A 57,671-nucleotide genomic window follows, 5' to 3' on the forward strand; every position below is an offset into this window, starting at 1 on the left:
CGCTTTCGTGGGCTGATGAAAAACACAGCTCAGCTGACCACGCTGTTCGCCCTGTCAAACCTGTGGATGGCTCGAAAACAGCTGATGGGTATGGGTGAGTTGCGCGTTTAACACGGAAAACCGGACGGAAACGCCCTCAACGCGCTGCATCAGGCCATTTTCAGCATATAGCGCTGGGTGCCGGGCAAATTGCGACTCGCCGTCGCTGCGCAACAAGTTGATCGGAGCATCCTTAGCTAGGCGATGCCGGCGAACAGCTCCACGGCAGCAGGGCTTCGTAATCTTCAACCGAAGCCGCATGGGTTAACGTTCAAGTGCGTGGCGCAGCCATGCATAGGGCTCCTAACCGTTGGCTTTGGCGGTCTCGACCAGGCTATCCAGTTGAGAATGAGCCTTGGCGCCTTTTTGCGTGCCGCTGAACAACCTGTCCTTCCCTCACCGTGTTTCTTTGGTCTTTATTAATTCTTCCTCCTCGCAATCACTTTGAATCATAACGTTCTATTACCCGGCTAGGTATTTTTTGTTGCTTACCCTGCTTGGTCATAATAGAAACGTACATATTGTAGTTTTTTGTGCAGCTTGCTTTTCGCTTTCTGACCAATAGGCATCTGCAAGATTAAGATATGCAACCACTCTTTCAGGATTGTTATCAATTATTTTCTCAAGCAACCAGATTGCATCACTGTTGAAACTTGCCTCTTGCCAAAAATAGGCTATATCATTAAGCACCTGTTGATCACTCTTTGAATAACCGTATTTATTCAAGTAAGACTCCACGAAAGCTTTTTTTGGAAAGTCGGCAAATCTAGCTTTTTCTTTGTGTAGCCGAGAAGTAGCATTTTTAAACTCAGTTAAAAATTGTTCTTTATATTTCCTACCAAAATCTGTGACAATTTTTTCTTTATCCACGCATATTTCAGATAGACACGACTCTGCCGAATCTTGCTTCATCAATGAGTAGCAGTAAGGGGCGTCAGCAGATGCATTACTTGGTGTCTTTTCAAGAAAAACAAGCCCGCTAGAGCGTGACTGCACTGCACTGCACTGCAAAAATGAACGACCCCGAAAGTATCAGGCACACCTTGCTTATTTTTAATTAAATCCACTGCACTTGTTACCTTGCCCGCATCAAGAGACTTAATATTTCCACTCGGCTTATAATCCAAAAGCGGTTCTCTTGTGCAGTGCAGTCACACTCACAGCTTAGCACATACTCCCCACTCAACATGTTCCATCTCGAAGTAGCAATCTCACCTTCGTCACAATAATTTTTATCAATATGGATAGAACAGAAATTACTATCTGGGTCACATACGATTTTGTCTGCATCAGCGTATGCAGAAGAGACGAACGTAAAAAAAAACCGCAAATAGCATTTTTTTAAAAGTCACAGACGTGCCCTTCACTTATCATGTGCCTAGTTAATCAATTACACTATGCTGAGTGTCGCCGACGGTACAGCTTTTTTCTTTTAACATTGATAATACTATATTCGCTCAGCGGTAAAGACGCCTCCCAGGCGATTAGGAGGCAGAGATTAATCTATCCGGTTAACTCAACACCCGCTCACGCTCTCGCACAAAATCCATCCTCGTATCTCTTTTCCTTTTGTGCTCTTGTAGACGATAGATATCCAACCCGCCGATACGGCCTCTTGGTTTACCTTATCCCCTTTTACTAGATACATTTTTGTTTTATTGGCAATCGCTGCGGAAGAATATATCGATGTTTTTTTGGTCACCTCTAATTCTAAATTTTTACCCTTTAACCACCGGCTATAATTCTCTGACGCAAGCTGAGCCATTACAGCATTACGATTCTTGTACGGATATGTATAAACAGGTTCATCCGTATCCCCATCGCGCAGCACAACGTCCGCACCGCTTCCAAAATAATCTGTATTTTTCTTATCTAATTCGTATCCACTCAAAGCTTTCCGAAACACCATTACACTAAAATAATCGCTTCCATAGCTGACACCGGTGAAAGCACGGATGGGGGAACTATGGATAATAAAAACATCCTTACTTCCATTACCCGTTTTTGCCAAAAACGCATCCACCACCTCACCAGGGTCAGCAATATAAGGTAATCTAGCTATGAATCTTTCCTCCCCGGCATTGCAGTCTAAAAAAGTAATACCAAGCCCCATCTCGGGATTTGCTTTTCCCTCATCTTCAATAACAGGAGTTGATTTAACAACTATGTAACCTCCACCTACCCTCAATGGCTGATACAAAGTGTCTTTGGGCGCTTCGCAAGCAAAAGTAGAGGATGCTACAAAAACCGCCAACAAACCGAAATACTTGAATATCGCCATCCGACGAAAACAACTCATCCCGCACACCCCCCAAAATCGTTATTAATTAACTGGATAATCTCTTTACTAACTGCTTTGCGCTTCGCAAGTTGATCTAGACCAGTGTTAATCTTCGCCGTAACCCTTCTTACCTTTAGATCCACCTCCAGAGATGCGTCATCTGCAATGGCTCCAATATTATTATTTTTCCAGTACCAACTACCAGATGCGACTATGGCATTTACATCGGTTTCGATCAACGAAGGTGTTGCATCTATTCTAACTCCTATGGCATCTGCACATCTCTTATAGGTCTCATAAAATGTGAGATGCAGCAGACCACGACCACGATAATCATTATTTGGATAGTCGTTACTTCCAAAACAATGCTGAGCATAACCTGCATCATTACCTAACAGGTGATCATCGACATACTTTAATTTTTGCTCATGACTAAGATGCAAGCCTTTACGTATCAAGCCATTATTTATCGCGGTAGGCGCCAAATTGAGAAGAGACTCTGCTGTATAAGTAGCACGTGAGTAGTTAAGACTTTCTCGAAACTTAGCAAACTTTAACGTCTCTACGCTTCCCTGAGCAAGGATTAAAGCCACCTGAGAGCAGGTTGTTATACCATACTTCTCAAAAAAATTACTGGCTGACTCTACAAATCCTTTTAAAAACTCTTCAGTTACTGTGGGGCCTGAAATTTTCTTCATAAACGGTACTGTTAAAGCGATACTCTTTCCGCACTTCTTACAGAGAGAAGAACCGGTAACCTCTAGCATGTTACCCACAAAACTGACTGGATTAACGTGTTTAACCATTCCGCTACCATCACCAATTGCGCTCCCGCCTATCAAATCGTCCCAGAAAACAAAATTGTCAATCCTTTCTTTTTCATGTTTAAGCACTGCTGGGTAGGGCTTTAGAAGCTCATTTAGACGAACCCACTTTGACGTATTCGACTTAAATTTCCATTCTGTAGGATGATCTGCTATTAGCTTTGACCAGCGCTGTCTAAACTCAACGTTCTTTAATGCAGCCGTCAAGTCTTCAGAGGTCACCTCTCCATCCTTATTACCAAGCGTGTCCACGTCTTTATATATATTCTTAAAAAAATCAGGCATATCGTCAGGATCAAGAAAACCATCCGATGTCTGATTGCTTTCTCTAAAAATTTTAAAACCTAGTAGCTCCCAATCGTGCTGACTTATGATTTTTGCTGACTCTTTCTTAATCAAACCAGACTTATTTTCGCCGCTATCCAATATTGAAACTTCATACCAATCGACCGTATCTTTAAATGGAACCGCCTTTGTTAACTCGACAAAATTTTCGGCTAACACTTCAACAATACCGTTCTCAGGCGGTTTTTTCTTTAACACCGTGGCGGCAGGAATATGTATATATTTCCTGCCTTCCTTCACACCGGCTTTATTCTTCAAAAAATCTTCAATTCTAGGATCAGCCGAAAAGACCTCCACATGCACCTGATGCTTGCTGGAAACCCCACCTGTTGGTCCTGCAATGTTTTCGTTAAGCCCCAGATACCCAATTGGATCTCCAGCTTTTATTGCCGTGTCCATTGGAACGACGACATCGAAAACGGTAGGCGTCAGCTCTTGCCACTGAACAAAACGATTGGGGGAGACATCCTCCACGCAAGCCCAGAAAGACGCTGGCACTGGCAAGGAATGTCCCTTCAAGCCCGTCGTTGGACCTGAGGTGCTCGGAATGAACGTACACTCAGCCATTCGAACGGTCTTGGTTCCGATCTTGAGATTGAGCACTTTTGCACTGTCAAACTCAATCGTGCTGTTCGTGCATAAAACAAGGCCTTGATTGGCCCCCTGCGTCGTTGCTGCGCTTATGGGTTGCCCTGCCGCAGCACCATGAGTGAGTGACGCAGGTGGCTGGCGGAGCGTGAGTCCGCTGGCGGTAACCACCGCTCTGACCTTGCCTTTCCAATAGCCTGGCTTGGTTCTTTCAGGCGGGACGACCTCTTGCCAGCTGGGAGTGCCATCAGATTTGGGGTAGGAAGCACCGTTTTGTTTGTAGGCAAACCAGAACTCTTGACCTTCAGTACGCCCGCCAACTGCACCTTTTATAAGTTTGCCTTTGGCATGAACACGATCAGCGTGTTCTTCCAGAATTTCAATTTCGGCACCTGCAGAAATGGCTCCATATTCCTGGCAGTCAGACGCGCCCTTGATGTCGCTTCTTGCCCTGAAGCCGCTCGCAATCATCTTGATTCGTGGAGTGGGGATCTCGTCTTGCAGAATGGGATAGCGCTCAAACGGTAACAGATGCATGTACAGGCTGTAGAACGTCAATTCGTTGCTGGTGCCAGGCTGCACCTCAGTGTTAGCCGGTGATTTGTAGTCATGACGCACGAGACAGAACGAATTTGAATATTTCAGGGTCTGTGTTGCTTCAGCACCTGCAAATTCGCTTGTCAGATAATCCTTGTTCAGGCGATAGGCGACGACTACACCGTTTCCGATACAGCGTATGGGTTCTTCTCGCACACATTGCGGGGCACTCTGATCGCTGATGTGGATGCCGCCGTGCCAAAAATTATGGCTTCCTAAAAGATAATGGCCTGAGTTTTCTTTCTCCAGAGCGGCAAACAGTTCTTCCGCGTCCTTGAATGACGATCCTCCCGCTTTACGAATAGGAAATTGCCAAGTGCCGCCCGCCGCTACGGTTTCAGCTGGCGCTGGAGCAGTTGGACTGACGCCATCCGGATTGGTCAAGTTCGAAATGTCGAACCCGCGGGGATCAACGGTCACATGACCACGTGCCAGATTTGGCTGGCCTTTAGTTCCGTTTCTCAGTACTTCAAAATGTAAATGCGCGCCTGTCCCTATACCAGTATTTCCGCAAGGGCCTACGGTTGCTCCTTTGGCAACGGATGCACCCAATGCTAGCGGAGACGGCGCACTCATATGCGCATATAGGGTGTGAACAATTTCTGTGCCGTTGGCGTGCTCTAGCACTACCAGATTCCCATACCCATTCATAGTGCCTTTATAGACCACCTTTCCTGCACCAGCGGCAGGGATGGATGTGCCGGCAGGGGCCCCCCAGTCTTCGCCCCTGTGCGGACGAACTTGCCCGGTAACAGGGTGAGTGCGGGTAGGGTTCCACTCGCTTGTATAATGAAAAGCCGCACCTGGATTATAAAGTTCCATATAATTACTCACTGTACTCATCACAGTAGAAAACTGAACTTCCCTGTTGTTTTGGGTTCGTTATCAAAATGGGCGACTTACCATCTTTTTGATTCAGCTTGAGGTTGGAAAACTTGGTTCTCAATGTAGCCTCAACGGTCGCAGGGCTGTCTTTTAAATAAATAGCATGGACGCTAAATGGCCCTTTGTAAGGTATAGCTATTTGATTTACTGCCAAGCCATAGAACGTATCGTTTACGCAGTAAAAAGCAGCTTCGTCAACCCTGCAAGGCTCAAGCTTTCGTTCAGTAAAATAAGCACCGCTGGCTTTTTTCGTCACAGGATCAAGGTAAATATTCTTGATCTGACAAGCTTCAATTCCGCGAAATTGCTCCTCCAACGTGGTATTCGAGCATGCGCTTATAGCGATCAGGGCTAAAACAGAAAAAGTCAGCCTTAAGCTTCTGAACATCGACAGCGAGTTAGTGTTAATCATGAGTTTATCCTTATTCAGAAAACACAAAAAAAGCCTTCGGTTCGACCTTCTCAGGCGGTGCATTCACCAACGCCTGATCCATCAAACTCCCCGCCTTGTCCTTGTCCACTACCCCAGGCAGTACCGGCGGTTTGATGCCGATCCCGGTGCCGTTCCCTGCGGAGCCTCCAGCGTTGACCTTCACGATCGGTCCGACCATGGTAATTCCGCCGGCGTCGAGCTTGATGAAGCTTCCGCCCGCTTTCACGGTGAGTTCCACGCCCGCTTCGATGACGATCTTTTCACCGGCTTTCAAGTGGATCTCGGTGCCTGCGCTGGTCAGTTGCGCGGTGCCCAGTTTCACGTGCTGGTTTTGCGCGACGGTGAGGTGGTCGTCCATGCGGACTTCGGTTTTGCGGTCGGCGTAGGTGGTGCGGTGTTCTTCGGCCTTGAGTTCGGTGTAGGTATTCTTTTCGACGGTGTCGTGGCGCTCGTTACCGACGCGGATTTTCTGGTCGTGCTCGATGTTCTCGTCCCAGTCGCGCTGGGCATGGATGAAGATCTGTTCGGCACCTTTTTTATCTTCGATGCGCAGTTCGTTGTAACCGCCGCCGCCCGGCGAGCTGAGGGTCTTGAATACCGTGCGGGTTTTGTTGGTCGGCAGCGGGTACGGAACCTGATTTTCCTTGTGGTACAGGCAGCCGGTCACAAGTGGCTGGTCCGGGTCGCCCTCAAGGAATGACACCAGGACTTCCATGCCGACGCGCGGGATGCTGATGCCGCCGTAGCGGTCGCCCGCCCAACTGCTGGAGACACGCAGCCAGCAGCTGGTCTTGTCATCGGCAAGGCCTTCGCGGTCCCAGAAGAACTGGACTTTCACCCGTCCATACGGGTCGCAGTGGATTTCTTCGCCCTTGGGGCCGGTGACCACGGCGGTCTGGCTACCGAGCACGCGAGGTTTGGGGTGTTCCAGCGCTGGGCGATAAAAGACAGCCCAAGGCGTTGCCAGGAATCGGTTGCGATAACCCTGATGGAAATCGTCCTTATTGTTGGTGGTGTCGCTGGTGACCGACTCTTCGAGCACTTGCGGCTGCTTGCCTTCATGGAAGATTTCGGTCAGCAGCCACAGGTCGTTCCACTCGGCGCGAGGGTGCTCGGATAGCTGGAGAAAATGCCCGCTCTTGAGCGCAGTCTGATCGCCCCAGCCGTCGGCTTGCTGATAGTCGGCACGATGGCGTTCCAGCGCTCGCTGGCTCAGGAACTTGCCCCGTGCGCGATCAATGAAGCGGCCCGGATAGTCATAGTCCTCCAGGTCCGGCTCATTGCTTTCATTGGCGGGTTTGTAAGCGGCTTCAAGTTGCAGTTTCGGCTTCTCGAAGTCGTAGTCGCGTCGGGTCACGCGGCCTGTGCGGGTTTCCAGGCGCAGCTTGAAGCCCTTGATGACTGGCACGTCAGCGACCAGACCGCTGCCTTGCACATACGCCGTGGGCTCACCCAGCTTGGGGAAGACGGTCTGGTCATCGCCGAACACCAGTACATGCCCCTCCTGGCTGTGCTGGAAGTGGTAATGAACACCCTCTTCCTCGCACAGTCGCTGCACGAAATGCAGGTCGGTTTCATCGTACTGCACGCAGTAATCACGCTCAGGGCACGGCTGGCCGAGCTGGAACTTGTAGCCGTTACCCTTGATGCCGTGCTCTTCCAGGATCAACGCGATGATTTGCTGCGCCGACATCTGCTGATAGATACGCTGGTTGGTACGGTGATGCAGATACTGCAAGTGCGGCACCAGAGACAAGGTGTAACGCGTCAGGCGCTTGCCCGCATCACCTTGGGCGGCGCGGTAGATCTGGCCGTGAATGCCATTACCCTGAGGGTCGAACGCCAGAAACGCCTGCTTGTGCAGAAGCGCTTCCAGATCAATGTCCGGGTTTTCGCTGACCAGTTCCAGGTCGAAACGAAACGGCTGGCTGATACCTTCAGTGCCTGTAAACGACAGCACCTGCAGGTCGCCCGAGAAGTCTTTGACGGTCAGGCTGAAGTGCGTTTCGTTAGATGGATTGAACATCATTTGCTCCCTGTTCGGTCGTCATCCGTTACACCATGGCATCAAGCGTTGCAGCCTGGACGAAGTGACGGCGAAAGCGTCACGCAGTTGTTTGGCGGTGATCTTGCGATCCCGTGCATCGAATGTCAGTGCCGACCGCAACGCGGGCCAGCAGTGTTTCGGTAAATTCCCCGGGGCCTTCAGCTCACGCTCAAGACGCTCGTCGCGGGCCTGGGTCGATGGCAGGCGGCGAAACGGATGCTTGCCTCCCGCCAGTTCGAAGATCACGCAGGCCACACCGTATACATCGGCACTGGCCGACAGTGTCTGGCCTTCCAACAGTTCCGGCGCGGCGTAGCCCGGTGTCCAGGCATTGAAGCGGTCGCGACTCAGATGAGGCAATCCCGGCATCACGCCCTCCTCGGCCTGGCCAAGGCCAAAGTCGAACAGGCGCAAGCCTTCTTCGCTGAGCATGACGTTGCTGGGTTTCATGTCGCCATGCAACACACCGCGAGCATGGGCGTAAGCCAGTGCATCGAGCAGCGGCAGCGCTATATCACGCAATTCTTTCCACGGCAGGCCAAGAGGCCGCTCGCAGAGCAGTTTATCCAGAGTCAGCCCACGCATGAGTTCCATGGTGATGAAAGCCCGCTGGCAATCAGTGTCTACTTCAAACGTGTGCAAACGCAGCACGTTGTTGTGGCGAAGGCGTCGGGTCAGGGCGAACTCGCTGTATAGCAAGGCACTGGCGTCCGGCGACTCGGCAAATTCTTCGCTGAGGATTTTCAGCGCCACATACGGATCAGGCTCGCCGAACTGTTCGCTCAGCAAGTCCCGTGCACGGTAGACCGCGCCCATGCCACCGGCACCCAGCAGACGCTCGATACGGTAACGCCCCGCCAGCACCTCGGGCATCTCACCGATACTGGCCTTGGTCGGCGCCAGTGCAGGTTCGGCCTTGTGCGACTTGGCGAACGCAAAGTAGGTCAGGTTGTTGTCCTGCTCTTCGCTCACCAGCAGGTCGTCGGTCGGTCGTATGAGTTCGGTCATTTGCGGATCACCACGGCCGTCAGATTATCCCGCGCCGAGCCACGCAAGGCGCCATCGAACAGGCGCTCCAGCGCGACCTGGGGTGCGGTCAGACTCAGGGCGCTACCCAGTGCATCACTGCTGAGTCCCTGATACAGGCCATCACTGCACAGCAGAAACGCATCGCCGGGATACACCTCCAGTTCCAGTACATCCAGAGTCAGTTGTTCTGCTGCACCGACTGCACGCGTCAAGGCATGCGCAGCAGGATGGGCACGGGCCTGTTCGACGCTCATTTTCTGTTCGTCGATCAGTTGCTGTTGCAGTGAATGATCCTTGGACAGTTGGTACAGACGCTGTCCACGCCACAGGTAACAACGGCTGTCGCCCGCCCAGATGCAGGCAGCACGATTGCCTTCGACCATCAACGCAACCACGGTGCTACCCATGATGCTGTCGTGGTGCCCCGCAGTGACCGTCAGTTCCTGACCCAAACGGCGGTTAAGCCAGTGCAGGCATTGACGAATGCTCTTGAGGCGCTCGTCAAATCCTTCCTGGACCGGCAATTCCGCCAGGCTGGCGACGATCAACTGGCTGGCGACATCACCACCCTGATGACCGCCCATGCCATCCGCGACCACCCACAGCCCATGCTGTGGGGAGTTCAGAAAAGCGTCTTCGTTGCGCGCCCGAACCTTGCCGGCATCGGTGCGCGCAGCGCTACGCCAGGGGCTGGCTACCAGCATCAAAGCTGCCCCGGCATGCGGAAGCTGCGCAGCGTGCCCATGTCGAACGGGTTAGGCGTGCGCTGGCTGGTCAACAGGTAGTTGGCGCGTAGCCCCCCCACGTCGGCCTTGAGCACCAGGACGTCACGCCCCTTCAGGTATTCGGTCTGCATCAGATCGAACAGGCGGAACAGCGACCATGGGCCGGTATTCTTCTCGAGACCCAGCGGACGGCCAGCCATTCTGTCGAGTACCAGACTGGTGCGACCGTCTTCGGCATCAGTAGGCCATTTGAACGACACCGGTACGATCGGACCGTGGCGATATTCAATGGTCTTGTCGCCAAACTTGAACTCGGAGCGGCTGACAGCCGGGTCGAGGGTGTAAGGCTCCAGCTTGAACTGCACTTGCGGCTCGGCGGGGTTGTCAGCGAAGAAGCTTTGACGGATCACCAGTGCCGAAGCCATCTGGTCGAGGTAGACCTTGGAAACCGGCAAGGTGTAGCCATCGACGCTGCGCATGCGGTAGTTGCCCGGATCGCCACTGACGAACGGACGCATGTAGCTGTCGAAGAAGCGATCAGCAATACCCTGAGCCTTGAAGAACTCACGGAAATCGCTGATTGCCACGTCGCTGGCGCTGTGGGCATCGAATGGATAACGCTTGCTGATCGCCTTGCCGTAGAAACTGTACAACTCGCTCTGGTAGCGCTGGTTCAAATACTGATAGGCATCGCCCAACACCAGACGCCAGGTGTCTTCTGCCAGTACGTTGAACCACACACCCACCGGACGTGGCAAACGACCGGAAGTGGTGCGCAGGTTGCTCAGCGCATCCCGCTGGCCGCCCATGCGGTTTTTCGCCATTTCGAAAGCAGCCTGATCCGGCGAGCTGGAACGGGCCAGACTTGCCATCTGCAGTTGCAGCTCGTTGAGCGCGGCCAGAGCCGGAGTCAGGTCGGCAGTCGGGCCGTTGTTGTCATCCAGCAAGCGATGCAATGGCTCGAAGCGGCTTTGCAGAGATTTTCTGGCAGTATCCGGCAAATTCTTTGCCAACGCATCGGATGCCTTGCCTGCTGCAGCGGCCGCCAGCTTACCGAGCTTGCCGCCATTCTCCGCCAGTTGGCCTGCTGCATCAGCGGCCTCATCAGCCGTGTCGGCGACCACCGGGAAACGGGTGTTTTCGCGCACTTCAACCAGCATCTGGATGATCGGCGAGTTTGCCGACGTCAGACCTGCCAACTGCTCGGCACCTTCACCGAAGTCATTGATCGCAGGCAGTTGAACCTGGCCTACCGCTTCACCCCAATAGTTGGCGTAGTCACGGAAGTACAGTTGCTCCAGTTCAACCATCAGACGACGCAGGTCCATGGTGCTCAGGCCAGTACCTTCTCCCAGAACCCAGTTGTCGCTCAGAATATCGGTGACCAGCTTCGTTCCCTGAACAGAGAAGTACTGCTGATATCCCTGTTGAGTGTAGAAGCCGGGGATCTTGTAATCCGTGCCGACAAACAGCGCGCCCTGAGGACCAAGGTGCTGGCTCAAGGTGTATTCCGGCAGATTACGGGCCTGCTCGCGCAGCATGCGGTAAACCACAGTCGCCAGAGACTCGCTGCGCAGAATCTGACGCGCCTGAGCCACAAGCGGATCATTCAGCGGGTAGCTGAATGGCTGCTTCAGCAAACGATCAAAATGGGTGTTCAAGCCGTTCTGTACCGCTGTATTGCCGGTATAGCGCTGAGACCATTCGGTGGCGACCCAGTCCTTGAGCCATTGCGCATCGCGGCGATCCGTCATGTTCAACATCAGGTACGCACGCAGGCTGTTGAGCAGGCGGTCGCGATCCTTGGTGTTGGCGCGGATCTGGCTTTCCAGCAGGTTCGCTACGCGGGGCAGCAACTGATCATGAAGCTCGCGCTCGTAAGCAACCCTGACCACAGGGTTGGCCTCTTCGCCCTGATACAGGCCAACACGCTCGTGGTAACTCACGTCGCCTTTTTCGGGAAATACTTGAGTGGCCGCGTAGCTGGTGTCGAGCGTCTTGAGGACCGCCATGGAGTCATCGCGAGCAGTCAGTGCCGAACGCTGCTGGGTCCAGGTCTGGGCTAGATTGCGCAGGTTCTCCAGGCGTGAATAGTTTGCAGAGAAACCGCCCGCCCAGAGCACGCCAAACAGTACCAGTGCGGCCAGTGCACCCACGTACAAGGCACGCTGGCCCCAATGAATGCGACTGCGCTCGCGCTTGTCCAGGCCAGCAAGATCGGCCTCTGGAAAGATGACACGGCTGAGCAGGTGGTGGATAAACCGTGACCGGCCGCTGCGCAGGGTCGGCAGCACGCCAGCACTCATGCCCAGATTGGCACCGATACCGGCGGTGGTGGCGTCCATTTCCTCAGTGAGATGCGGTGCGCTGGTCAGGTAGAAACCGCGCAGTTGGCTGACACGCTGGTAGCGGTTACCAGTGAATGCAAGGTCAACAAACAGACACAGGCGTTCGCCGATCTGCCCCAGTCGATGCGGGAAATCGAGAATTCGCCCACGGCGCTGAGTATCACGCTCCTGGTGCATGCGCATGATCACCTGACTGTTCAGGCGACGCAGCAACTCTTCGAACTCAGTGCGCAGCACTGCGACATCGGTGCCCTTCTGCTCTTTGCGGAAGCTCGTGCCGAGGACCTGATCGCTTTCTTCACGCGTGAGTTGGTCGAAGAATTCATCGAAGCCCAACAGACGGTCGGCTTTGCTCAGAACCAGATAGACAGGCACATCAACGTGCAGCTTCTGATGCACATCCTGCAGGCGCGCACGCACCTGACGAGCCAGTGTTTCCAAATGCTGCTCGCTGCTGTTGAGCAGGGTTTCCACTGGAATGGTCACCAGCACACCGTTCAAAGGGCGATTGCGGCGACGTTTGCGCAGCAGATCCAGCAAGGTGCTCCATGCACTGCCATCGACTTCGGCATCCGGCTGGGTCAGGTAACGGCCAGCGGTGTCGATGAGCACGCCGTGATCGGCGAAGTACCAGTCACAATGACGAGTGCCGAGGGTGTCGCGGGTCAGCTTGCGTTCGATCTTGTTGATCGGAAACTCGAGGCCCGAGAAATCCAGCAGACTGGTTTTACCACTGCCCTGCGGACCAATCAGCAGGTACCACGGCAAATCACTGCGCCAGCGCTCGCTGCGACCGCGATAAAGGCTTGAGGTCTTGAGGGTTTTCAACGCGTCCTTGAAGCGTGTTTTCAGCTCTTTCTGCTCTTCGTCGATCTGCTCTTCACGGCGGATACGATCCTGGCCATCTTCGCTTTCTTCGAGGGCTTTCTTGCGAACACCCGCGCGCCAGCTGACGAAAACCATCGTCAGGCCCCAGATCAGGAACAGCACGCTGATGGTCAGCAGACGCGAGGTGGAGCTTTCCCAGAACTTGTAATCATCCACCGCCAGCAGCGGCCCGACGAACCATACCAACAGCGCAACAAACAGCACCAGCAGCAGCGTCCAGACCCATGTCTTGCGCAGGAATGCGCCGACTTTCTTGAAGAAGTTTTTCATCATGCGTCCCTGTTTACGGCTGCGACTGCGGCTGGACCGCGGCCGGATCAAACGGCTGATAAGGTTGCAAAACGGTTTCGCGCTGCTCACCCAGTACCCAGGCGAAGCCGAAATACATCACCGCCAGGCAGACCAGGGTAAACAACACCACCATCCACGCAGGCACAATGCGCACCAGGCTGCGGCGCTGATTGTTCAAACCTTCCCAGTGGGGTGACAGTTCGCGTGGCACGTCGCCGCGCAATTGACGAATCTGGCGATACAGCGCATCGCGGATGCCTTCAAGCTCGAGCATACCGCGCGCCTGCACCCGGTACTTGCCCTCAAAGCCGAGTGACAGACACAGGTACATCAACTCCAGCATCGGCAGATGCTTGACCGGGTTTTTCGACAGCCTGTCGAGAAGCTGGAAAAACTTCTCCCCCCCGAAGGTTTCGTTGTGGAAGCTGCTGAGCAGGCTCATCTGCGACCACTCGCTTTCGTTACCCCACGGGGTGGTCACCACTGCCTCGTCCACCACTGTGCACAACACGTAGCGGGCGGCCATCACTTGGCTGCTTTCAGCCCCGTTGTGTAACGCGCGGACTTCAAACAGCTTTAAACCGGCAGTCAGACGCTCGTTGAGCGCATACATGTCTTCGCGGGTATCGCTGTGTTTGAGGCGTACCACTTCCGACAGTAGATCGGAGGCAGCCGCGACCAGCGAATTGAGGCTGATGTTGAAAGCCTCGGCCGGGCGCAGGCGGGCTGCGTAAATCATGCGCTCTTCCAGCTGCTCGAACCGTGGCGGCGCAGCGAAGTCCGTCAGCGGGCTCGCGGCCGGGCCGTGGCCCTGGCGGTCGAGCAGGACGGTTTTATCGTCCTGGTTGTAATCCGTGTCCTTGCTCATGTCGGTCAGTTCCTGATAGCCCAGAATTTCAGTTCAAGCTCGGCGAATTCGCCGGACACGTGGAACGCGAAGCCGCCGGAGCGCTCGAGTTGTGCCAAGTCTTCGGAACTGAGTTCGAGGATGAAATAGGTTTTGTTGGAGTGGAACGCGATCTGCCTCGGGGCCACCGGTAACGGTTTGACCTTGATACCTGGCAGATGCAGGTTGACCAGTTGGCGGATACGCTCCACAGGACCGACCTTGAGGTGTGCCGGCAAGCGGTGGCGCAGTTCTTCGGAGTCGCAGTTGGCACTGGCTGCCAGCACGAACGACGCCGAGCCCAGCAGTTTGTGATCGTGCAGCGGCGATACGATGATGCCGTACTGACGGGCCTGCAGAACCAGCTCAATGGCGTGCTGTTCCAGCACCATGGACAGCACCTGACGGATCGCCTCCATCAACTTGCGGAAACTGGCGCCCTGATCGCTGTGCTGATAACGACTGTCCAGACGCGGTCTCTTGCTGTCACTGGAGAAGGTCGCCAGATCGCCGAGCATGGTCAGCAGCGTGCGATACAGCTCTTCAGGGTGCACTTGCTCAAGGCCCAGATAGTGGCGCAGCAGCAACTCGGTGCGGTTGATCAGTTGCAGCATCATGAAGTCACCGACTTCAGCACCGCCCACCTTGCCGTTGGAGCGAATCCGGTCAGCGATTGTGTCGCCCCGGTGGCTGAGCATGCTGATGACTTCCTTGAGGCAGGACAACAGGTAGCTGGAAGCGTGAGCCTGGATGTAGGTCGGCACAAAATCGGGGTCGAGGCTGATCACGCCATCCGGCGTGGTGTCGAGCACTTCGCAGACCTTCAGCTTCACGTAAGCCTGATCGCTCTGCTGCTGGCCAAGCAGCAGTTTGAAGTCGGGGCGACCGCAGCTGACCTGACTCGAGGAGTCATCGCCCGCGTTGGAGTCGGACACCTCGGCCTCATACGCGGTATAGCGCGCCAGCACATCGGACTGCTCGGGGCGACGCGATTCGATGTGGTTACCCGTGACGAGCGGCAGCGCGAGATAAATCGGCGTATTGCCGGTATTGGGCGGCACGTCGAGCGCCAGCGGCTCTGTGTTGCCTCCCAGTTCGAACAGACTGCCGTCCGGCAGAATTCCCGAGGCATTGCTGATGACCAGCTTGCCCATGTTGAGAAACTGCAGGTCGATGTCCAGGCTCAGAAAACCCCAGGTATAGCTACCCAGCAACTGGGTACGGGTTTTCATCTGGTGATCGTAATAGCGATCGTTGTGCTGGAAGTGCTGCGGACGCAGCAACATGCCTTCCTGCCAAATGACTTTATGGGAATTCATGGTCAGTCATCTGCCTTGGCGAGCGGTTCATTAGTGTTGCGAATGCCGTTCTGGTCGAGCGTCAAATCGGCGTCAGTGATCTCTACCGGCGTCACTTGCAGCGTGTAGCGCCATCTGCTGTCCGGCAGGTCCCGATAGGCTGCAAGAACGCCGACGTAACGGCTGCCTTCCTGCAGGCTGAGCTTGAGCTCGACGGTTTCACCCGGACGCAGTTCCAGTTCCTCCGAGGCAACCATGTCTGGCGCCAGCGATTCTTTCGCACGTTCATACAGGCTGAAGAAATCCGCGTTTTCAAACGCCACCGGATGCTTGAGTTCGAACAGGCGCACCACGACAGGCGATGGGCGACCATTCAGATCCGGGTTCACCTGATCGCTGGCGGTCAGCTTCAGGTTGAGTTTGGTGACGTGTGAATACGGCGACAACGTAGAGCAGCCAGCCAGCACCACCAGGGCGGTCAGCGCAGCCAGCATGTTGAAGAAAGCAGTCGAGCGGCGAGACATGCGTATCATCCTTGGTGGTCAGTGTGGAGTGTGGAAATCAAACGAATCTGCTCTTCGTAGGCCTGAGCGAAATCGCGGGCCAGAAGGCGCTCGCTCCAGTCAGTATCCTGGCGCAACGCCTGGTGATAGCGGCCATAGGCTCTCCAGCGGCTGCCGGAGGTAGCAATCAGCGGCTTGTTGTCGCGCTCGAAACGCAACGTGAGCTGTTGTGGAGAGAAGTGTTCAAGCGTGCCGCGAACAGCCGCGCGGCTGGCTGTGAGCAAGGCGACCTGATGGGCCTGCAGATCACGGAAGGCGCGCGATATCGCCTGATCGGCCGGCAACTGTCCGGGCTTGTTGCCATGCAGCAGAATGTCCAGTGCTTCACCAGCGTCGACGGCAAACTTCAACGGATTTTTCTGTGTGCCTTGCACTGTGGTCTGCGCCAGGCGCAACTCGTTCTTGAGCTCGCTGCGCGTGCGCAGGCTCTGCTGTAAACCACCGACGCTTTGCTTGAGCAAGCGCGCTGCGTTCAGAGCCAGAGCCTCTTTCGCATCGTGGTCGAGCCCTTTGAGGTCAACGCCCAGCGCAGCCCCGAATTTTTCCCAGAAACCGTCAGCCTGACGCTCGACCGGTGGTGGGGCCGGCGCAGGTGCGGGTTCTTTTGGAACCTCGACCAGTTCCGGCACCAGCAGGCTTTCCATGTCGATACGGGCATAGTCAGCGCGCTGACGGCCATCATCGATTACGTTGCTGGGTGAAATCAGCTCTTCGATTTCCGAGTAAACGCGCTCCTGCTGATCGAGCGCATTGAGCGGATCAAGATCAAGGAATGCGTCGTCCGGGATAATGCTACCAGCCGCCTGCGGACGACCGACTTCCACGTCGAAGGCCGCCGGGTCGCGCACCAGTCGGGCACGGATTTCGAAATCGCCCAGAATGTATTCACTGCCATGCTCGATGCGTACCGCTTCGCCCTTGCGCAGGCGCGTGCCGTTGGTGCTGTCCTGGATACCGTTGCTGCTGGTATCGGTCAGAAAAAACGAGCCGTCGCGATAGCTGATCAACGCGTGATGATTGGACAAGTGCCGCTTACGGTCGGGGATGATCCAATCGCAATCGTCACCTCGGCCAATCACGCCGCCAGCCTGTTTGAAGGTCTTTTGGCACAAGTCAGTGGGCACGAACTGCTTGGTGTTCAGCATTTCGAAAACCAGTTCCATAATGATGCTCCTTGCGGTCACTTGCCGCGGTTGACCGCCTGCGGATCACCCAATGGGCGATAGGTGTTGTCGTTGAATTTGTAATTGCCGCTGCAGCCCCCGAGGCCGCATAGAACGACAACAGTGAGCAGGACGGCTTGCCAGTGACGAACAGACATCAGAGGGTCTCCAGAAGTGAGCAAAAAGCGCCGCCCCTTTCGGGGAGCACTGTCAGAAGCGAATAAGGTGAAAACAAGTGCTTTTGCCTACCCATTGAAGTCACCCAGATTGATATTCAGGCGCCCAAGGCGGTAAAGCAGCGTGCGCCTCGGCAGGCCGAGTTCACGCGCGGAAAGGGTCTGGTTGCCATCGTTCTTGCGCAGGCAGTCGAGCAGCAGGCTACGCTCGACCTGTTCCAGCCGCTCGCGCAGATTGAGGCTGCTTTCCTCGGGCACAGCGTCCGGGCGCAGAGAGAAATGCTCGGCCAGCAACTCATTGCCCTCACACAACAGGACTGCACGTTCGACCAGGCCTTTGAGTTCGCGCACGTTGCCGGGAAACGCATAACCGGACAGGTGATCAAGGGCCGCATCCGACCAGCGCAACGGGCCGCGCTGCAGAAACGCACACGTCTTGTCGGCGAAGTGCCGGGCCAGGTCCAGAATGTCACCCTCGCGATGTCGCAGGGCCGGCAGCTCAATGGGAAACTGCGCGAGTCGGTAATACAGATCCTCGCGGAACTTGCCTTCGCTGACCATCACGGCCAGGTCCCGGTGCGTCGCGGCCAGGATGCGCACGTCGATCTTGCGCGTGTCGTTGGAGCCCAGCGGCCGAATCTCGCCTTCTTGCAGCACGCGCAGCAGCTTGGCCTGCAGCGATAACGGCATATCGCCGATTTCGTCGAGCAACAACGTGCCGCCATTGGCCGCCTCGAACAGCCCGGTACGATCACGATCAGCTCCCGTGAACGCGCCTTTGCAGTAACCGAACAGTTCGCTCTCAAGCAGGTTCTCTGGAAACGCGGCACAGTTCTGAACAATGAAGGCCTGGGAGCGACGCGGACCGAAGTCATGGATCGCCCGCGCAACAACTTCCTTGCCGGTGCCTGTCTCGCCGCGCAGCAATACGGTGTAAGGGCTGTGCAGCACCTTGCTGATCATGGAGTAGGTTTGACGCATGCTTGCGCTTTTTCCGATCAGACCGTATCCGCTGATGCTTGGCGTACTGACCACCGCCGGTCGCACCTTATCCACACGCTGATGCAAGCGCTGCAGCAGGTTGAGTTGACCCAGAGCGAACGAGCCAAACTGACCTAGGGAATCAGCAAACCCCTGCAGATCGACATGCCGGTGGCTCGCACACAACAACACACCTTCGACGGCCTGCTGATGATTGATGACCGGCACACACAGCAACGACTGCCACGGCGTGCTTTGCGTCGGCAGGAAACTGGTTTCGTGCAGGCTGCCGCTCAGCTCGCCCAGGCACACCACGCGGTTCTGGCAAAGGGCGAACTGCAACAACTGCTCGCCGTTATAATCTACCGGCAGGCCTGCGGCTTCCCGTGGTTGCAGGATTCCGTCCAGGCACTCGGCTCTCATTTTCAGACAGGTGTGCGTGGCATCCAGCAGATAAAGCTGTGCCAGTTCGCAGCCGCTGAGTTCAGCAAGACCGCGCACAAAATCACCCAGCAATTCGGCGCCATTGGCCGCCCTCGCCAGGCTGGCGAACTGCGCCAGCAAGGCTTCGGCGTACGCCAGCGGCTGCGGCATCTGAGTGAACATCACACCCACCTCAGGCAAACTCGCAAGTCACGCTGCCGGAACTGTCCAGCGTCGCATGAACACGCTTCAGACTTTCTCCGGTAGCCATGGCGTCGAGCAGACGGTCAGCAACCAGCGGCAGGACATGCAGATCCAGCAGATGGTCGATCAGACGCGCACCGCTGTCGCTTTGCGTGCAACGCTCGGCCAAGTGATCAACAAGGTTCTGGCAGTACGTGAACTCCAGCTGACGACGGTTCAGACGCTCGCCCAGACGACCGAGTTTGATTTCGATCAGCTCGCGCAGCACCGGCCCGCTGACCGGGTAGTACGGCACCACGCGCATGCGCGCCAGCAGTGCAGGTTTGAAGTGCTTGCTGAGGACCGGCCGAATGGTTTCCTCAAGCACTTCGGCAGTTGGCCGCGCACCGTCTTCGCACAACGCGCTGATCTGGTCGCTGCCCAGGTTCGAGGTCATCAGAATCAGCGTGTTGCGGAAGTCGATCTCGCGACCTTCTCCGTCGTTGGCCACGCCCTTGTCGAAGATTTGGTAAAACAGATTGAGCACGTCAGGGTCAGCTTTCTCGACCTCATCAAGCAGCACGACCGAATACGGTTTCTGACGTACCGCTTCGGTGAGCATGCCGCCCTCGCCATAGCCCACGTAGCCCGGTGGTGCACCGATCAGGCGAGAAACGGTGTGCTTCTCCTGAAACTCGGACATGTTGATGGTGGTGATGAAGCGATCACCGCCGTATAGCAGATCAGCCAGCGCCAACGCGGTTTCGGTCTTGCCGACGCCACTCGGGCCGACCAGCAGAAATACACCGACCGGCGCATCGGGCTTGTTCAGACCTGCAGCGGTAGCGCGCATCGAACGATCGAGGGCATGAACAGCCTGCTCCTGACCACGGATACGAATACGCAGATCCTTGGCGAAGCTGGCCACCTTGGCGTTGTGCTCACGAGCCAGTTGCGCCAGCGGTACACCGGTCCAGGCACTGATCACTTCAGCCACAAGGCGCGGGCAAACCTCGAAGCTCACCAGCCGCTCCTTGACCTGCAGTGCGGTCAGGGCCACGTGCGTTTCGTTCAGAGCAGCGGTCAGCGCTTCGACACTTTGCGTTTCGTCCAGCGCCACAGCTTCGATGACTGTGCCTTCGTCGTCCTCTTCTATTTCAACGGTCGGCTCGACAGCGGCCGATTCACGCGCCTTGGCCAGTTGCTGACGCAGTTCCAGCAGGCGCTCGGCGAGTGTCTTCTGTTCAAGCCACAATGCTTCCAGTGCAGCCCGCTCTTGCTCGGCAGCTTCCAGACGCGTTTCCAGCGCTTCCAGCGCCTCGTGATCGATCAGCAGACCGGCTTCGGCGTCACGACGCAGTGCCTGGCGCTGGCGACCGCCTTCAGCCAGTTCGCCACGCAGGCGCTCAAGGCTTTCCGGAGCAGCGGCAAGACTGATGCGCACGCGGGCACACGCTGTATCGAGGACATCAACGGCCTTGTCAGGCAGTTGGCGGCCAGCGAGATAGCGGGCAGACAGCTCGGCGGCGGCGACTACGGCGTCATCGCGCAGGTAGATGCCATGGCTCTTCTCATAAACCTGCGCCAAGCCGCGCAGGATCGTAACGGCTTCGCTGACGGTCGGTTCATGCAGCTGAACAGGCTGGAAACGGCGGGCCAGTGCCGGGTCTTTCTCGAAGTACTTTTTGTACTCCGCCCAGGTCGTGGCAGCGATGGTACGCAGTTCGCCACGCGCCAGAGCCGGCTTGAGCAGGTTGGCTGCATCCGAGCCACCCGCGTTACCGCCAGCGCCGATCAGCGTATGGGCTTCGTCGATGAACAGAATGATCGGCTTCGGCGACGCTTTGACCTCGTCGATCACACCTTTAAGACGACGCTCGAATTCTCCTTTGACGCTGGCGCCAGCCTGCAGAAGCCCCATATCCAGAGACAACAGTTCGACGCCCTTGAGTGCCTGCGGTACTTCACCCGCGGCGATGCGCGATGCGAGGCCTTCGACAATGGCGGTTTTGCCGACACCAGCCTCACCCACGACAATGGGATTGTTCTTGCGGCGACGAGCCAGAATGTCGACCATCTGCCGAATCGCGCCGTCGCGGCACAGCACTGGATCAAGTTTGCCGTCGCGGGCCTGCTGTGTCAGGTTGTGAGTGAAACGCTCCAACAGCGACTCGCCTTGGGCAGCCGGTTTACCACTGGCAGGCTGCTCCTGTTGAGACAGGGCAAACTCTTTCAGTCGATCAATATTCAGCTTGGCCAGCAAGGGCTGGTAGCGGCTGCCGGCGTAGCGCATCGGGTTACGCAGCAGTGCAAGAATCAGCGCGGCCTGCTCGACCTGGGTCTGGCCCAGTTCAAGATTAGCGACCAGCAGGGCGTCCTGCAGCCACTGCACCAGTTCCGGAGCAAACACCGGGTTACGCGAGGCGCTGTGCTCGACCCGCGATTGCAGCGAGGCGCTCAACTCGCCAGCGTCCACTTCCGCATCTTGCAGGGCACGCGCGAGCAGACCTTGCGGACGCTCAAGCAGCTCTAGCAACAGATCTTCAACCAGAATCTTGCTGCCGCCACGGGCGACGCAGCGCTCCGCAGAACTTTCCAGATCACGGCGGGTTTCGGCGTCCAGCGCTTGAATCAGTTGTTGCAGGTCTACATTGCTCATCAGTCATTGATCCTTAATGAATTTTGCTGCCCAAGGTCACCACGCCGTCCGCTTTCTCGCGGCCGAGCCAACTGGTCCATCCCAGGCGACAGGCGTTCTGTTCACCAATACGCAACTCGCGGATTTCTTCCTGGCGCAGAACCAGTCGAATGTCGTAGTCGAGCGGGTCACGCAACGTGAACCGCACCAGCGCGCACAGCGGTTGATAGCCGAAACCGATCGGCAGGAATTCGTGAAAGCGTTGCCAGTCCAGCTCGCGGATATGAATGCGAAACTTGCCGCTGCGGTCGCGCACGTGATCACCCAGCACCAGATCCTCACCGAGCATGCTGTTGGCACGCCCCAGGCGATTGCGCTGTTCGTCGAGAATTTCCACGCGGCGCTCGATGCATTGCTCGATGGTCAGTTCGGCGTGCTTGAAGTAATAACGCAGCACCGCTTCGATCAGCGCAGCCGAGTGCGCACGCAGGCTGAGCAGGCCCAGATAGGGCAACAGGCGTTTCCAGTTCAGCTCCTGAGCGCGCCGAATCTCTTCGCCGCCCAGGCCGATCAAGGCAAACAGTTGTGCCGAAAACGGATCGAGCGCGCCGCTTTCAAAACTGGCGCGGTAGCGATACTTTTTCCAGATCGGCAACATCAACCGTTGCAGGCGATGGTGGAACAGGTCGAGGAAGTTACGCGTCGGGTTGCCGTCTTCGCTGTCGCCCAGCGCCTGCTCGCCGTAGAACGCCGGCAGTGGCGAACCCGAACCGACCAGACCGATCAGGTTGAACTGCATACGCGCGCGCAAATGCCCGTGCTCGTGGAAAAACTCCACGCGACTGACGTCACTCGACGGGAAGCCAAGGCTCGGGTTGGCCTGAAACTCCAACTGGTCGTACAGGTCGTCTTCGCTCAGGTGCGGGTGTGCATCGCGCAGCCGGTCGACAACCAGCAGCACGGCCTGAAACAGCGAGTACTCTCGTATACCCAGGGTCAGCCCGCTTAAAGCAGGGGCTGGAGGCCCATACGTGGTGTCCATTGGTACACCTCTCCCTGTGTGCTTTTTACCCGCAGCTCGTGGTACGAATTGAGACTGGCGTAAAGCGCAAAAAACTCGTTGAGAACCGAAGCGAACACAAACATGTCGCCTTCGCCGATATAGCCTTCAGGGTCGATGGTCAGTTCGGTGCGCAGTCCGCGTACCGGCAACCCTCGGTGCAATCTGTCCACGTGTTTGTGCTTGATCGATTTCAAACCGCCCAGCAGGCGCTTGCTGACCTTCTCCGCATGCTGGTCGTAATAGCGCGGCAAATCGTAGGTTTCGAGAATCACCTTCAGCGCATTGACGTCGGCCAGCGACAGGTAGTTGAGCGACATGTTGCTGATCAGCTTCCAGAGGAAGTCACGGTTCAGCGGTGGCGCGAAGCTGGAGGTGGCTGGCGTGATGTTGCGGAAACTCAAAAACTCCGGCGTGTCTTCGCAGGCCTGGTTGATATCGCCCAGTTTGAGTTTGCGCGGCAGGTTCTGATTGGTGCACATCAATTCGATCGACAGGGTTTCATGTGCTTCGATGTGGCGAATACCGAAGCTCAGATAAGTGTCGAGACCGTCGTGCAACAACGAGGAACGCTGGCGAATGCTGTAGTGCGGACGGCTGTTGGGCACGTCGAAACTGGGATCGTGCTCGAAGGATTCGAATGGCACATAGTCCTGATAGCCGAGACCGCCTGGCTTCCAGCCAGTCACGGTTTCAACCGAGAACACACCGCAGGTTTCCAGATCGTACTCGGCGGGCAACAGCAGGTACTCGTCCTGCTTGCCATCGAGGCGGATTGGCAACGCGTCATGCTTGAACAGATTGACGATCGGTGTGCAATGCAGCTTCACGTTGTCCAGAGTGGGCCGCAGGCGCTGGATCCCGCTCTTGCGAATATCGAAACGCAACTCAACGCCGCGGACTTGCTTGAGTGTCTCTTCAGGTAACGCGTTAAGCAGATTCAGGCCATTGATATCGACGAACAGAAACTTGTCCTGAAACGCGAAGTATTCCTGCAAATAGCGGTAGCCGCGAAAGGTGTTCAGCGGATACGGGATCAAGGCTTCTTCTTCGGCAAACCCTACCGGTTGGACACGGTCGCCTGGCATCTTGAACGCCATCGGCGTGCCATTGACGCCATTGATGGGTTTGCCGGCACCGTCCAGAGGAATCAACTCGATGCCATCAAGGTTGCGCAACAAGCTCAGGTACAACATTTGGCTGATATAACGCTCGCCCGCGAAATGCAGACGCAAGCGGCTCAGCTCCAGCTCACCCAGATGGCCCTCAGCGCTCATCTCCAGACGCAGGCTCAGCAGCGAACCGCCGCCCTTGACCGAGTAATTCAGCGCCGTCAGGTCCAGAGCCTGAACCTCGGTCGGGTAGCACGTGCGGAAACGGCAGCGCACATCATTGATCGGCAGGCTCTCGACCGGCGTATCGCGTTCGACCATCAACGCAGGCCCCGAACGCTTCAACGGATCGAACTGCAAAATGCTGAACGCAGGCAACGGCCGCATGTAATTGGGCCACAGCAAATGCATCAACGAATGGCTGAGCTCCGGCAGCTCGTCATCCAGCTTCTGACGCAGCCGACCCGTCAGAAACGCAAAGCCCTCGAGTAACCGCTCCACATCCGGATCCCGCCCGGCCTGCCCCAGAAACGGCGCCAACGCAGGACTACGCTCGGCGAAGCGACGACCAAGCTGGCGCAGTGCAGTGAGTTCGCTTTGGTAGTAGTGGTTAAAGGACATGTCTGGCTGCCTGGGTATAGATTCGTTTGATGTGCGCTGAAGCTGCTGAGAGCACGACCATGGAAAAGAAATTCATTTGAGGTTCCGAGTGAGCCAGAACCTTTCGAACTGGTCAGCCACCACTATTGCCAGAGCAGTAAGCCCACCCGTCAAAGCGCTATAAGCTAACGCTCGAACAGGATAGAGCGGCAACAGATAAGCCAATATCAACACAACCATGAAAGCAACAACGCACCACTTGAAAAGCTGCCTTGGAATTACGGCAATCACTGCATTCGAAAAAACAAATAGAAAAAAAACCATGTACATGGCAATCCCAATGGAAGCGCCTCTAGAGGTCAGACCGCCAAAGATCGCTTTATAGAGCGAAATCCCATAATAATTAACAACGACATAAAGGACGCAGGAAAGAGCGTGTATGAGCAAGCTTCGCGCTATTCTGGCGATCATATTTTCCACGTTACATACCAATCCATAGGTCCTCGCCAAACAGGAGTTGCCGACGGCATAAAAATGCCTTGCAAGCCTTTTACTCTGGGACTCAGCGCATAAAATAAAATTGCTAATCATCGCAAAAATTCTTAATTTCGTCCGCAGATTCAGGACCACAGAGCCCTCTTCCACCAGAGAGAATCCGGAGAAAAAATAAGGACTGAAGGCAATTCCACCCAAGCGATTCACTGCGCTACTACTCCCCGATCACTTCATATGGAGTGTTGCTCACAAAAAAATTCAACCAATGCGGTTCCCACTTGAGAAACCTGAGAACGGAATGCTGATCACGCTTATAAAAATCAAGCCACACGATACCAGCAATCATTTCATCCTCATGGCTGCTCATGTCGAGCGAATTGCTCAAATACAGTGGGGAACGGAACGCTGCATTTGAATCCCTCTTATCCGTGATGCGCAGATACGAAAAATTCTCAAATGGCACAAGCAATCCCCGAGCTGACACACTTTCAACAAGATATTCATCCGTATTACTTACTACAAAGCTGCTGGCTTGACGGTGCTTGAGACTATTTATAGAACCTACGAACACACCAACGATGGCAATTAACAAACTCAAGAAGATTTTTAGCTTCTTAGAAACCATAATGTCTTCACCAACCCAAAGGCGCCGCAACGCAACGCCGAGGCATCGCCCTAGTGGGCGGTCGAACACATCACTGTCAGCAACTACGACTAAATCTCCTTTCAAATCCATCACTCTCATAATGACTGATCCTTCAATTCTTTAGCCGTAATCTCAACGCTCGCTTGATAAATTACTGCCATGTTCCGCGCCTGCTTACTCTTTATTGTCATTTAACACAGCGCACTCTGAAATATTCCAACCTTCATACCCGCTGGAAGTCGGATAAATCGCATGGCCGTTAACCCACCGCGAGCGCTCGTCAGTCGTAAATTCATTCTGCCAAAGCAGCCACTCAGACGACCTCAGCAGATCTCCTTTATTGGTATACACCCTAAAAAAAGCTTCGCTGGCGAACAATTTCACAAACTTCCCAACAACACCAAACCCCGAATACTGGGGAATATATGAGTTAATATAACAAGTTTTCGGGTCATTCCAGGTTGTTGAATACACTACGGCTGCAGAAGCAGCCCCTTGTTTAACATATAGCCAAGTTAAGCCTAAGGCGCAGAGCAAACAAACAACAAAGGCCAACGTCAACGATATTTTTCTCATGACTACTTAGATCCAGAGCGCGATAAATACTCATCGAAATCGATTGGACCAAGATGAATAACGAAAGATACGTCATACAACTTAACAGTCGTATAGACCATCAAATCACCGCCCTTATTATGTAGTTTCCTATAGCTATTAAAATGACCATTGGTAACTTTATAATATTCAACACCTGTTTTTTCAATTACTGCAGGTTCAGTGAAATAATCAATCGGGCCAGGTCGAATGACCCCCTCAGGCGACCAGTAGCCCAGCAACTGGTCATCCCCGACGTTTAGAAAGTCGTAGGTATCTCGAACATAAAGACCTATCTGTTCAACCTCGATTGCGGGAAATCCATTATCATTCTCGACAGTCCGAAATTTAGTGGCCGCGACTTTAATAACAAATGTTCCCAGTGCGCCGTATACGTCGTCTAACGCATCAGTTGCTTTCTCCCAGTCCGACGCCCCAAATCGGATAAGGTTAAACTGAGAGATATCTTCTAACTCAAGGGCGGTCTTATCACTGTAATCCAGATATGCGCCTTTAAGCTTTTTCGACTTTGCGTCTAACAGCCCAAGTCGCTGCAGCCGACTCATTAATACAACCAGCCCCCTCGACAGCTCATCAAGCGAGCCTTTTACTCTACCGGCACTTCCGTTAAACTCTGACGTAGAGGAAAACTCAGAAATATACTCATCAACTTTTGGCTTCACGCGATCCGACGCGGTAAACAGCCACTCGAACGGTATATCGGTGATTAGCTTTTCCGCACTCAAGGTACTCGCTGAAATATCGCCTTGTTTAACTGCCTTTGGAAGTTCATAAGGAGCACCGGCGAACCACTTGTTCATGACACGAGCGGAAACCGTCCAGCCCAACCTGGCCATAACCTTAGGGATTGAGGAAAGCGGAAACGTCTTGGCCTGAACGTTCTGGCCTTCTTTATTTTGAGCCGGCGTCAAGGGTGCGGCAATCGGTGCGTGCATAATACAAGCCTCAATAAATGGCGATGGAGCTTTGGGGCTCCAACAACAACGTGGCCCCTTCAGCAATCGAGGAGCCAATAATCGAGGTTTTACCTGCACCATCCGTAACACCGGTTATTTCTTTTCCTGAGTCAGTGCGGATTGTGTAAGCGCGATCCACAACCGGTTGACCTGTTTCCGGATCAGTCACAACAAAATGCTGGTTAAACGGCCACTGAATTTCCACCGGCAACGGCGTCACAAACGCCGCAGGCGTATGCGAATTACCAATAATCACCGTCCCGGAGCCGGCTGTTACCTTGTTGCCATGGGTCCCAACGGAGTCAACCGTGGCGGCCGGTTTTCCGTTGATCAGAACGGTTGTCGCCAAACCGCCCGACATCGCACCACCACATGCCGAGGCATCGCCTTGGCGGGCGGCCGGTAGGCCGTCGAAAAACACGTCGCCGGAACCAGCGACGATTGGATTGGTACCGTGGCCGGGGAGCGGGCAAGCCGTCGGGTCGGTGACGCGTGCTGCGGGTTTTCCGGACATAGGAATCTCCTTAGTTGACCTTCACTTGACCGCTACCATCCAGGCGAGCGGCGAAACTGACCTGACGCTTGAAACCCTCAACTTCCAACAGCCCTTCGATGCTGAAGGACAGGCGAAGCTGATCGTGATCACGCGGCAGGGAAATGACACGCACATTGCTCAGGCGCGGCTCGTAGGCTTCGATGAAGCTTTCGATGGCCAAACGGGCCTGACTCAGAGAGTCGTGCAGGCTCAGACGCATGTCATTGAGATCGGGTAGCCCGTAGTCGGACAGCGTTTGCACGCTGCCCGCACGGGTGCTGAGCATCTTGGCCAGATGGGCAGCCACGGACGCCGTGGCGGAAACCTCTCGGCTCCAGCTGACGCGTTTTTCCGCATCGCCATTCAGGCGTTCGAAAAGGCTGCCGTATCCAGTCATGAGTGAGCTCCGTTTACTCTTTGTCCAGCTTGCCAACCAGCGACAGGGTGAAATCAGCACCCATGTACTTGAAGTGCGGACGCACGTTCAGGCTGACGCGGTACCAGCCAGGCTCGCCTTCGACGTCGCTGACGGTGATCTGGGCGGCGCGCAACGGGCGACGACCACGCACTTCGGCGCTCGGGTTTTCCTGGTCGGCGACGTACTGACGGATCCACTTGTTCAGTTCCAGCTCGAGATCGGTACGCTCTTTCCACGAGCCGAGTTGCTCGCGCTGCAGCACTTTCAAGTAATGAGCCAGGCGGTTGACGATCATCATGTACGGCAGCTGGGTGCCCAGCTTGTAGTTCAGCTCTGCAGCCTTGCCTTCAGCGCTGTTGCCGAAGAACTTCGGCTTCTGCACGGAGCTGGCGGAGAAGAACGCCGCGTTGTCGCTGCCCTTACGCATGGTCAGCGAGATGAAGCCTTCCTCAGCCAGTTCGTATTCACGACGGTCGCTGACCAGAACCTCGGTAGGGATCTTGGTCTCGATTTCGCCCATGCTTTCGAAATGGTGCAACGGCAGGTCTTCAACCGCACCACCACTCTGCGGGCCGATGATGTTCGGGCACCAGCGGAACTTGGCGAAGCTGTCGGTCAGCTTGGTGCCGAACGCGTAAGCCGTGTTACCCCACAGATAATGCTCGTGGCTGTTGGCAACGGTTTCCTTGTACACGAACGATTTGACCGGGTTTTCTTCCGGATCGTACGGGTTGCGCAGCAGGAAACGCGGAACGGTCAGACCGACGTAACGGGAGTCTTCCGACTGGCGGAAGCTCTGCCATTTGGCGAACTGCGGGCCTTCGAAGTGATCTTTCAGATCTTTCAGGTCCGGCAGGCCGGTGAAGCTTTCCAGGCCGAAGAATTTCGGGCCGGCAGCAGCAATGAACGGTGCGTGAGACATGCAGGCTACGCTGGAGACGTACTGCATCAGTTTCACGTCCGGCGAGCTTGGGGACATGAAGTAGTTGGCGATGATCGCGCCAACCGGCTGACCACCGAACTGGCCGTATTCAGCGGTGTAGATATGCTTGTACAGGCCCGACTGCATCACTTCCGGCGAGTCTTCAAAGTCTTCCAGCAAGTCATCCTTGGAGACGTTGAGGATTTCGATTTTGATGTTTTCACGGAAGTTGGTGCGATCGACCAGCAACTGCAGACCACGCCACGACGATTCCAGAGACTGGAAGTCAGGGTGGTGCAGGATCTCATCCATCTGACGGCTGAGTTTGGCATCGATCTCGGCAATCATGCGGTCGACCATTGCCTTCTTGACCGGCTCGTTGCCGTTCTGCGGCTTGAGCAGTTCTTCGATGAAGGCCGATACACCACGCTTGGCGATGTCGTAGGCTTCGTCGTCACGCGTCAGGCTGGTCTGGGCGATGATGCTGTCGAGAATGCTTTGTTCGCCTGTCTCAACGTTTTTTTGCTTTGCTGTACTGTTGCTTGGCATGGGTTTGACTTCCTTGGCTGATAGGGACTCAGGCGTCCGGGGCTGGCTGCTTCAGGCCCAGTTCGCCCAATACGCGACCGCGGGATTCGTCGTCGGCGAGGACGCTTTCGATGGCTTTGCGGAACGCAGGCGCATTACCCAGCGGGCCTTTGAGCGCCACCAACGCATCGCGCAGTTCCATCAGCTTTTTCAGCTCCGGCACCTGTTCAACCAGGCTGGCCGGGTTGAAGTCTTTCATCGAGTTGACACGCAGCTTCACGGGCAGCTCTTCCGTTACGCCTTCTTCATCCTGAAGACGGTTCGGTACGTTCAGGGTCAGCTCCAGCTCCTGCTTGGCCAACACTTCGTCGAAGGTCATCTTGTCGATGCTGATCGGCTTGCGATCTTCAACTTTGCGCTCGTCCCTGCGATGGGTGTAATCACCGATTGCCAACAACTTCAGCGGCAGCTCGATCTCTTCCTGGTTACCGCCGGTAGCGGGTTTGAAAGTGACGTTGATGCGTTCCTTTGGGGCTACAGAGCCTTCTTTGGCCATGGCTTTTCTCCTTTCGGTTGTGGCCCTGGGGCCTATTCGAGTACCACTTCGAGGTCTAGGTGGCACAGCCTGCGATAAATCTCTTCCTTGCGTTCGCGCACTACATGGTTCTGCGGTAACAGCTCACAGCAGCTATGCAGCAGATGCAGTACTTCCAGTGCAAGATCGGGCTCCCATGCATGAAGGCCCGATTCCTGTAACGTCTGATCCAACGTCTCGAGTTGCGCCTTGGCCAGTTCGTATTTCTTGGCCACGAAGCACAGCCGGGCCAGGGCGAACTGCCAGAAAAATCGAGCGCGTCCGCCCTGCGCCTTTTGCAGCCCCTGCTTGAGAAGCTGCACGGCGGCTTTCAGGCCGTCCTTGCGCAGAATGGGCAGCGCCGCTTCGAGGGCTACTTCCCAGGCTGGCTGGGTATCGGCAATTTCGACCTTGCGCGGTGCGCTGTTGGTTTGCAGGTGCGGCATGACGCTTGCGGTTACCCATGCCCGGGTAGCCGGATCGGCAAAGGGTGTGCCGTCGTGATAGCGCAGTTCGATGATGCCGGGCAGGCGCTGAAGCAGGAGCGCAAAATGAATTTCCACCTCGCGCATGGCCATCTCGGCGTTCAGCCCTTGCAGGCATTCCCACGCCATTCGCTGGCCATCGAACCAGAATGGCGCCTTCGCCAGACTCGCTTCCAGCTCGACCAGAAGGTCGGCATATTTGGCCTGATCGTAGCGATCCTGATAGGCCTTGAGCTTGTCCGCAGGCAACCCGCGCAGAGCTGTGATCTGCTCGGCGTTTCGCTCGGGGATTGCATCGATCGGCAGCCATAACAGTGTGCGGTTGAGGCGCAAGGCTCGCAGATCGCTGGCTTTCTGTTTAAGCCACCAGGCACACAGAGGACGTGCGTTTTCCTGCTGTGCACGCAAGGCCTTGTGCGCTTCCTTTTCGTTATCGATAGGCGCGCCGGGCGTGAACAGCTGCGTGGCCGCCTGCTTGACCTGCGCCACCGCTGCACCAACCACGCCTGGCTCCGGCTGGTTGTCTGCCGCGCGCTGGACCATGCTTTTCAGACGGCGGGAAATCGGCAGTAATAATGGAGCGTCGTCACCCAGATGCTCGGTGCACGCTTTATCGAGGCCTTCAAGGTGTTCAACCAGACGCCGGAACATTGGCAACTGTTCTTTGATCGCGACGTTTTCGTTAAGCACCTGCTCGAGACGCGGCACCAGCCATCCGACGGCAGCGGCGCGCGTGCGGGCTTTTCTGGGATGAATATCAGCCCAGTGATGTTCGCAAAGGTGGTGCAGAACACCGAGTCCGGCCAACAGTCCTTGAAAGGACTCTCGCTGGTAGAGCGCCCACGCAAGCCATGCGCCTACGCGCAAGTCCTTGGACTGGGTGCGAAGCAGGCTCTCACTGTTTTCTCGAATTTTAAGCCAGTCGATCTGACCGGCTTCGTGCATGGACTGCGCTTTACCCAGCTCGCTTTCCAGTGCCTCGAACTCGACCGAAAAGCGCACATCCTCTCCCGCGAAGTTTTCAGCGGAAACAGGAACTTTGGCAAGTTCAAGGTAGTGGGCAGAAAGTTTGCTTGAGTAGGACATCCTTGACCTTTGATTACGACGACATCCGTTGGGCCATTAGAGGGTGCGATGGCATAAAGCGCCAAAAAGCCTCGACCACACGGCTGGCCGGTCGAGAGTCTTACGCTTTCAGAGGTCGGAATCTTACTCACGGAGATGGCCACTAGCAAGCATTCGATTAAATATCAAGAAGACGCGTTTTCATTTTCCGTAGGAAATTTCTTTTTATAACGAAAACGCATTGCCGAGCCGTCCGAACTGCAGCGTCGTAAACCGCCTGAAACCCACGTCACAGAGCCTTTTCAGCAGAAAATTCTGCTATAGGACGGCTTGGTAATGGAGTGGAAAAGTTGGGAAAAATAAATGCGAAGATTTCATAAAAAAAACAATAAGATCGTATGACATTCGTCATGAGAACTAGGTTTCAAACGACACCCAAAAAGATGCAATAAATTTTATAAACATTCTTATGGCTGGATTACACAACTACCACACGGAAGAATATCATATAGCCATCATGCGCAAAAAATGGCGCACCGTATCTGTGCATAACCTGTGGATACATCGCTACAGCCCTTATATAACGAAGCCTACAGGCTAGTGCGCAAGAAGTTGCGCAGTAGTGTGCAACTTCTTGCGCACATTCGGCGATATTTCCTACAAAATAAGCTTACTTTTCCTATGCTACGTGAGGTAACCGCCTGATTTACGGACACTGCCTGCAAGCTGGCATGAAGCTTGATATGTACAAGGCACCCTCCGGGCGATTTCGCCTCCGGGCACCTTCACTTATTCAGCAAGGAGCACCTCCATGGCTACGCCAGCGTACATGTCCATCACCGGCACCAAACAAGGCCTGATCACTGCCGGTGCCTTCACCGCTGATTCGGTCGGCAACACCTACCAGGAAGGTCACGAAGACCAGGTCATGGTTCAGGGCTTCAGCCACGAAGTCATTATCCCGCGTGACCCACAGTCCGGTCAGCCAACCGGTCAGCGCGTTCACAAGCCAGTCAAGATCACCAAGGTGTTCGACAAGTCCTCGCCACTGCTGCTGGCAGCACTGACTTCGGGCGAGCGCCTGACCGAAATCACCATTCAGTGGTACCGCACTTCGGCTGCCGGCACCCAGGAACACTACTTCACCACCAAACTTGAAGACGCGATCATCGTCGACATCAAGGACTACATGCACAACTGCCAGGACCCGGCGAACGCGCACTTCACTCACCTGGAAGATGTAGAGTTCACCTACCGCAAAATCACCTGGACCCACGAAGTATCCGGTACTTCGGGTTCCGATGACTGGCGTTCCCCGGTCGCCGGCTAAGTCGCGCCGACCGCTTCAAGCATCGGCCAGCTCTGCTGGTCGATGTTGTTTACGCGCCTCCAGAATTTCGCGTGTGCCGGGCCGCTTTATTTGAGCCTCGACGCGCGCAGCAGCACTGCACGAGGAACAAGGGATGTTCGCGCCGGCCAATCAGACTCACTTCAGCCTGACCGTAGAAGGGCTTTCGAACGACCTTCAAGTGTTCGCCCTCACCGGCCGGGAAGCCATCAGCCAGCCATTCGCCTTCGAGGTAGAGCTGGTCAGTGAGCAACCGTCCCTGGACCTCGAAACGTTGCTGCACAAACCGGCCTTTCTGCAGCTCTCGCCTGACGGCAGCGGCATTCATGGCCAGATCTACCGCGCCGCCCAGGGCGATTCGGGCAAGCGACTGACCCGCTACGCCGTGACCCTGCGCCCGCAGTTGGCGTACCTGGCGCACCGCATCAACCAGCGCATCTTCCAGAACCTGAGCGTGCCGAAAATCATCGGCCAGGTCCTCGAAGAACACGGCATTCAGAGCAACGCCTACCAGTTCAAGGTCGGGGCAACGTACCCGGAGCGCGTTTACTGCGTTCAGTACGATGAATCGGACCTGCACTTCGTCCAGCGCCTGTGCGAGGAAGAAGGTATCCATTACCACTTCCAGCACAGCACCACCGGCCACACGCTGGTGTTCGGCGATGACCAGACGGTGTTCCCGAAACTCGCGCCCGTGGCTTATCAGCAGGACTCCGGCATGGTCGCCAGCGACCCAGTGATCAAGCGTTTCGACCTGCGCCTGGAGACCCGCACCAGCCGCACGACACGTCGCGACTACGATTTCGAAAAGCCGCGCATGACGCTGGAAAGCGAAAACCGTGGCGACGCACTGCCTGACCTCGAGGATTACGACTACCCCGGCCGTTTTGTAGACCGTGACCGGGGCAAGCACCTCGCCAAGCGAGCGCTGGAACGTCATCGCAACGACTACCAGTTGGTCGAAGGCAAGAGCGATCAGCCGTTGCTGGTCAGTGGCCACTTTCTGGCCCTGACCCAACACCCCAAGGCCAAATGGAACGACCTGTGGCTGCTCACTGAAATTCTGCACGAAGGTAAACAGCCGCAAGTACTGGAAGAGTCAGTCACCAGCGACACCACCGACCTGAAGGATGACTTCCATCAGGGCTACCGCAACCGTTTCCAGGCCACTCCGTGGGACGTACCCAACCGACCGCCTTTGAAACACCCCAAGCCGCGCATACTCGGTAGTCAGAGCGCAGTGGTTACCGGTCCTCAGGGCGAAGAGATCCACTGCGATCAGTACGGCCGCGTCAAAGTGCAGTTTCACTGGGACCGGGAAGGCCAGGCCGACGACAAGACCAGTTGCTGGCTGAGGGTCTCATCCGCCTGGGCTGGCGCGATGTACGGCGGCATTGCCATTCCGCGTATCGGCATGGAAGTGCTGGTGACCTTCCTTGAAGGCGACCCCGATCAGCCGCTGATCACTGGCTGCCTGTACCACAAGGAAAATGTCGTTCCGTACGACCTGCCGACAAACAAGACCCGCAGCACGTTCAAGACCCTCAGTTCACCGGGCGGCGGCGGTTACAACGAACTGCGCATCGAAGACAAGAAGGGTCAGGAGCAGATTTACCTGCACGCCCAGCGCGACTGGGATGAAAACGTCGAGCACGACCAGAAGATCCGCGTCGGCAACGAGCGCCACGACACGGTCGAGCAAAATAGTTACAGCGAATTCAAGGCCGAGGAACACCACACCGTCTATGCCGACCGCAAGGTCGAAGCCCGTGCCGACGATCACCTGACCGTAGCCGTCAACCAGCACGTCAAGATCGGCACCGGCCAGTTCATCGAAGCGGGCCAGGAAATCCACCTGAGCAGTGGCATGAAGGTGGTGCTTGAGGCCGGTAGCGAACTGACCCTCAAAGCAGGCGGCAGCTTCATCAAAATCGACGCCAGCGGCGTCACCCTGAGCGGCCCGGTGATCAACGTCAACACTGGCGGAAGCCCCGGCAGCGGCACCCCGGCAGCCCCGCTGATGCCAGGTCCGCTACAGCAGGCCGATGCCGACAAAGCCGGTGCGGTACTGACCCCGGCCCAGATCAACACCCTCAAACGCAATGCACCGTTCTGTGAAGAGTGCGAGAAGTGCAAGGACGGTGCCTGTGCAATCTGACCGCCTCACGCCACGAGACTGGCTGACGCAACAACCATTGCGCAAGGACGAACACCTGTACGTGGTCGTCAGCGCCGCCAGTGACGCCGAAGCGCTTAAAACCCTGCACATGACCGAGCCCGACGCCGGATTCATCCCGCTCTGGGGCGGCACGCCATATGACACCTGGCAACCGGTAATGCCCTACCTGAGCGAACTCAAGCCTCGATCAAGCTTCCTGACTTGGATAGCTGAAACCGATGCCGAAGACTGGGGCTGGCTGGCCGTTTCGACGCATCCACCGCAGGTGGTGTTCGAGCATCTCCGCAGCCTGACCCAAGTGAGGATGCCTGACGGGGCCGAGGTGTTTTTCCGGTTTTGGGATGGGCGGCATATTTATCCGATTTTGAGCGAACTCGGCGCAGAAGCGTCTGAGGTGGTTCCGGTTTTTGATCGTTATCTGATCAACGGACGAGCTTTGACAACCGGTCAGGGGGTCGTCGGTGATCCGATGCCGTTCCCTTGGTGGAGCGTGCCGGACGCACTGATTAAAAAGCTTGCGGGCGACGACCCCAACACCGTAATCGACAACATGATGCAGTGGCTGCAAGAAAATGAAGCCGAACTGTACTTCTCGTTTCCCGAATCCAATCTGCGGCAGAAAGTGGCGCGTTTCGTAAAGCGTACCTCGCTCACGGAAGAAAACTATACCGGGCTCTTGAAAGCCCACTTGGAGAATGAGGTGACCGTATGAACATTTCCATGGGTTCTATCGTCGGCAACCTGACAGCCGAACAACCCGATGCTCAGGTCATCATCAAGGATTTCAAGAAGTGCCTCGCGGACTACCGTGAACATGCCGAGGCCTGGTATGGCGGTATTCTGGATGCGGAACAGCAGTTTCAGGTAGGCGATGAAGTCGGCACCCAAGACAAGGACAGCAAGAGCAGCGCTGACCTGTATGCGACATGTCCGGCCAACGGCAAACTTAAGCTGGTGCACAGCTTCGAGTCCGCGCGTTTCGTACCGATCGGTAACACGCCCGTGCGACTTGTGCCTGTGGTCGACGGTTTAATCATGGGCAAAAATGAAGCTGGCGATCCTGTAAACGTGACCATTGGGCCCAGCGGCATCAAAGAAGTCACCGGCCTCAAGCCTAATCAGCAATACAAGATCACTTTTTACCCCAACCCGACACGTGCCCAGATCGACAGCCTGTTCAACTCATATCAGGGCGTTATCGGCGAACTGAGCGGCTGGCTGACCACCCAGTGGAGTACTGATTTTCTGCCGCTCTGGCAGGCCCATAGCAACGCCTCCATGGCCGGCCGTGCCATGCAGCAACTGGATTCGGCCTGGAAAGGTTTTCTCAAAGCCATCATGGGTTTGTGGGGGGATATCAAAAGTCTCTACAACCTGGTCGCCCATCCCCGGGAAAACTACGAAAAGCTGAAAAAGTTCTTCACCGAGGAAGAAATCAAACGCATCTACAACGCGTCCAAAGAAGCCATCCACACGGCATTGTTGATTGCCAGCGACGAGCCACTAATGTGGATCTATGTGGCTGCGATTGTAGCGTGGGTCAAGATGCTGCCGCCGCAGACCTGCACCGAAGTGCTCGCCGAGCTGACCACCGAAGTGCTGATGAACATCCTGATTGGCGTCGTGCTGACCGGTGGTATCGGCCTGACTGTAAGGGTTGCCACCAAGGCACTCAAGGCGACGCAAAACAGCGGCAAAGTCATGGCGATGATTGAAGACTTCACCTCCATGCTGATGAAGCTCAGCCGGAAAAACGCACAGGCTCACGCCGAAACCGCCAAGCCCCTGCTGCTGAATGCGGAGGCAAAGCTGAACCCTGCGCGCAAGACGGATGTCGCCATCGCGCCACCAAAACCGGCTGTCACGGCTACAGCGCCGAAGAAAAAGCCGCCCATTTCCGGCACGGTGGAACCGGACGCGCAGGTTCAGGCACGGGGCAAGAAGAAGAACGCGACAAAGGTCGAACAGAAAGAGCACGTCGACGACGCGCCTGCACAGTCGAAGAACCCGGCTGATGAACCTGCAGAACCCGCGAAGAAAACCTGCACCAACGGCGACCCTGTTTCAATGGTCACAGGGGAAGAGCTTCTGACCCTCACCGACGGTGAGCTCGGCGGACTCTTGAATCTCGAATGGACACGCCTTTACCGGACGAGCGCGGTCGAAATTGATAGCCGTCTGGGCTACGGATGGAGCCATTCGCTCTCTCACCGCCTGCAACTGGACGATGAGGGCGTGCTCTGGACTGACAACGAGAATCGTCAGACCCGCTTCCCGATGCCGACCGAACGGCGTCCGGCCATTACCAACAGCCTGGCCAGTGCAGCGATTTTTGTAGGTGATGCTCCAGGCGAACTGATTCTGACCCAAGCGGGACAAAAGCCGCGCTTCTATCATTTCCGCGCCGGTCGGCTGACAACCATCAGCGATGCCTACGATAACCAGCTACATATCGAATACGACCTCGTTGATCGCATCCAGCGTATCGACAACGGAGCAGGACGCTCACTGCTGTTGCGTTACAACGACCGGCACATCGCCTCGGTCGAGTACCAGCAACAACGTCCGGAATATGACGAGCAAGGCAAGCGGCAGGATCCATGGCTGACAGTACAGACCCTCGTCACCTACCACTACAACGAGCAACATCAACTGGTCCGCGCCACAAACACAGCCGGTGAAAGCGAGCACTATCGTTACAATGATCAGCACGTCATTCTCGAACGGCAGTTGGCCGGTGGTGCCAGCTTCCATTGGGAATGGGAGCGCGAAGGCAAGGCCTCACGCTGCGTGCGTCAATGGGCCAACTACTCGCAGATGGACATACGCTACGTCTGGGATGACAACGGCACAGCCACAGTCATCAATGCTGACGGCAGCGAACAGGTCTACGTGCATGACACCAATGCCCGGCTGGTCAGCCAGACCGATCCTGATGGCGCAAAAATACAGAAAATCTACGACGAACAAGGTCGTCTGATTGCAGAAAAAGATGCACTCGACGCAGTCACTGAATACCGCTACAACGATGCCGGACGCCTGATCGCTCTCATCCCTTCTGAAGGACTTCCAACCTATTACGGCTATTTCGACGGCCAACTGATCAGCGTTGAACGCGGCGAAGCGCGATGGAAATACGACCGCAATCGTCAAGGCGACATCACCCTTCAGATCGATCCGGACGGCAACGAAACTCATTACAGCTACGACCTGCACGGCCGCCTGCTGGAAATCCGTCACCCCGACGGCAGTCGCCACACACTGGGCTGGAACGGCCTTGGTCAGCTGCTTGAAGAGCGTCTGCCTGATGGCGGCCAGCGCAAATACCGTTACGACGCGCTGGGTCGGCAAATCACTCGTCAGGAAGAAACCGGCGCCATCACCCACTACCAGTGGGACGCAGCCAATCGTCTGGCACAAATCACCCTGCCCGGTGGCGCCACCCGCGCGTTCACCTACAACGCCTATGGCAAAGTCACTGCCGAGCGCGACGAACTGGGCCGCATCACCCGCTACGAATACGCCGACAAATTGCATCTGGTCAGCCGCCGCATCAACCCGGATGGCAGCCAGCTGCGTTATCGCTACGACAATGCCCGCCTGCTGCTCACCGAGATCGAAAACGAGCGCGGCGAGCACTATCACCTCGATTACTACAGCAATGGCCTGATCCAGCGGGAAACCGGCTTCGACGGCCGCAGTACCGCCTATGAATACGACCTCAACGGCCAGTTGCTGAAAAAAACCGAGTTCGGCGACGACGGCAGCGAACTCGTCACCGAGTACCAGCGTGACAGTGCTGGCCGTCTGCTGGTCAAAACCTTGGCCGACGGCAGCGTGATCCATTACCGCTACGACGCCCTCGGCCGTCTGGTCAGCGTCGACGACGGTCACTGGCCCCTTGCTTACGAATATGATCTGCAAGACCGCCTGATCACCGAGCATCAGGGTTGGGGCACCACTCGCTACGAGTACGACGCGCTTGGACAATTGAGCCATTGCCGCCTGCCTGACGGCAGCAAACTCGATTACCACCACCAGCGCGGCGGCCAGCTCGGCAGCATTGACCTCAACGGCTCGCGCCTGACCACGCACCAGTTCAGCGCCGGTCGCGAGCAACAGCGCCAGCAAGGTCTGCTGCTCAGTCAGTATCAGTACGATGATCAGGGTCGCCTTCAGGCCCACAGCGTCAGCCAGCAGGACCGCCACCTGTTCCACCGCCACTACGCGTACGACGCAAGCGGCAACCTGGCAGGCGTCAACGACAGTCGAAAAGGCAACCGCAGTTTCCACTACGACCCGCTGGATCGCCTGATCAGCGTGCGCGGCAGTACCCCGGAAAGCTTCGCCCACGACCCCGCAGGCAACCTCCTCGGCCAAGGCGACCAACCGGCCGCCAACCTGGCCAACGTCAAAGGCAACCGCCTGCTCATGCAGGGCGACCGACACTACGACTACGACGCCTACGGCAACCAGATCCGCGAGCGACGCGGCACCGGCCAGAAACTCGTCACCGAATACCGCTACGACTGCCAGCACCGCCTGATCGGCGTCAGCCTGCCGGGCGGCAGCACCGCGTCCTACAAATACGACGCCTTTGGTCGCCGCATCGAAAAGACCGTCGATGGCCACACCACCGAATTCCTGTGGCAAGGCGAACGGCTCATCGCCGAAAGCGCAACCAACCGATATCGCACTTACATCTACGAGCCGGGCACCTTCCGCCCCTTGGCAATGCTCGACGGCGAAGGTCCACTGAAGGCCCAGCCGTTCTACTACCAGCTTGACCACCTCGGCACCCCACAGGAACTCACCGATTACAGCGGCGAGATCATGTGGTCGGCCAAATACCGGGCTTACGGCAACCTCGCGACCCTCGACATCGCAGAAATCGACAACCCTTTGCGCTTCCAGGGTCAGTACTTCGATGCCGAGACAGGCCTACACTACAACCGCCATCGCTATTACAATCCGGGCACTGGACGGTTCCTGACACCGGACCCGATCAAGCTTGCGGGTGGGTTGAACAACTACCAGTACGTGCCTAACCCTACGGGGTGGGTGGATCCGTTGGGGTTAACAGGGAAATGCCCAAGTGCTGAGACCTGCTCTCTACCAGTAGCCGCAGAGAATCCGGCTAGAGATGCTCACGTTAATCACATTGAACCAACGGTTCCTATGCCTTCCGGTGTGGGCGGTACAGGAGCCCATTATGACAAGGTGAACGGGCAAGGTTTGTACGTTTTGAAAGACGAGGCCGGAAATGTAAAATATGTCGGCCGCGGCGATGCTCCTGCAAGGGTCGCCAAACACGCCGACACAGAAGGAAAGGACGATCTGGTAAGTCAAATACTTTGGGACAACAATCTAAGTAAGGCTCAGGCAAAAGGGTTGGAGCAACTGATCATAGATTTATATGGTGGTGCTAAAAGCCAGAATGCTCGCACGCCGCTACTTAACGAGATACGCTCTTACCGTCCTGAAAACCCGAACGCCCCACTCTACAAAGCGGCGGGCAGCGATGAATTGTTTAATGAAACCCTAAGGAGACTCGGGCAATGAAGAATAAAAAAACAACAGTTGGTGATGTAGTACTGATACCTGTCAAAGATGGCTTTAAAGCCGCTAAAATCCTATATGTTTCAGATCGATATAAAGATACTATTCTGCTGGGAATATTTAAAGGCTTGCTTTCTGAAAAAAAAATGCCGGAACAGCTACCCGAGAGCATTGATCTATTACTTTACACATCAAAGGTACCTATTCAGAAACAACGCTGGCACTTTGTTGGACATGAAGAATTAAGAGACTCTCAAAAGAATCTAGATTTGAGAGTGGTCGCAGGAGATCTTTGGAAGGGTGATACTCATTTGGGCTCAGCGTCTGCTGAAGACAGAATTAATCTACCGGAAATGCTAGTCATGGGTGCAGGTCTCGTTGAAAAAAAAGCGGACGCGCTTAATTAAATTGCGCACAACAACCACCAGTTAAAACAATGGCATCAACCACAACTTTGCATTTTCAATGCTATCTGCAGGCGAACTATATAGCATTTCTGATAAGTCATTTTTTCGAAATCTTGACCGAGGACACTTTAAACTTATCACCAATAACAATACACTAGCACCATACAACTTCTTGCAGTAATCCTGCAAGGACATAGAGGCGGCAAAGTTTCTTGCACAAAGTGCTTGGACGAGCTGCAGGCAATACATCAACCATGCTGGTCATGGGTGGGAGGTTTCTTATCTGTCAACTCTACCTGAGCGACCACATGGAGCATGATAAAAAACAAGGGCGATAATTCCTTTTTCCAAAGTAAAAATATAACTAGCAATAATTGAAATTTATGATGACGAAGATTGGGGATCGGTAGATCCAAGGGATTGGACAACATAAAAATATTAAAGAGCTTATGCTAAATTAATTAAATAGCTCTGACGTTTAGAAAGAACGTAAGCAGGGTCTGTTGCTCAGCCAGTATTAGTACGATGACTAGGGTCGCCTTCAGGCCCACAGTGTCAGCCAGCAGGACCGCCACCTGTTCCATCGCCACTACGCGTACGACGCAAACGGCAATCTGGCAGGCGTCAACGACAGTCGAAAAGGCAATCGCAGCTTCCACTACGACCCGCTGGATCGCCTGATCAGCGTGCGCGGCAGCACCCCTGAAAGTTTCGCCCACGACCCGGCCGGCAACCTGCTCGCCCAGAACGACCTGCCAGTCGCCAACCTGGCCAACGTCAAAGGCAACCGCCTGCTCATGCAGGGCGACCGGCACTACGACTACGACGCCTACGGCAACCAGATCCGCGAGCGACGCGGCACCGGCCAGAAACTCGTCACCGAATACCGCTACGACTGCCAGCACCGCCTGATCGGCGTCAGCCTGCCGGGCGGCAGCACCGCGTCCTACAAATACGACGCCTTTGGTCGCCGCATCGAAAAGACCGTCGATGGCCACACCACCGAATTCCTGTGGCAAGGCGAACGCCTGATCGCCGAAAGCGCGACCAACCGATATCGCACCTATATCTACGAACCGGGCACCTTCCGCCCCTTGGCCATGCTTGACGGCGAAGGTCCACTGAAGGCCCAGCCGTTCTACTACCAGCTTGACCACCTCGGCACCCCACAGGAACTCACCGATTACAGCGGCGAGATCATGTGGTCGGCCAAATACCGCGCTTACGGCAACCTCGCGACCCTCGATATCGCAGAATCGACAACCCGCTGCGCTTCCAGGGTCAGTACTTCGATGCCGAGACAGGCCTACACTACAACCGCCATCGCTATTACAATCCGGGCACTGGACGGTTTCTGACGCCCGACCCGATCAAGCTTGCGGGTGGGTTGAACAACTATCAGTACGTGCCTAACCCTACGGGGTGGGTGGATCCGCTGGGGTTGGAAACAATACCGGTAAGCTGTCCAGGTGGCCTTAGCTGTAAGCCTACCAAGTCCTTAGAGGAACTGGTTCCTGGGGGAAGTGTCCCTAGGCTCTGTACGAAATCATCTGAAACTCATTTGAACCCAGCAAGCGTCGGGAGTCAGTAAAGTCCGCGTACATCAACGGCAGGAGCCCACGATGGCCAAACGGTACGAACTCCCCGACGCAGCCTGGGATTTGGTTGCAGACATCTTCAGTGAACCCCGCCGTAACGGACGCCCACGGGCAGATGATCGGCTGATGCTTAACGGTGTGCTCTGGGTGCTCTGCTCGGGTGCTGCCTGGCGCGACATGCCCGAACGCTTCGGCCCATGGTCAACGGTTTATCAACGCTTTCGTGACTGGCGCAATCGCGGGACGTTCGACCAGATGCTCAAGCGGCTCCACATCAAGCTGAACGAGCAAGGGTTAATTGATCTGGAGACCTGGATGATTGACTCCACGGCGGTACGCGCAACCCGGGCCTCTTCTGGTGCTGGGAAAAAAAGGGGCCTGAAGAACCGCAAGACCACGCCCTCGGTCGAAGCCGGGGCGGCCTGACAACGAAGATCCATATGCTGTGCGACGCCAATGGCGTACCGCTAAACTTTCTACTGTCAGGTGGGCAAGCCAGCGACATCAGCTATGCGCAACCGCTGCTGGATAACGCTTACATCCCGAGTTTGCGCGGTCGTCCCCGCAAGCGCTGTCGCTGGTTGCTGGCTGATAAGGGCTATGACGCCGAAGCGTTGCGTCGCTACTGCGACCGTTACCGGATGCAGCCGGTAATCCCGCTACGCACGATGAAGCGCAAACCTAAACCGGGATTACCGAGACTTTTTGATCGGCCCAAGTACCGGCAGCGCAATATCATCGAGCGCATGTTCGGCTGGTTGAAGGAGAACCGTCGCATCGTTACGCGCTTCGACAAACTCGCAAAAAGTTATGCGGCAATGGTCTCACTGGCTTGTGCCATGCGGTGTTTGAGACAGTACTTTTCGTACAGAGCCTAACAACGAAACATGCTCGGCATAACACCGTTCGCGGCACATGAGCTCAAGCCGATCGACGATCTGCTGCACATGTACGGTTAAGCGATTAAGGCGCTTCCCCCGTACTGATCCTCCTCCAGAGGCCACGCTAAAATTGCCTCCACCCCCAGCAGATAGAGGTATCCAAGCCTGCGGAAATAGCAATATGCTACCCGCCACGAAGGAATCAAATTTCCGAGTCATGCTTATTCAATGGATGGAATTCAATGCATGCTGGACGCTAAAGCCCCCACCACTACTCTGCCTGAAGGCACCTCCGCTGATTGCCGGATGCATAGCCCCGTCGGGCGTGATCAGCCCTGCCGTTCAGACTTTGATCGGAGTGTTGCCTGTCCTGATCTGTACACGTCAAGAGCGTGCCATCCCGCTTTGCACCTATCAAAACGTTCTTCGCAGAAATCGACAGCGGAAACTGGCTGTTTAACTATCCGGCCAATCCTGCTTGAGATGCCAGCACACGATTGCTTGTCTGGCCAGCCGTACACCCCGCTGAAGACGATGGTTTGCTTACACCGCCTTAGTACTTCGATTTCAACACTCACCTCGTCATCGCTCAACGCAGAGTAAAGCCATGCGCGCTACCTCACTCCACCTGAAATTTCTGATCGCTATTCTGACCCTGTTGGGGATCGGGATTACGGCCTATCAGATTGCCGTTCTCGGCATCCCGATGACTCAGAATGAAACCGATCATCTCTGGAACATTGATGCCAAGGTCGAGTTTCAGGCCAATGTCGGCGACGCGATCAAGGTCCAGATGTTCTTGCCTTCGCTGGCATCGGACTACGTAAACCTCAACGAAAGCTTCATTTCCAGGAACTATGGCGTGAGCGTCAATGTGGTGGACGGCAATCGCAAGGCGACCTGGTCATCGCGTCGGGCCAAGGGGACTCAGGAGCTGTATTACCGGCTGGTGCTGACCGAGCGATATCGTGGAGAGAAGCCCAAGGAAAAAGGACCGATCTATCGCGACAGTCTGCCGGTTGCGGGTGCAGAGAAAATCGCGGCGGAGGCTCTGGTGGCACCGATCCGTCGGCATTCCGCCGACGTCGAAACCTTCATGAGTGAGGCCATCAAGCGCGTCAACGATACGGGTAACGATGACGCGAGGTTCCTGCTGGCGGGCAATACGTCGGTAGAGAAAAAAGCGCAAATCACTGAGTTGCTCCTCTCGCTCGCACATGTTCCGATGGAAAGAGTCCACACGATCCGACTGGTGGCCGATCAGCCGCAAACGCCCGAACTCTGGCTGCGCAGTTTCAATGGCAAGAAGTGGCTGTACTTCAACCCGGAGACGGGCCAGGTCGGGTTACCGGATGACAGGCTGTTGTGGTGGATCGGTAACGAAGGCCTGATCACCGTCGATGGCGGAAAGAACGCAACGGTAAGCTTCAGCCTGAACAACAGCGAAATGAATGCCATGCAGTTGGCCAAGATGGCGGATGCAAGCGCAGAGAACGGTTTCCTGTCCTACTCGTTGTACGGCCTGCCGCTGGAGACTCAGAAAACATTCATGATCATGATTGTGATACCGGTCGGCGTGCTGGTGATTCTGCTGTTGCGCAACCTGATCGGGCTTCAGACGCTGGGAACGTTCACCCCGGTGCTCATCGCGCTGGCGTTCAGGGAAACCCAACTCGACTTTGGCATTCTGCTGTTCACGGGCATCACCGCATTGGGCCTGATGCTTCGCTCTTATCTTGAACACCTGAAACTGCAGATGCTGCCTCGCCTGTCTGTAGTGCTGACCTTCGTCGTGATATTGATTGCCGCGGTCAGTCTGCTCAGCCACAAGCTGGGTCTGGAGCGCGGGCTTTCGGTGGCACTCTTTCCGATGGTGATTTTGACGATGACCATCGAGCGCCTGTCCATTACCTGGGAGGAAAACGGCGGCGGGCACGCCCTGAAAGTTGCAATCGGCACCCTCTTCGCCGCGTCGCTGGCGCACATCATCATGAGCGTGCCGGAGCTGGTCTACTTCGTCTTTACCTTCCCGGCCGTGCTGTTGGTCCTGACCGGCTTCATGCTGGCGATGGGGCGCTATCGTGGCTATCGCCTGACAGAGCTGGTCGAGCTGAAAGCGTTCGTGGAGAGAAAAGCCCAATGACCGGCCTGTGGAAAATTCGCAAGGCCTTGAACGCGTGGGGCATACCGGGCATCAATCGACGCGATCTCGACTATGAGCTCAAGTACAACAAGCGCGGTCTCGGCAAGTTGGTCAACGACAAGATCATTACCAAGGAACGAGCAACGCAGGCAGGCCTTGAAATGCCGCAGACCTATGGCGTCATAACCATTGAGAGAGAGATCAGGAAGCTTGGCCAGATTGTCGACGGGCACAGTGACTTTGTCATCAAACCTGCCCGGGGCAGTGGCGGAACAGGCATTCTGGTTATCACCGAACGCTTCGAAGACCGTTATCGAACGCTGTCCGGACAGATCGTCACCCACGCGGACATTGAGGACCATGTTTCAGACATCCTCGGCGGCGCCTATTCGCCGGGCGACCAGGATCGTGCGCTGATCGAATACCGGGTTATCCCGGATGATGTCTTTCAAGGCTTCAGCGATGACGGAGTTCCCGATATTCGCGTTACCGTGTTGCTGGGCTACCCCGTAATGGCCATGCTGCGTATCCCTACACGGCAATCGGCCGGCTGGGCCAGTCGGCAGCCGGATGCCATCGGTGTCGGGATCGACCTCGCGTCAGGCATGACCCTGAGAGGTACATGGCTCAAAGACATTGGCAAGCCTCTGGATAAGACTGATGTTGTCGAAGGCTTCCGGCTGCCGGCCTGGAACGGCTTCATGAAGCTTGCTGCCAGGTGCCATGAGCTTTGTGGGCTGGGTTACATCGAAGTGGACATGATGCTGGATCAGTATCTCGGGCCGCTGGTCATCGAAATCAATGCCCGACCCGACCTGGGTGTACAGATTGCCAATGAATGTGGTCTGGCCCATCGAGCCGAGGGGGTGGAGGCTCGCATCAAGGAACTGGCCCGAGGCGGCGCTGCTGATACTCCGGAGCAACGAGTGCTGTTCGCGCAGAAATTCCTGGGGAAGAGCAGCGCCGATGCACTGCGCTAAAGGCCGGTATCGCTGCAAAGACACGTCTGGGCGCTTCCATAAACGGATTCGACCCGCGAGCAGAAAACCACCCATCCAAAATCCCGACCATTCGGACAGTTTTTCACCCCTCAGCCCTACCGCAATCCCCCTTCCAGCCGATGAAACAGGATCTGACCGCATCCCCTGCGGCCTCCGCTTCCTACCTTCTTCGGACTCAATCATGAGCTTTCTATCCCGTCTCCGGACCACCGCCACACGGACCGGCGGCGTTCTCAGTGTCATTACCTCTGCCCGCGAGCTGAGTGCAAAACTCTCGGCCATGAGTTTCGACCCGGTTTACCTCACCGGTTTTGTCTCGCCGCATGTCGATTTCGATCAAGTTGCGCAGTCTGTGGCGGCGCGTTTTCCGAATGCAAAAATCAGCTTGTGCACAACGTCGGGCGAGTTGTGTTCGAGCAACGATTCGCTGTATTGCGCAGCCGACAATCGATGGGACCGGATCGTGCTGGCGCTCTTCGACGCCAGTGTGATCAAGAGTGCCGAAGTGGTGCATATTCCGTTGCACAGTGAGGACATTCGCGGCTCGGGCAAGCGGCTTTCCATGCGTGAGCGTATCGCGCGGCTGACCGATTCGATCAAGCGCACACAAGTGAGCACGCCTATCGATCATCGCGACACGCTGGCCTATGTCACGTTCGACGGGTTGTCGGCGTCGGAATCGTTTTTCATGGAAGCGCTGTACGAGTCCGGGCGCTTTCCATGCCTGTTCGTAGGCGGGTCTGCCGGTGGCAAGGGCGACTTTCAGAAAACGCTGATTCACGACGGCAAGCGCAGTTACGAGAACCATGCTCAGGTGGTGTTCCTCAAGAGCGCGAAGAACGTGCGCTTCGGAGTTTTCAAAAGCCAGAACTTCGAACCGACGTCACTGAGCCTGAGTGTGCTGACCGCGTCGCTGGAAGAGCGTTACATCAGCCAGGTGGTCAACGCGCGTGGTGAGATCAGCACCATGGTGGCGGCGCTGTGCGAGGCGTTGCACTGCGAGCGGCGTGATCTGGAAAGCAAGCTGGCGCAGTATTCGTTCGCCATCCGGGTGGGCGAGGAACTGTTCGTGCGTTCCATCGCGCGCATTGATTACGAAAGCGAGCGGGTCCACCTGTTCTGCGACGTAGCGCCAGGCGAAGAACTGGTGATGGTCAAGCGAACGTCGATGATCGACAGCACGCGCAAGGATTTCGCCCGCTTCCTGCAGGGCAAGTCCGGCAAGCCATTGCTGGGCTTGTTGAGCGACTGCATCCTGCGCCGCCTGAACAATGGAAGCGAACTGGGCCGCATGAACGACGTCTTCGGCGATACGCCTGTCGTTGGCTTCTCGACCTTCGGGGAAATCCTCGGCCTGAACCTCAATCAGACGCTGACCGCCGTGTTCTTTTTCAAGGTGCCTGAAGGCCAGTCGTTCCGCGACGAGTACATCGATAACTTCATCGCCTACTACGGCGAGTTCAAGGCGTTCTTTCTGCGTCGGCAGATCAAGAAACTGGCGGGCCTGAGCCATGTGGTGGTCAAGCAGATCGATCAGTTCAAGCAGCGCAATTTCGTCCAGTCCATCGACCCAAGCGGTCTGGATGAACAGATTCGTCCGGTGTTCAGCGGCCTGAGCGATCTGGGCGATGTGCTGGTCAAAGCTCACCAGGATCAGGAAGAAATTGCCGGGCAGTTGCGTCACTACTCAGGCGAGTTGCACGTCTCGATGGATGAGCTGACTCAAACGATTACGCATCAGGAAAAAGTCATCGACAAGGCTGGCGATACCGTCAAAAGCCTGGTCAATCAGGCCGACGAAGTCGTGTCAGGTTCGCGGGAACTGGCCAGGTCCAGCCTGCGCATTCAGTCGGTGGTGCAGACGATTCAACAGATCGCCGGACAGACCAATCTGCTGGCGCTCAACGCCGCCATCGAAGCCGCACGCGCAGGCGAAATGGGACGTGGCTTTGCAGTCGTGGCCGACGAGGTTCGTCAACTGGCGCAAAAGACGTCGCAGAACGCCAACGACATCGGCACCGATATCGAGCGTCTGGCGGAAGAGATTCGCAAGGTTGCGCAACACATCGAAGAGCAGTCGGCAGAGGTCGGCACGCTGACGGGCCTGTTGAGCGAGCTGGAAGGATCGAGCGACATGACGGCGGGAACATCACAGCGCACCCGCCAGTTGGCGGATACCTTGGTGGGACTGACTCAGTAGCGAAAAAACAAGCGCCGCCGAATACCAGCACTTCGCCTCCTGTCACAACTGCCAGTAGATGTTATGGCGTTTTTTTGAACAATGTACGGGGTCATACGGCAGGCCATCTGCCGGTCGAGCCTTACGTTCAGGAGTTGCGTTCATGGATGCGCTGAATGTCATCAATGTCGGCACCGACAAGGTCAATTCGTTACTCAACATCGTGTTGCAGTATGGGGCGACGATCGTTCTGAAGCTGGTCATCGCTGCCTTCCTGTGGATCTTCGGGCGCTGGCTGATCGGGGTGCTGGTCAGGATGGTGCAACGCTCGCTGACCCGCCAGCGGTTCGATCCGACAGTCCTGCGCTATGTGGGCTCGTTCATTACCGTCACGCTGAACATCATTCTGGTCATCGCGATTCTCAGTTACTGCGGGATCGAGACCACCAGTTTCGCAGCGCTGCTGGCAGCGGTCGGGCTGGCGATCGGCATGGCGTGGTCGGGTTTGCTGGCGAATCTGGCGGCGGGTGGTTTCATCATTGTGTTGCGGCCGTTCAAGGTCGGCGATGCGATTACGGCGGCGGGTGTTACGGGGACAGTGGTCGAGATCGGGCTGTTCGTGACGTCCATCAACACGGCTGACAATGTGCTCAATCTGGTCGGCAACAACAAGATTTTCGCCGACACGATCATCAATTACTCCAGTAATGATTTCCGGCGCGTGGAGCTCACCGCGACGTTACCGAACACGGAAGACGAACAGGCGGTTATCTCGCGGCTCAAGGATCAGGTGGGCAGCCTTCCCAACGTACTGCCCAGCCCTCAGGTGGATGTGCACTTGTCCGCTGCGACCGCGGATGCCATCACCCTTTCGGTCAGGCCGTGCTGTCATCATGACCATTACGGAACGGTTTACCACCAGACGCTGGAAGTCATCAGAACGCTGATGCGGGACGTTTCCCTGAAGAAGGCGTAGCTCAGAGCTGCGATTGCAGCCCCGAGCGACATGCAGGCTTACTGGGCGCCCAGCGCGCCGACTTTGCCCATGACCGTCGCCATGAACTGCTGCAGGGTCATCTTCTGGCCGTTGAAGTCGACCATGTTGTTGGCGTAATGCAGGTCAGAGACGATGGTCTCACCCTCGACCTTGGCCAGTTGCATCATCTCGGCCATGGCGCTGGCCATGTCACTGGCAGCACTGGCCTGCTCGGCGATGGCCTTCAAATCAGTCTGGCCTTCACGAATAGCCTGCTGGGTGACGATGTCGCGGATCATCGGCTTCGAAAGCACGACCCTGGCGTTGACCTCGCCTACAGTTTTCACGGCCAGCGCGTCGGCCGGCTGGTCAAGCGAACCCGGATCGGTCAGGTCCACTGCAATCTGCATATGGCTTTCGCCGTTGGCGGTCTTGAGCGAGAGTTTCTCCAGTTCGATACGTGGCTTGCCGGCCAGCAGCGTTTTCGTCTGGGTGTTCATCACTTCACGCTCGGCAGGCGTCAACTCAAGCTGCAACGGACGCTCGGCCAGAATGGCAGCCTGCTGTTGCGGCAGGATGGTGTTCTGGTAAAGCTGGTACAGCGCCTGAGTGGCCACCGCATTGAAGTTGGCGATCTTGATGCCCAGATGTGCAGCACCGACGTCCTTGCCGCCATAGGCGATCATGCCGATGTCGTAGTTGACCTGCGCCGCAAAGTTACCGGCATCTTCCTGAGCGAGGTTGGTGTTGGTGAAATCCTTGAGCTGAACCTGCGGTTTGCCGACCAGCTGGAAGGCGGCGGCCTGGATTTTCATATTGGTATGACCCAGGTAAAACCCGGATTTACCCTTGGTGCCGCCGGTGTCGAACGTCATGCCTTTGACTTCGATGTTCACCGGACCGTCAGGCGACAGGACATTGAGTTGCAGGTTATCCAGACTGCCGTCGAGGTCGAACTTCTGAGCGTCAGCCGAAGACGCCGCATTCACAGTCATGCCGGAAAATTTGAACGTACCGTCAGTGTCGTTCATTTCCAGCGGTGCCAGTTGCACCCAGCCTTTGGTGGCACGGTCATAACCGATGCTGGCCTGCCCCTTGAGCGGCGATACGTCCTTGCTCAGCGCGAACCACTTTTCCGAGCTTGGGCTTTTTTCCATCTCGAAATTGCTCAGCGCCATGACAGGCACCAGATTCAGGGTCTTCAGGCGGGACAGCGGTATAGGCCCGTGCTGGATGTGATCGACGAACAGGAACTGCCCGCCCTGGGTGCTATCGGACAGGTTCTGGATATCGACGCGGTAGTGCGCAGTGCTGCTGAAGAAATTGCGCTCAAGGGAGAGCATTTCGAGCTTGACGCTGGTGTCGGTGCCCTTGAACGATTTCGCCAGCTCTTGGTTGGCCTGGCTGATGGAGTCGTTCAACGCGCCTTCCAGTTGCGTACCGGTGTACCAGGCGCCAGCCGTCGCCAGAGCTCCTGCCACGACGATCACGCCAACCGCTATACCTGCTGATTTATTCATAGTGACTCGAAGATGTCCGTTCTGATAATGAGAAGTCGTCCCTGAAATCACAGCGTGTTCACAGCTGTGAGTCGCGGGTCGACAGAGCGTGCAGCACTGCCGAAAAGTCGCGAGAGATTATCACCGGCAGCTCGCGACGGCCCAGCATAGTTGGTCAGTTCTGTGTGCGGTTGCACTTATTGAGGCCCTTTGGACATGGCCTTCTGCCTTTTGTTGCGAACAGGCCGTTCCGAAAAGGCTTTCAAGCGCCGATCCCTGAAACATGGGGTAGCCATGCTCTTGGCGGAAACGTTAGGCTGAAACGAATTTGCTAACCGGATGGAATCACATGAGCACGACGCAGAACCCACTTGGCCCGATCAAGGCCGTCATTTTTGATATGGACGGCCTGCTGCTCGACAGCGAAGGGATCTACACCGAAGTCACCCACGCCATCGCCAGCCGCCATGGCAAAACATTTGACTGGGCGATCAAGCAGCACACCATCGGCCGGGGCGCCAACGACTTCGCGGAGTACGTGACCAAGACGCTGGAGCTGCCGATGACCGCCGAGGAGTTTCTGGAGATTCGCCAGCCGATGCTCGACGAGCGCTTCCCGCATTCGCCTGCAATGCCGGGTGCCGAGGCGCTGGTGCGTCATCTGGCCGAGCACAACATTCCCATCGCCGTGGGCACCAGTTCCTCGGTGCATTACTTCCACGCCAAGACCACGCTGCATCGCGCCTGGTTCGAACTGTTCGAAACGGTGGTCACCGCTGATGACCCGGAAGTGACGGCCGCCAAGCCGGCACCGGACATCTTTCTGGTCGCTGCGCGCCGCCTGGGTGTGGATCCGGCCGACTGCCTGGTGTTCGAGGACTCGCCGTTCGGCGTCACCGCTGCCAAGGCGGCGGGCATGTATGCCGTGGCCGTGCCTGATTCGCACATGCCGCGTGAACAATATGAGCATGCGGATCTGGTCATTGATTCACTGGCCGATTTCTCGCTCAAGGACTGGGGCCTGCCGGATATCCGCTAGGCCGCCATGTATCTGACCGAGGGTCGACTCACCTTTTCAATGCCTTGGCATACGCGCCAATATGTCCGACTGATCCCGCGTGAATGACAAGGAGGAGGTTACACATGAATTATCGTGTTCTTGGCCAGTCCGGCCTCAAGGTTTCAACACTGACTCTGGGCTCGATGATGTTCGGCGAGCAGACAGGTGCCGACGAGTCCTTGCGCATCATCGACAAGGCCTGGGATCAGGGCGTCAATTTCGTCGACACGGCAGACGTGTACAACGGCGGCCGCTCGGAGGAACTCGTGGGCCAGGCCATCGCCTCGCGTCGCAGCGACTGGGTGCTGGCGACCAAGCTCGGCTACAGCGCCCCCAGTGATATTCCCAATCGCGCGGGCCTGAGTCGCAAGCATGTGTTCAACGCCATCGAACACAGCCTGCGCCGGCTGAACACCGACTATGTGGATATCTATTACCTGCACAGAGAGGATCACGACACGCCACTGGAAGTCACGGTGTCGGCCATTGGCGAGCTGATACGCCAAGGCAAGATCCGCTATTGGGGCGTCTCCAACTTCCGTGGCTGGCGGATCGCGGAAATCGTCAATGTCGCGCAGCGCCTGGGCGTGGACAAGCCCGTCGTCAGCCAGCCGCTGTACAACATCGTCAACCGTCAGGCAGAAGTCGAACAGATCACTGCCGCGGCGTTTTACGGGCTGGGCGTTGTGCCGTTCAGTCCGCTGGCGCGAGGTGTACTCAGCGGCAAGTACGCGCCCGACGTCACACCTGACAGCAGTACCCGTGCCGGCCGTCAGGACAAGCGGCTGCTGGAGACGGAGTGGCGTGTGGAATCCTTGCGCATCGCGCAACGCATTCAGGCGCACGTGCAGGAAAAAGGTGTCGGCATGGTGGAGTTCGCCATTGCCTGGGTGCTGAACAACCAGGCGGTCTCCTCCGCCATCGTCGGGCCCCGGACCGAAGAACAGTGGGATGGCTACACGAAGGCACTGGACGTTGTCATTACCCCGGAAGACGAGGCGTTCATCGATTCGCTGGTGACGCCCGGTCATGCATCGACGCCCGGTTTCAATGACGTTCAGCATTTTGTGTCAGGACGTCTACCCCGCAGCTGACGGCCCGTGGGACGCTTTTGGCCTGGCCGCTCGTGCGCGCTGGCAGTGACCTGCCAGCGCGTTCAGCGATGAAAACATCGCTGAAAATGGCTATGTGTATAAATGCTCATTCGGCACTCGGCCTGAGGGACGCTAAGATAGCGTTGAACGTATCAACGATTGCTCACAAAAATGCGACTCATGTGCTCCACTAAAAATACTGAACACACCTCTACGCTCGCGACTTTCTGGCAAGTCTTGGCTAGTCTGTCGGCAGTCCAGCTAATTATTGGATCCCATCTTGCCGGGGTGATGAAGAAGTATGGCGATGCGTAAATCAGATAGAGAAGCCTTTTTAAGCTCGGTACTGGGCAACGAGCAGCCTGCAGCCAATGTTGCACGGGCCGTTATCGAGGAAAAGCTGCGCAATGCAATCATCGACGGCAGCTTGCCGAGCGGCACTGCATTGCGCCAACAGGAACTGGCAACGCTGTTTGGCGTAAGCCGGATGCCCGTGCGTGAAGCCTTGCGGCAACTTGAAGCGCAGTCCCTGCTGCGGGTGGAAACGCACAAAGGCGCCGTAGTAGCGCCATTGATCACCGAAGATGCGGTTGATGCCTACTCGTTGCGCATCTTGCTGGAGTCCGAAGCATTACGGCTGTCGATCCCCTACCTGACCGCAGAAGACCTGGCAGCCTCAAGAAGCTACATCGAACAGCTCGAAGTGGAGACCGACTACACCCAGATCGGCAGACTCAACCGCTTGTTTCACATGTCGCTGTACACCAGAACGCCCAACAAGCGCCTGATGCAACTGGTCGAAGAAGGCTTGAACGAAGAAGAACGTTTTCTGCGCTTCAATCTTTCGTCCATGGGGCTTGGCAAACTCTCCCAGGACGACCACTGGGAACTGCTTCGCCTCGCCGAAGATAAAGCAGTGGAGGAGACCGTGGCGGCCCTGCAACATCACCTCAATCGCGGCGTTCAGGCCATTACTCAATATCTGAACAGCAAGGCCAGCGCAGAGCAAACCGTCCGCCCTCGCAAAAAGACCCACGACTGACCCCTCCCCGCGGCTTTTCCATCCGGATCAGCCGCTTTTGACCCCTCTCCTTTCAGCGCCCGGCAACTTCTCGTCGGGCGTTTTTATATCTATTTTCCGGGCCGCCAGGTGGTGTGTCGCCTGAATAAGGCAAACTCGGCCGTAACCACGATGGATCCAACCGGAGTGTTCATGCTGGTCGGGATTCACCGCCTGCGCGTCGTCCAGGCGGTGATATCTGTTCATGTGAACGCCACGAAAAGGAGTCAGTGCAACGGGCAGAGAGACATTGGAAGTCGTTTCCGATATCGCCCGCCAAAAACATACTTACTCTAATAGTTCGGCATAACGGCAACGCTGAACGAGGCATTCGTTCATTATTTATAATTCTGGCCATTATCGACCGGAAGGGTTGCTCACACCCCTATAAACCTTGAACGCCAAGTTTTATATAGCAACTTTCAACCCTGATAAATCACAACTTAAAATAATGCAAGAAACCCATTGCACAAGTACTTAATTGTGTTTTAACTTTTCTCCGCAGTCCTTGCGGAGTGTGCTGTAACAGCGCAAACCCACGTCCCCAAGGGCTGACGGCGCTGGCACGTGGCGCCGTTCAACTTAATGAAGTGGCATAAAGAACGTTGACGACTTGAATCGTTTCAACCCGCAGGCGCTCGCTTGCCCGTTATTCGGGTGAGGGAGATCTGCGAACAAACGCTGCGAATCAATACGCCAACTTTCATCTATCAAACATGACCAGAGATATCGCCATGCCTTGTCAAAACACACGACTGGACCAAAAGAAACTTGAACTTAGCCGTCATCCGATATTCAGTGAAATCACGTCTCTGGACGTGCTGAGACGTTTCATGGAAACCCACGTATTTGCGGTATGGGATTTCATGTCACTCACCAAACGCCTGCAACAGGAATTGACCTGTACCCAGTTGCCCTGGCTGCCGCCGAAAGATCCTGCCGCCGCCAGACTGATCAACGAGATCGTGCTGGGGGAGGAATCCGACGATCGACTGGATCGTGGTCACTACAGCCATTTCGAGCTGTATCTGGATGCCATGCGCGAGGTAGGCGCCAGCACACTGCAGATCGAGCGCTTCATCGAGCTTCAAAAACAGGGTGTGCACTACACAACCGCTCTGCAACGCGTCAACGCAGGCCAGGCGGCATCGGTGTTCGTGACAAACACCCTCGATACGGCGCTGCATGCACCCGCTCACAGCGTGGCTGCCGCGTTTCTGCATGGTCGCGAGAGCGTCATTCCCCTGATGTTCCAAAGCATTCTCGATGACTGGGGCATCACCGGAAGTCAGGCACCGACCTTTCGCTATTACCTGGAGCGCCACATCGAAGTCGACTCCGAAGACCACGGTCCTGCTGCAGAGCACCTGTTGGCACGCCTGGTGGCGGGCGATCCGCAACGGGAAAAAGAGGTGTACCAGGCCGCCATTGCTGCCGTGGAAAGCAGGGTTCAGCTGTGGGACACGTTGCGGCTCAGCATGCGCGCACCGCTGATGCAGGTCAGCGCTTAGCTCCGGTCAGTTCCCGAGGGCTGTCCTCAACGGCCAGCGCTCAAGCCCCTACAAGGAAGCCATCATGAAAGCAGAAGACTACAGCTCGTTCATCGATGCGTGGGAAGGTCGCGCCACCATTCGCACTCGCCCGCGCAGGATTGTCGAGAACGATGGAAAACTGATCTACCCACTCAGCCGTCAGCCACTGGTGCTCAGCGAAACCTTCAGTCGCGAGTGCGCGCACCTGCGTGATTACGTGCTGGTTCAGAGCCTCTACAAATTCATCAATGATGTGGTGATCTTCGAGACCGAAATCGTCGACAAGACCGCGCGCAGTATCGCCAAGGACAACTTCGCGATTCGTTTCCCCTTCGCCTGCCGCTACGACGCCATGACCGTGGTGGTGGATGAGGATTACCACGCGCTGGTCGCCATGGATTTCATGCAGCAGACCATCGCGCTGACCGGCATACAGCCCATCGCGCTGCCTGGCGAGATCGAACTGAGCCGGGCGATCCCTGCCGCGCTTGCACTGGCACCGGAGCACCTGCGCAGCGCCGTGGAACTGATCTGCGTGGCCATCGCCGAAAACACTGTCACCAACGACGTAGCGGCCTTTGCCAGGGACGACTCGGTCAAGCAGTCGGTCAAGGGCCTGATGGCCGACCACCTGCTGGACGAGGGTCGCCATTCAGGTTTCTGGGCGCGGCTGGTGCGTATCTATTGGCACACGGCAAGCGAGGCGGATCGTCAGTGCATCGCCGACATCATGCCGGTGTTCATCGCCCAGTACCTGACCAGCGATATCCAGCACGGTTTTGATTTCACCCTGATCGAGCATCTGCCGGTGGCTGAATCGGTCAGAGCGGCCCTCAAGGCTGAAACCCTGGCGGTCAGCTTTCCGATCAACCGTCATCACCCACTGATCGGCAACATCATGCGCTTCTTCAAGGCCAGCTCGATGCTGGACGCCCCGTGTGTACAGAAAGCACTGGCCGATTACCTGCCTGCCCAGGGGACGCTGCAATGAAACGCCTGGAGATCGTGCTTCTAGGTCACAGCCTGACCTTGAGCGAACTGAATACCGAACTGCAGGCTCACGGTCACGCCGTACATCACTTGACCGACCTGGCCGCGCCGCAATCATGCAGCACGACTCACGCTTCGATGCTGATTGAGGACGGCAGTCTGGCGTTGGGCACTGAGGACCTGAAAGGATTCGGCCAGCCGACTGTGCTGAGCCTGCGTGTCGGGTTGGACAACACGGCAGGATCGCTGCCACGGCTGGAGCTGCTGTGCTGGCATGGATCGGCCAAGGCACAGCGTCTGATCGTTCGCGAGTGGCTGCCCGTCGAACCTTCGGGCAATGGTCGAATGCTGCGAGACAACGCTGTTGCCGCATGGGTGGACATCATCGCCCTGCAGGTGAGCCGACGCTCACGGGACGATCATTACTTCGCGCAACTGTCTGTGGCGCAACCCGCTCAGAGCGAGCGGCAGGACGGCTTGCAGGCCATCGATGCGCTGCCGTTCGAGCATCAGTTCAACCAGA

At 56.2% G+C, this 57,671-nt stretch carries 43 protein-coding genes and 3 pseudogenes (1 of these 46 running past the window's edge); 18 read left to right on the forward strand and 28 right to left on the reverse strand.

Annotated elements, in window-relative coordinates:
• A pseudogene (locus JTJ32_RS25450) lies at nucleotides 1-111 on the forward strand (IS5/IS1182 family transposase); the annotation flags it as partial.
• Between the two features lie 121 nt (nucleotides 112-232).
• Here JTJ32_RS25450 and JTJ32_RS25455 read toward each other — a convergent pair.
• From JTJ32_RS25455 to tssA, 27 genes and pseudogenes are all read right to left on the reverse strand, one after another.
• Nucleotides 233-432 (reverse strand): annotated as a pseudogene (locus JTJ32_RS25455) (transposase domain-containing protein); the annotation flags it as partial.
• 108 nt (nucleotides 433-540) lie between these two features.
• A complete protein-coding gene (locus JTJ32_RS25460; RefSeq protein ID WP_210043688.1) occupies nucleotides 541-909 on the reverse strand; it encodes a hypothetical protein in 369 nt (122 codons plus the stop codon).
• A 646-nt stretch (nucleotides 910-1,555) separates the two neighbouring features.
• Nucleotides 1,556-2,320 carry a hypothetical protein gene (locus tag JTJ32_RS25465; protein WP_236059467.1) on the reverse strand — a complete coding sequence of 255 codons (765 nt, stop codon included), beginning with the start codon at nucleotides 2,318-2,320 and terminating at the stop codon, nucleotides 1,556-1,558.
• 14 nt (nucleotides 2,321-2,334) lie between these two features.
• Nucleotides 2,335-5,496 (reverse strand): peptidoglycan DD-metalloendopeptidase family protein, encoded by a 3,162-nt coding sequence (locus JTJ32_RS25470; protein WP_210043690.1) that lies wholly within the window; start codon nucleotides 5,494-5,496, stop codon nucleotides 2,335-2,337.
• Nucleotides 5,497-5,500: 4 nt separating this feature from the next.
• Nucleotides 5,501-5,971 (reverse strand): hypothetical protein, encoded by a 471-nt coding sequence (locus JTJ32_RS25475; protein WP_210043691.1) that lies wholly within the window; start codon nucleotides 5,969-5,971, stop codon nucleotides 5,501-5,503.
• A gap of 10 nt (nucleotides 5,972-5,981) precedes the next feature.
• Nucleotides 5,982-8,018 (reverse strand): type VI secretion system Vgr family protein, encoded by a 2,037-nt coding sequence (gene tssI / locus JTJ32_RS25480; RefSeq protein WP_210043692.1) that lies wholly within the window; start codon nucleotides 8,016-8,018, stop codon nucleotides 5,982-5,984.
• A gap of 21 nt (nucleotides 8,019-8,039) precedes the next feature.
• A complete protein-coding gene (locus tag JTJ32_RS25485) occupies nucleotides 8,040-9,047 on the reverse strand; it encodes a serine/threonine-protein kinase (protein ID WP_210043693.1) in 1,008 nt (335 codons plus the stop codon).
• Nucleotides 9,044-9,772, reverse strand: a complete 729-nt coding sequence (locus JTJ32_RS25490) for a PP2C family protein-serine/threonine phosphatase (protein WP_210043694.1) — start codon at nucleotides 9,770-9,772, stop codon at nucleotides 9,044-9,046. Before JTJ32_RS25490 ends, JTJ32_RS25485 begins: the two co-directional genes overlap by 4 nt.
• Nucleotides 9,772-13,299 carry a type VI secretion system membrane subunit TssM gene (tssM, locus tag JTJ32_RS25495; protein WP_210043695.1) on the reverse strand — a complete coding sequence of 1,176 codons (3,528 nt, stop codon included), beginning with the start codon at nucleotides 13,297-13,299 and terminating at the stop codon, nucleotides 9,772-9,774. The genes JTJ32_RS25490 and tssM overlap by 1 nt, the downstream gene beginning before the upstream one ends.
• A 13-nt stretch (nucleotides 13,300-13,312) precedes the next feature.
• Nucleotides 13,313-14,188 carry a type IVB secretion system protein IcmH/DotU gene (gene icmH / locus JTJ32_RS25500; protein WP_004882984.1) on the reverse strand — a complete coding sequence of 292 codons (876 nt, stop codon included), beginning with the start codon at nucleotides 14,186-14,188 and terminating at the stop codon, nucleotides 13,313-13,315.
• Between the two features lie 5 nt (nucleotides 14,189-14,193).
• Nucleotides 14,194-15,525: a type VI secretion system baseplate subunit TssK gene (gene tssK / locus JTJ32_RS25505; RefSeq protein WP_004882983.1), complete on the reverse strand. Its 1,332-nt coding sequence runs from the start codon at nucleotides 15,523-15,525 to the stop codon at nucleotides 14,194-14,196.
• A 2-nt stretch (nucleotides 15,526-15,527) separates the two neighbouring features.
• Entirely contained in the window at nucleotides 15,528-16,028 is a 501-nt protein-coding gene (gene tssJ / locus JTJ32_RS25510; RefSeq protein WP_004882982.1) for a type VI secretion system lipoprotein TssJ, read from the reverse strand.
• A gap of 5 nt (nucleotides 16,029-16,033) precedes the next feature.
• Nucleotides 16,034-17,230: a type VI secretion system-associated FHA domain protein TagH gene (tagH, locus tag JTJ32_RS25515; protein ID WP_210043696.1), complete on the reverse strand. Its 1,197-nt coding sequence runs from the start codon at nucleotides 17,228-17,230 to the stop codon at nucleotides 16,034-16,036.
• A gap of 17 nt (nucleotides 17,231-17,247) precedes the next feature.
• The gene (locus JTJ32_RS25520; protein ID WP_004882980.1) at nucleotides 17,248-17,388 is read right to left on the reverse strand and encodes a hypothetical protein; all 141 of its coding nucleotides are present in this window, start codon (nucleotides 17,386-17,388) and stop codon (nucleotides 17,248-17,250) included.
• 87 nt (nucleotides 17,389-17,475) lie between these two features.
• Nucleotides 17,476-18,993 carry a sigma-54 interaction domain-containing protein gene (locus JTJ32_RS25525; protein ID WP_210043697.1) on the reverse strand — a complete coding sequence of 506 codons (1,518 nt, stop codon included), beginning with the start codon at nucleotides 18,991-18,993 and terminating at the stop codon, nucleotides 17,476-17,478.
• A 10-nt stretch (nucleotides 18,994-19,003) separates the two neighbouring features.
• Nucleotides 19,004-21,652 (reverse strand): type VI secretion system ATPase TssH, encoded by a 2,649-nt coding sequence (gene tssH, locus JTJ32_RS25530; RefSeq protein ID WP_210043698.1) that lies wholly within the window; start codon nucleotides 21,650-21,652, stop codon nucleotides 19,004-19,006.
• Between the two features lie 13 nt (nucleotides 21,653-21,665).
• Nucleotides 21,666-22,673 (reverse strand): type VI secretion system baseplate subunit TssG, encoded by a 1,008-nt coding sequence (tssG, locus tag JTJ32_RS25535; RefSeq protein WP_004882977.1) that lies wholly within the window; start codon nucleotides 22,671-22,673, stop codon nucleotides 21,666-21,668.
• Nucleotides 22,637-24,424 (reverse strand): type VI secretion system baseplate subunit TssF, encoded by a 1,788-nt coding sequence (gene tssF / locus JTJ32_RS25540; RefSeq protein WP_210043699.1) that lies wholly within the window; start codon nucleotides 24,422-24,424, stop codon nucleotides 22,637-22,639. Before tssF ends, tssG begins: the two co-directional genes overlap by 37 nt.
• Nucleotides 24,425-24,496: 72 nt before the next feature.
• Nucleotides 24,497-25,105, reverse strand: a complete 609-nt coding sequence (locus JTJ32_RS26500) for a hypothetical protein (protein WP_236059469.1) — start codon at nucleotides 25,103-25,105, stop codon at nucleotides 24,497-24,499.
• A gap of 7 nt (nucleotides 25,106-25,112) precedes the next feature.
• A complete protein-coding gene (locus JTJ32_RS25550; protein ID WP_236059471.1) occupies nucleotides 25,113-25,643 on the reverse strand; it encodes a hypothetical protein in 531 nt (176 codons plus the stop codon).
• Between the two features lie 75 nt (nucleotides 25,644-25,718).
• Nucleotides 25,719-26,120: a hypothetical protein gene (locus tag JTJ32_RS25555; protein ID WP_210043700.1), complete on the reverse strand. Its 402-nt coding sequence runs from the start codon at nucleotides 26,118-26,120 to the stop codon at nucleotides 25,719-25,721.
• 2 nt (nucleotides 26,121-26,122) lie between these two features.
• Nucleotides 26,123-27,094 (reverse strand): DUF6402 family protein, encoded by a 972-nt coding sequence (locus JTJ32_RS25560; RefSeq protein WP_210043701.1) that lies wholly within the window; start codon nucleotides 27,092-27,094, stop codon nucleotides 26,123-26,125.
• Nucleotides 27,095-27,104: 10 nt separating this feature from the next.
• Nucleotides 27,105-27,629 (reverse strand): PAAR domain-containing protein, encoded by a 525-nt coding sequence (locus JTJ32_RS25565; RefSeq protein WP_210043702.1) that lies wholly within the window; start codon nucleotides 27,627-27,629, stop codon nucleotides 27,105-27,107.
• Between the two features lie 10 nt (nucleotides 27,630-27,639).
• Entirely contained in the window at nucleotides 27,640-28,047 is a 408-nt protein-coding gene (tssE, locus tag JTJ32_RS25570) for a type VI secretion system baseplate subunit TssE (protein WP_003413694.1), read from the reverse strand.
• Between the two features lie 13 nt (nucleotides 28,048-28,060).
• Complete coding sequence (gene tssC / locus JTJ32_RS25575; protein WP_004882972.1) at nucleotides 28,061-29,539, reverse strand: type VI secretion system contractile sheath large subunit; 1,479 nt, start codon at nucleotides 29,537-29,539, stop codon at nucleotides 28,061-28,063.
• A gap of 28 nt (nucleotides 29,540-29,567) precedes the next feature.
• Nucleotides 29,568-30,074 (reverse strand): type VI secretion system contractile sheath small subunit, encoded by a 507-nt coding sequence (gene tssB / locus JTJ32_RS25580; protein ID WP_004882971.1) that lies wholly within the window; start codon nucleotides 30,072-30,074, stop codon nucleotides 29,568-29,570.
• A 32-nt stretch (nucleotides 30,075-30,106) separates the two neighbouring features.
• On the reverse strand, nucleotides 30,107-31,663 hold the full coding sequence (gene tssA / locus JTJ32_RS25585) for a type VI secretion system protein TssA (protein ID WP_210043704.1): 1,557 nt from the start codon (nucleotides 31,661-31,663) through the stop codon (nucleotides 30,107-30,109).
• Nucleotides 31,664-32,453: 790 nt separating this feature from the next.
• Here tssA and JTJ32_RS25590 point away from each other — a divergent pair.
• The 11 genes and pseudogenes from JTJ32_RS25590 to JTJ32_RS25640 all read left to right on the forward strand — a co-directional run bounded on the left by JTJ32_RS25590 (nucleotide 32,454) and on the right by JTJ32_RS25640 (nucleotide 49,913).
• On the forward strand, nucleotides 32,454-32,972 hold the full coding sequence (locus JTJ32_RS25590) for an Hcp family type VI secretion system effector (RefSeq protein WP_004882969.1): 519 nt from the start codon (nucleotides 32,454-32,456) through the stop codon (nucleotides 32,970-32,972).
• A gap of 133 nt (nucleotides 32,973-33,105) precedes the next feature.
• Nucleotides 33,106-35,148 carry a type VI secretion system Vgr family protein gene (gene tssI, locus JTJ32_RS25595; protein WP_210043706.1) on the forward strand — a complete coding sequence of 681 codons (2,043 nt, stop codon included), beginning with the start codon at nucleotides 33,106-33,108 and terminating at the stop codon, nucleotides 35,146-35,148.
• Entirely contained in the window at nucleotides 35,138-35,881 is a 744-nt protein-coding gene (locus JTJ32_RS25600; RefSeq protein WP_210043708.1) for a DUF4123 domain-containing protein, read from the forward strand. Before tssI (JTJ32_RS25595) ends, JTJ32_RS25600 begins: the two co-directional genes overlap by 11 nt.
• Nucleotides 35,878-40,731, forward strand: a complete 4,854-nt coding sequence (locus JTJ32_RS25605) for an RHS repeat-associated core domain-containing protein (RefSeq protein ID WP_236059475.1) — start codon at nucleotides 35,878-35,880, stop codon at nucleotides 40,729-40,731. The genes JTJ32_RS25600 and JTJ32_RS25605 overlap by 4 nt, the downstream gene beginning before the upstream one ends.
• The gene (locus tag JTJ32_RS25610) at nucleotides 40,728-41,135 is read left to right on the forward strand and encodes a hypothetical protein (RefSeq protein WP_210043709.1); all 408 of its coding nucleotides are present in this window, start codon (nucleotides 40,728-40,730) and stop codon (nucleotides 41,133-41,135) included. Before JTJ32_RS25605 ends, JTJ32_RS25610 begins: the two co-directional genes overlap by 4 nt.
• A 482-nt stretch (nucleotides 41,136-41,617) precedes the next feature.
• Nucleotides 41,618-42,606: pseudogene (locus JTJ32_RS25615) on the forward strand (RHS repeat domain-containing protein); the annotation flags it as partial.
• Nucleotides 42,607-42,757: 151 nt separating this feature from the next.
• A protein-coding gene (locus JTJ32_RS25620) for an IS5 family transposase (protein ID WP_210043711.1) occupies nucleotides 42,758-43,611 on the forward strand; the annotation gives its coding sequence in 2 pieces (ribosomal slippage) (nucleotides 42,758-43,099 and nucleotides 43,102-43,611; 852 coding nt in all).
• 610 nt (nucleotides 43,612-44,221) lie between these two features.
• Complete coding sequence (rloB, locus tag JTJ32_RS25625) at nucleotides 44,222-45,757, forward strand: osmotic stress tolerance membrane protein RloB (RefSeq protein WP_210043713.1); 1,536 nt, start codon at nucleotides 44,222-44,224, stop codon at nucleotides 45,755-45,757.
• Nucleotides 45,754-46,737: an alpha-L-glutamate ligase-like protein gene (locus tag JTJ32_RS25630; RefSeq protein ID WP_210043715.1), complete on the forward strand. Its 984-nt coding sequence runs from the start codon at nucleotides 45,754-45,756 to the stop codon at nucleotides 46,735-46,737. The genes rloB and JTJ32_RS25630 overlap by 4 nt, the downstream gene beginning before the upstream one ends.
• A gap of 202 nt (nucleotides 46,738-46,939) precedes the next feature.
• Nucleotides 46,940-48,958, forward strand: coding sequence for an FIST N-terminal domain-containing protein (locus tag JTJ32_RS26965; RefSeq protein ID WP_210043718.1), 2,019 nt, complete (start codon nucleotides 46,940-46,942; stop codon nucleotides 48,956-48,958).
• Between the two features lie 142 nt (nucleotides 48,959-49,100).
• Complete coding sequence (locus tag JTJ32_RS25640) at nucleotides 49,101-49,913, forward strand: mechanosensitive ion channel family protein (protein ID WP_210043720.1); 813 nt, start codon at nucleotides 49,101-49,103, stop codon at nucleotides 49,911-49,913.
• A 38-nt stretch (nucleotides 49,914-49,951) separates the two neighbouring features.
• Here JTJ32_RS25640 and JTJ32_RS25645 read toward each other — a convergent pair whose 3' ends face one another.
• Entirely contained in the window at nucleotides 49,952-51,433 is a 1,482-nt protein-coding gene (locus JTJ32_RS25645) for a YdgA family protein (protein ID WP_184323582.1), read from the reverse strand.
• Between the two features lie 328 nt (nucleotides 51,434-51,761).
• Here JTJ32_RS25645 and JTJ32_RS25650 point away from each other — a divergent pair, with 328 nt between their 5' ends.
• The 6 genes from JTJ32_RS25650 to JTJ32_RS25675 all read left to right on the forward strand — a co-directional run.
• The gene (locus JTJ32_RS25650) at nucleotides 51,762-52,451 is read left to right on the forward strand and encodes an HAD-IA family hydrolase (RefSeq protein WP_180274292.1); all 690 of its coding nucleotides are present in this window, start codon (nucleotides 51,762-51,764) and stop codon (nucleotides 52,449-52,451) included.
• A 104-nt stretch (nucleotides 52,452-52,555) separates the two neighbouring features.
• Nucleotides 52,556-53,566, forward strand: a complete 1,011-nt coding sequence (locus JTJ32_RS25655; RefSeq protein ID WP_099227514.1) for an aldo/keto reductase — start codon at nucleotides 52,556-52,558, stop codon at nucleotides 53,564-53,566.
• A gap of 307 nt (nucleotides 53,567-53,873) precedes the next feature.
• A complete protein-coding gene (locus JTJ32_RS25660) occupies nucleotides 53,874-54,608 on the forward strand; it encodes a GntR family transcriptional regulator (protein WP_099227537.1) in 735 nt (244 codons plus the stop codon).
• A 752-nt stretch (nucleotides 54,609-55,360) separates the two neighbouring features.
• A complete protein-coding gene (locus JTJ32_RS25665; RefSeq protein ID WP_210043722.1) occupies nucleotides 55,361-56,137 on the forward strand; it encodes a DUF3050 domain-containing protein in 777 nt (258 codons plus the stop codon).
• Nucleotides 56,138-56,201: 64 nt separating this feature from the next.
• Nucleotides 56,202-57,149: a diiron oxygenase gene (locus JTJ32_RS25670; protein ID WP_210043723.1), complete on the forward strand. Its 948-nt coding sequence runs from the start codon at nucleotides 56,202-56,204 to the stop codon at nucleotides 57,147-57,149.
• Nucleotides 57,146-57,671, forward strand: the beginning of a protein-coding gene (locus JTJ32_RS25675) for a non-ribosomal peptide synthetase (protein ID WP_210043724.1). It continues 2,933 nt past the right edge of the window; only the first 526 of its 3,459 coding nucleotides appear in the window; its start codon is at nucleotides 57,146-57,148; its stop codon lies beyond the right edge, outside the window. Before JTJ32_RS25670 ends, JTJ32_RS25675 begins: the two co-directional genes overlap by 4 nt.

The organism is Pseudomonas alliivorans (assembly GCF_017826695.1).
In the GTDB taxonomy this organism is placed as follows: Bacteria; Pseudomonadota; Gammaproteobacteria; order Pseudomonadales; family Pseudomonadaceae; genus Aquipseudomonas; species Aquipseudomonas alliivorans.

Excerpts from the sequence above, each read along its gene's own strand:
- tssJ (WP_004882982.1), bottom strand. The coding sequence starts at position 16,028 with ATGTCTCGCCGCTCGACTGCTTTCTTCAACATGCTGGCTGCGCTGACC.
- icmH (WP_004882984.1), bottom strand. The coding sequence starts at position 14,188 with ATGAGCAAGGACACGGATTACAACCAGGACGATAAAACCGTCCTGCTC.
- JTJ32_RS25555 (WP_210043700.1), bottom strand. The coding sequence starts at position 26,120 with ATGAGAAAAATATCGTTGACGTTGGCCTTTGTTGTTTGTTTGCTCTGC.
- JTJ32_RS25670 (WP_210043723.1), top strand. The coding sequence starts at position 56,202 with ATGAAAGCAGAAGACTACAGCTCGTTCATCGATGCGTGGGAAGGTCGC.
- JTJ32_RS25630 (WP_210043715.1), top strand. The coding sequence starts at position 45,754 with ATGACCGGCCTGTGGAAAATTCGCAAGGCCTTGAACGCGTGGGGCATA.
- tssK (WP_004882983.1), bottom strand. The coding sequence starts at position 15,525 with ATGAATTCCCATAAAGTCATTTGGCAGGAAGGCATGTTGCTGCGTCCG.
- tssI (WP_210043706.1), top strand. The coding sequence starts at position 33,106 with ATGTTCGCGCCGGCCAATCAGACTCACTTCAGCCTGACCGTAGAAGGG.
- JTJ32_RS25565 (WP_210043702.1), bottom strand. The coding sequence starts at position 27,629 with ATGTCCGGAAAACCCGCAGCACGCGTCACCGACCCGACGGCTTGCCCG.
- JTJ32_RS25665 (WP_210043722.1), top strand. The coding sequence starts at position 55,361 with ATGCCTTGTCAAAACACACGACTGGACCAAAAGAAACTTGAACTTAGC.
- tssB (WP_004882971.1), bottom strand. The coding sequence starts at position 30,074 with ATGGCCAAAGAAGGCTCTGTAGCCCCAAAGGAACGCATCAACGTCACT.
- JTJ32_RS25475 (WP_210043691.1), bottom strand. The coding sequence starts at position 5,971 with ATGATTAACACTAACTCGCTGTCGATGTTCAGAAGCTTAAGGCTGACT.
- tssA (WP_210043704.1), bottom strand. The coding sequence starts at position 31,663 with ATGTCCTACTCAAGCAAACTTTCTGCCCACTACCTTGAACTTGCCAAA.
- JTJ32_RS25470 (WP_210043690.1), bottom strand. The coding sequence starts at position 5,496 with ATGGAACTTTATAATCCAGGTGCGGCTTTTCATTATACAAGCGAGTGG.
- JTJ32_RS25525 (WP_210043697.1), bottom strand. The coding sequence starts at position 18,993 with ATGTTCACTCAGATGCCGCAGCCGCTGGCGTACGCCGAAGCCTTGCTG.
- JTJ32_RS25650 (WP_180274292.1), top strand. The coding sequence starts at position 51,762 with ATGAGCACGACGCAGAACCCACTTGGCCCGATCAAGGCCGTCATTTTT.
- JTJ32_RS25550 (WP_236059471.1), bottom strand. The coding sequence starts at position 25,643 with ATGAGAGTGATGGATTTGAAAGGAGATTTAGTCGTAGTTGCTGACAGT.
- rloB (WP_210043713.1), top strand. The coding sequence starts at position 44,222 with ATGCGCGCTACCTCACTCCACCTGAAATTTCTGATCGCTATTCTGACC.
- JTJ32_RS25610 (WP_210043709.1), top strand. The coding sequence starts at position 40,728 with ATGAAGAATAAAAAAACAACAGTTGGTGATGTAGTACTGATACCTGTC.
- JTJ32_RS25590 (WP_004882969.1), top strand. The coding sequence starts at position 32,454 with ATGGCTACGCCAGCGTACATGTCCATCACCGGCACCAAACAAGGCCTG.
- tagH (WP_210043696.1), bottom strand. The coding sequence starts at position 17,230 with ATGGAACTGGTTTTCGAAATGCTGAACACCAAGCAGTTCGTGCCCACT.
- JTJ32_RS25660 (WP_099227537.1), top strand. The coding sequence starts at position 53,874 with ATGCGTAAATCAGATAGAGAAGCCTTTTTAAGCTCGGTACTGGGCAAC.
- JTJ32_RS25655 (WP_099227514.1), top strand. The coding sequence starts at position 52,556 with ATGAATTATCGTGTTCTTGGCCAGTCCGGCCTCAAGGTTTCAACACTG.
- JTJ32_RS26965 (WP_210043718.1), top strand. The coding sequence starts at position 46,940 with ATGAGCTTTCTATCCCGTCTCCGGACCACCGCCACACGGACCGGCGGC.
- JTJ32_RS25520 (WP_004882980.1), bottom strand. The coding sequence starts at position 17,388 with ATGTCTGTTCGTCACTGGCAAGCCGTCCTGCTCACTGTTGTCGTTCTA.
- JTJ32_RS25640 (WP_210043720.1), top strand. The coding sequence starts at position 49,101 with ATGGATGCGCTGAATGTCATCAATGTCGGCACCGACAAGGTCAATTCG.
- tssM (WP_210043695.1), bottom strand. The coding sequence starts at position 13,299 with ATGAAAAACTTCTTCAAGAAAGTCGGCGCATTCCTGCGCAAGACATGG.
- tssF (WP_210043699.1), bottom strand. The coding sequence starts at position 24,424 with ATGTCCTTTAACCACTACTACCAAAGCGAACTCACTGCACTGCGCCAG.
- JTJ32_RS25605 (WP_236059475.1), top strand. The coding sequence starts at position 35,878 with ATGAACATTTCCATGGGTTCTATCGTCGGCAACCTGACAGCCGAACAA.
- tssC (WP_004882972.1), bottom strand. The coding sequence starts at position 29,539 with ATGCCAAGCAACAGTACAGCAAAGCAAAAAAACGTTGAGACAGGCGAA.
- tssI (WP_210043692.1), bottom strand. The coding sequence starts at position 8,018 with ATGTTCAATCCATCTAACGAAACGCACTTCAGCCTGACCGTCAAAGAC.
- tssE (WP_003413694.1), bottom strand. The coding sequence starts at position 28,047 with ATGACTGGATACGGCAGCCTTTTCGAACGCCTGAATGGCGATGCGGAA.
- JTJ32_RS25485 (WP_210043693.1), bottom strand. The coding sequence starts at position 9,047 with ATGACCGAACTCATACGACCGACCGACGACCTGCTGGTGAGCGAAGAG.
- JTJ32_RS25560 (WP_210043701.1), bottom strand. The coding sequence starts at position 27,094 with ATGCACGCACCGATTGCCGCACCCTTGACGCCGGCTCAAAATAAAGAA.
- JTJ32_RS25490 (WP_210043694.1), bottom strand. The coding sequence starts at position 9,772 with ATGCTGGTAGCCAGCCCCTGGCGTAGCGCTGCGCGCACCGATGCCGGC.
- JTJ32_RS25645 (WP_184323582.1), bottom strand. The coding sequence starts at position 51,433 with ATGAATAAATCAGCAGGTATAGCGGTTGGCGTGATCGTCGTGGCAGGA.
- tssG (WP_004882977.1), bottom strand. The coding sequence starts at position 22,673 with ATGGACACCACGTATGGGCCTCCAGCCCCTGCTTTAAGCGGGCTGACC.
- tssH (WP_210043698.1), bottom strand. The coding sequence starts at position 21,652 with ATGAGCAATGTAGACCTGCAACAACTGATTCAAGCGCTGGACGCCGAA.
- JTJ32_RS25465 (WP_236059467.1), bottom strand. The coding sequence starts at position 2,320 with ATGGCGATATTCAAGTATTTCGGTTTGTTGGCGGTTTTTGTAGCATCC.